The sequence below is a fragment of the Psychromonas sp. L1A2 genome, assembly GCF_009828855.1.
GTDB lineage: Bacteria > Pseudomonadota > Gammaproteobacteria > Enterobacterales > Psychromonadaceae > Psychromonas.
Genome location: NZ_WUAG01000002.1, coordinates 403701 through 461371, shown reverse-complemented (window position 1 = coordinate 461371; position 57671 = coordinate 403701). Strand labels below are relative to the sequence as shown.

The window sequence follows — 57671 nt, the reverse complement described above, 5'->3', positions numbered from 1 at the left end:
AGTAAAAACTTTATTCGCGCAAATTAACAACTAAGTTGTCAATTAAGCGAGTCTCACCTAAGAAAGCGGCCATTAACACCACAGCTTGTTTACTTGCTGTATTTAAAGGCGCTAATGTAATTGGGTCAACCACATGGATTTTGTCAGTTTTAAAACCTAACTGATCTAAGGTTTGGCTGGCATCTTTTATTAATTGTTTACAGTTTTCTAAATTTGATTGCACACTTTTACCTAGGTCATTCATGACCTCAGCAAGTTTAGGAGCAATTAACTTTTCGTCTGCTGATAATTTTCCATTGCGAGAGCTCATCGCTAAGCCTGATGTTTCTCGAACGGTAGCAACAGGGATGATGTTAATTGGCATCGCTAAGTCAGTCACCATTTGCTGGATAATACTAAGTTGTTGGAAGTCTTTTTCACCAAAACAAGCTACATCAGGTTGAACTAAGTTAAATAGTTTAGTGACAATAGTACTTACGCCACGAAAATGACCAGGGCGTAATTCACCTTCCAAACAATCAGACATACCAGGTACTTCAATAAATGTTTGTGCATTTAGACCATTTGGATAAATAACGTCTGCGCTAGGTGTAAATACAATATCAACACCAGCTTGTTCAAGTTTGGCACAATCTTCAGCTAAGGTTTTTGGGTAATTATCCAAATCGCTTTGGTTATTAAATTGCATTGGGTTTACAAAAATACTGACAACTGAAATATCTGCATGTTGTTGACCTTCTTTAACTAATGTTAAATGGCCTTGATGTAAGTTTCCCATAGTAGGGACAAAACTAACTTTTGCACCTTGCTGCTTAAGTTTTTTAATTTCACTGCGCAGTTGTGTTGGATCTTGAATTACTTGCATTACTAACTCTTAATAAAACGATTAATGACGATAAAACGATTGGTATTCATGAAAGCAACTCGCTTTAGTAGAAGCTATGCTCAGAACCTGGGAAAATTTTATTCTCTACCTGTTCCTTATAGAGCTCAACAGCACGACGAATATCGCCTGTTTCTACTAAAAAGTTCTTAGAGAATTTAGGACAAAAGCCTGCTGAAATACCAAACGCATCATGCATTACTAATATTTGACCATCTGTTTCAGCACCTGCGCCAATACCAATAACGGGGATATTTAATGCTTTAGTTACTCGTTCTGCTAATGCCACTGGTACACATTCAATCACTAATAACTGAATTCCTGCTTTTTCTAATGCCAGTGCATCTTCAATTAACTTATCGGCCTGTTCATCAGCACGACCTTGTACTTTGTAACCACCAAAAACATTAACAGATTGTGGTGTTAAACCTAAATGACCACATACAGGAATACCGCGTTCAATTAATCCTTTCACTGATTCGCTTAACCAGGTGCCACCTTCAAGTTTTACCATGTTCGCACCTGAACGCATTAGCGTTGCTGCATTATTATAAGTTTGCTCGGGAGTAGAGTAAGACATGAAGGGCAAGTCTGCAATGATTAAAGACTTTTCTGTTGTGCTTGCAACAGCTGCAGTGTGATAAGCAATATGCTCTACAGTGACAGGTAACGTAGAGTCATGCCCTTGTAATACCATACCTAAAGAATCACCCACTAATAAAACTTGAATATCAGCTTGATCGAAAATAGCCGCAAAACTAGCATCATATGCGGTAATACAGGTGATTTTCTCTTGCTCTTGTTTCATTTTAGCTAAACGAGAAACGCTTATTTTAGCCATTATTGCTCCTAACTAGCAGTGTGATTTGACAGGTGAATGATTTTACTGCCCTAATGAATTAATTCAACCTGTAATAGCGGTCAAACCGTTTTTATCACAGTGTTTAAGCATTTCGATCAATGAAGTGCCATCGGGCATTTGTAGAGTAGGGGCTATTTCAAATAATGGATAGAGCACAAACTCTCGTTCTTTCATTCCATAGTGAGGGACCGTTAAACGATCATTATCAATTGCTTTATCGCCATAAAGAATAATATCTAAATCTAAGGTTCTTGGTCCCCAGCGATTTTCTTTACGTTCTCTTCCCTGTGCTTGTTCAATAGCTTGCAGTTGATCAAGTAACTCAATCGCCGATAATGTTGTGTCTATCTTGGCGATAGCATTAATATAATCAGGTTGATCTTGCGGCCCCATAGGCGCACTACAATATAAAGAAGAACAAGTGACAAGTGTCGTATCTTTTATATTGTTTAGTGCGGTAATGGCTTGTTTTGCTTGTTCAATCGGTTGTGCTTGGTTACTACCAATTGCAATATAACTAATCATTACTCTTACTCACAACTGGCTTACGTTTTGCTTTGTTATAGCGACGTTTTTTCGCAGGTCTATCTGAGTCAGGTTTAAACTCTTTTGCTTTATTAACATTACTACGAGCGTAATTATGCTCAGGTAACTTGTTATGCAATTGATATTCTTCCCACCACGCTGTTAGCTCAGCGAGTTCTCGGCTTTGTTCAACGCGTGCTCTTAATGCTAAGAAGTCAAAAGCCGCTCTGAATTTTTCATGGGCATATACACGTTGAGCACGTTTCCCACCAAAGCGTGGTAGACGATGCTGTAAAATCCAAATGTCACGAATAGCCGCAGTAAAGCGTTTAGGAATGGCAATTGTTTTAACTTGAATTGTTAACACTTCATTCATTGCTAGCATAAATGCATCATGCAGCTCGATTCCACTTTCAAAACTCATTTCTTGTGCGCGTTGCTCAAGTGGATACCACAACATGACGGCATAAATATAAGCAGGAGTGACTCGCTTACCTTCAGATATACGCTTGTCCGTATCCATTAATGCTTGTTCGATCATCTTAGTCGCTTTATCGTCTTCTCCATCTTTGAATAAGATGGGGAATAACACCGCTAATAACTTGTATTCTTTTAATAGTCGGTACGTCGCTAAACCTTGCCCAGACAATAATAGTTTGATGACTTCGTCAAAATGTCGTGCTGCTGGAATATCTTGCAACAATGAAGCTAAACGACGAATAGGCTCTGCGCATTCATCACTGATTGACAAGTCTAATTTTGCAGCAAAACGGATTGCACGTAACATACGAACCGGATCTTCACGGTAACGTACTTCAGGCTCGCCAATTAAGGTTAAGCGACGTTGTGCTAAGTCATCCATACCACCACAGAAATCATATAACGAGAAGTCTGCAATATCGTAATACAATGCATTAACAGTGAAGTCGCGTCGTTCTGCATCTTCTTCTAAAGAGCCGTAAACGTTATCGCGAAGTAACATGCCCTCTTGTGATTGTTTTACTTTTTGCTTGTCTTGTTCTGTTTCATCATGATGCCCACGAAATGTAGCCACTTCGATAATTTCACGACCAAATAAAATATGTGCAAGACGGAAGCGACGGCCAATTAAGCGACAGTTTCTGAATAATGCTTTTACTTCTTCTGGTGTTGCATTCGTTGTGATATCAAAATCTTTTGGCTTTAAGCCTAATAATAAATCACGTACGCCACCGCCAACCAATAAAGCACGGTATCCAGCGTTGTGTAAACGGTATAAAACCTTTAATGCATTCTCATCAATATCAGATCGAGAAATAGAGTGCTGCTCACGAGGGATCTTATATTGATCTAACGAAATAGCGGCTTCAGTCGTTTTTTTCTTTTGAAATACTTTTTTTACGAGTTTGCTTAAGCGTTTAATAGCTTTATCCTCTGCATCTATTTAGATGGAATTAGTCTGTAAAATGATGCGCTTATTTTATGTGCGCTGATTATTAAAAACAAATTAAATTTATATCTCTTTAAACTGTATATTATTTAATACCATAAAGGACTTTATTTATATCTGAATCTCTAATTGTTTCGGTACCTTATGCAACGACCAATGTTCTGTTGCCCATTGTAAAATATTACTACAATTGTTTAGATTTCTATTCTCTGGAACAGGGTGCCCTAAAAATTTTAATACCTGTTTTAATGTCGGTATTGGATCTTCTTTGCTCACTGCAGCAGCATGGTTTTGTTTAGATAATTTTAACCCTGGCTCTGTTACTGCTAACGGTAGATGCACATAATTTGGAATATCTGCGTTTAGTAGTTGATACAAGCTTATCTGTTTACCCGTGGTGCTGATTAAATCAGCTCCTCTAACAACTTCTGTAATGCCTTGTTGAATATCATCAATAACGACGGCTAAGTTATAAGCATATAAACCATCTTTTCGTTTAATGATAAAGTCATCATCAATCTGAGTTGGGTCTAATATCACTCTACCTTGTAATTTATCTTCAAAGTGTGTTGTCTTATTGATAATCGATAATAAGTTAATACGTAATGCATTACCGGCAATAAGGTTGTTTTTATCACGGCATTGCCCTTGATAATAACCACCTTGTTGCTTAATCATTTTACGAGTGCAGGAACAGGCATAACATAAATTGCGTTTACTAAGCTCTTTTAACACGGCTTCATAGTATTCGCTTTGTTGATGTTGGTAAATCACCTTTTTATCCCATTGCAAACCATAAGCTTGTAATGTTTCAAGGATATCTTCACTGGCACCTGCAATTTCTCGAGGAGGATCAATGTCCTCAATGCGCACTTGCCAAATACCTTGTTGAGATTTTGCCTGTAAATAGCTACCGACAGCCGCAACCAAAGAACCAAAGTGTAATGGCCCTGATGGTGATGGAGCAAATCGACCTACATAAGGTTTATTCTCTTTTAACTGCAACTTACTTCCTACAATCTTACTTTTTGCATAAACAAAAACGGTTAGCAAATGCTAACCGTTTTTCAGTTTGTTTAATCGTTTGGATTAACCAATACTTTGTTTTTCTTTTATTTCAGCTAGTGTTTTACAATCGATACATAAGTCGGCAGTAGGGCGAGCCTCTAAACGACGAATACCAATTTCAACACCACAAGATTCACAAAATCCAAAATCATCTTCTTCGATTTTCTTTAATGTTTTAGAAATTTTCTTAATTAAACGACGTTCGCGGTCACGAGCACGTAATTCTAAGCTAAATTCTTCTTCTTGTGTTGCCCGGTCAACAGGATCAGGGAAATTCGATGCTTCATCTTTCATGTGATCAACAGTACGGTCAACTTCTTCACGTAATTGCGTTGTCCAAGCCGTAAGAATATTAGTAAAGTGTTCACGTTGCGCTTTACCCATATACTCTTCGCCAGATTTCTCTTGGTATGGCTCTACTCCAGCAATTGCTAAAATACCGAGTGTTTTTTTGCTTTTAATAGCAGGCATAAATTTTCCTTCTTCCGATGCTGAATAAAATCTTTAAACGCATCAAAACGGTGATAAATATAAACAATAGGTCGAACAAACTTTGCTAACATAGAGGCATCAGTTTTTTTTCGGCGCTATCTATAGCAAGTATGATCTGTAAAGTCAAATAAAGTGTTACTAATTGTAAACTTATGATCTTGTTTTTGTGCTTTATATTACGTTTTTAATAATCTTGTTTTATTCACTGTATTTCTTTTATTCAATTATTTTTTAAGGGTTGTTGCATCAATGTTACCTATTCAAGCTGTATTACCAGAGCTTAAACAACAACTTTCACTTTGTTCACAGGTTATTCTTCAAGCGCCTCCGGGAGCTGGTAAATCGACTTACTTACCGTTAATGCTATTAAAAGAAAAATGGTTTACTGGTAAAATTATTATGTTGGAGCCGAGAAGATTAGCCGCACGCAATATTGCTCATTATTTAGCTAAGCAATTAGGTCAACCTGTTGGACAGCAAATCGGCTATCGTTTACGTGGTGAAGCTAAAGTAAGTACAGAGACACAATTGGAGATTGTGACGGAAGGGATATTAATTCGTTTACTGCAAAACGATCCTGAATTAACAGGGATAGATTTAGTTATTTTCGATGAATTTCACGAACGTAATATACAAGCGGATTTAGGCTTAGCGCTATGCTTAGATACACAAGCAAGTTTACGTGAAAATTTGTCTTTACTGATTATGTCTGCGACCTTAGATAACCAGTCCCTCCAACAGCATCTTCCAAATGCCGCTTATGTGAGTTGTGAAGGGAGAAGTTTTCCTATTGAGACTATTTATCAACCAGTGCTTGGTCGAGGGCTTCATACAGATAAGCAAAAAGCATTAGTGGCTTTAATTGAAATGGCTTATCAACAGCAAAAAGGCAATATATTAGTCTTTGTGGCGGGAGTCAGAGATATTTTACAATGTTGTCGTGATTTACAACAATGGATTAATACACATGATTTACCTGTCTTATTAGCGCCTCTCTATGGAAAACTCAGTTTAGATGAACAACAATTAGCGATTCAACCACCTCTACCTAATATACGGAAAATTGTGGTTTCTACTAACATCGCAGAAACCAGTTTAACTATTGATGGCATTACAGTTGTGGTTGATTCTGGTGTCGAAAATACTTTTCAATTTCAAGCCCAAACAGGTTTTGGAAAGTTAAAAAGCCAAACTATTAGTGAAGCGAGTGCTATTCAACGAGCAGGACGAGCAGGACGATTAAGTGCAGGCACTTGTTACCGTTTATGGGCTAAAGATAAACGGCTGGCAGCACAGAGCGAAGTGCCTATTTTGCAAAGTGAGTTAACGTCATTAATGTTAGAAATATGTGCCTGGGGCGTCACTGATCCGATTCAACTGCCTTTTTTAACGCAACCCCACGAAAAAAATGTGCAAGTCGCTAAACAATTATTGCAAAGTATTGATGCCATTGATGAGCGTGGTCGTTGCACTGCACATGGCGAAAAAATTATTGAGTTTGCCGTTACGCCACGATTAGGGCACATGGTGATCAAAGCACAAGCCTTAGCAAAAATATTAGAGGAGCCTAACTTAGTTGCTTTTGCTTGTTTATTAACTGCTTTTTTAGAGGGCAACGAAAAAAGTAGTGATGACATTGTTGCCGAGTTAAGTTCGGTTTCATATCCAGTAAAAACGCAATATCAAATCTTATTAAGAAAATGCAAAGTAAACGCACCAACTACTTTACCTTTGCAATATTGTGGGTTGCTATTAGCGACTGCTTTCCCTGACAGAATTGCTTTTAGTCGCGACCATAGTCAGGAACATGATTATTTACTCAGTAACGGGGCTGGCGCATGTTTAGCTAACCATTCAATGCTACTTAACGAGAAAATGCTGGTGGTTGCTGATTTAGGATTGTCAGAACAAAGATCAAATAGTCTTATTTTTAAAGCTTGCGCTATCGATTTAGAAGATATAAGAAAATATCTTCCACATTATATTCAATCGACCGATTACCTTTGTTGGTCATTGAAAGAAAATAAACTAATCGCTGAACAACGTAGAATGTTGGGTAAAATAACCCTTAATCGGAGTCCATTGACAACAGTTAGTAAGCAACAAAAACTAAAAGCCTTATTAAATGGATTGCGTCAAGCAGGTTTATCTATGTTGTATTGGAGTGATGCAAATAAAGCATTATTAACCCGCTTACGTTTTGCTTCTTTACAATACATCGAAGCAGGAACCGCCAACTCAGTTGATTATAGTGAAGTCATTTTACTCCACGAATTAGAGACGTGGTTAGCGCCTTTTTGTATCGGCATTACACAACCGGATCAGTTTAAAAAAATTGATTTAAAAGCCGCGCTATTATCTCGCCTTAATTGGCAGCAACAACAGAAGTTTGAGGTGGACTTTCCATTAACTATTTTAGTGCCAACGGGGTCAGCGATAAAATTAGAATATCGAGAGCAACAAAATCCACTATTGTCAGTAAAAATGCAGGAATTATTTGGACAAGCTCAAACTCCCAGTATTTTTGATGGGCGCATCAGTATTCAATTAGCCTTGTTATCACCCGCTATGAAACCTTTACAAGTCACACAGAATTTAAGTTCATTTTGGTCGGGAGCCTATAAAGAAGTACAAAAAGAGATGAAAGGACGTTACCCCAAGCATTTTTGGCCTGATGATCCGGCAAACGCTATTGCAACGCGTAAAACAAAAAAACATTTATCCATATGATGATATGAAAACATAAACAACGTAGGATCGGTTCTTCGCTATGCTAACTCTCATTCAAAAAGCTAGCGTTATAAAAATCTACCGTTCAATCTCTATCTTTTAAAAAATTGAGTTAAATAAACCTGTTATGGCAAAAGCACCTAAAAAAGAAAGTACTAAAGCGACTCCTAAAGCTAAACCTAAAGAGAGCACTAAAAAAAGTGCCGCAAAAAATCCTAAAACAGTACGTAAAACGACCGATGGTAAAGCGAAAAAAACAAATAAAAAGTCCAATAAAAAGACCTTGAAACAACGTATTTTAAGGTCTATCTGGTCGTTTACTTGGAAAGCAAGTCTAGCATTTATTGCCTTTATTGTTATTTCTGGAATCTATTTTGATAAAAAAATATCCAATCGTTTAGATGGATCCACTTGGACATTACCTGCTACTTTGTACGCTCGTCCGTTATCATTAGAAGTTGGCTTACCCTTAACTAAAAGCGCCTTGGTGAGTGAGCTTAAATTACTTAATTACCGTGCTGTCAGGTCAATTGAAAGTGCAGGGCAATTTGCTGTTAAAGGCGATGAAGTGATTATCTACCGTCGTGCTTTTAATTTTCCTGATAGATCTGAGCCTGCTGCATTAGCTCGTATTAACTTTGATGCGCAAAGGGTTAGTGGTATAAAAAATCAACAGCAAGTTAATATAGATGGGTTTCGTTTAGAGCCTTTATTGTTGGATAGACTTAATAGTAAGCAAATTCAAGACCGCGTTTTTGTACCCTTTGAGAAAATTCCTGATTTGTTTGTTAATACCTTAATTTTAATGGAAGACCGGGACTTTTATCATCATCAAGGTGTCTCTCCTTTTGCCATTTTAAGGGCGTTTATTGTTAATTTTAAAGCTGGTCATACGGTGCAAGGCGGCAGTACTTTAACGCAGCAACTCGCTAAAAACCTATTCTTAACACAAGAACGAAGTTTATGGCGTAAGTTTCAAGAAGCTTATATGGCCGTGTTAATTGACCATAAGTACAGTAAAGACAAAATATTAGAAGCTTACTTGAATGAAGTTTATCTTGCTCAGAATGGCGCCACAGGCATTTATGGTATTAGTTTAGCCAGTAGCTTTTATTTTGCTCGTCCTATTGATGAGTTGCGTATTGAGCAAATAGCATTAATGGTCGCGATTATAAAAGGGCCTTCTTACTATAATCCTCGTCGTAACCCTAAGCGTGCAATGGCTCGTAGAGACTTAGTATTACGCTTGATGCTTGAACATCATTATATTAGTACTGCACAATATCGAATTGCAGTGAAAAGCAATCTTAACTTAAGCAATGTTAAAGCATTGAATAACCGTGCCAACCCAGCGTTTGTGAGTTTGTTAAACCGAGAATTAACCAGTAATGTGCCTGCTAGTATTCGTAAACAAAGTGGGTTATCAATATTTACGTCTATTTCTCCTCTTGCACAAAAGAATGCTGAAACGGCCATTCAAAATGGTATTGCCAAAGTACAGAAAAAAGATCAGCATGACTTGCAAGGTGCAATGGTAATTACCGATCGTCAATATGCAGAAATCCGCGCATTAGTGTCCGGTAAAGATGTTAAATTTAGTGGTTTTAATCGAGCGTTAGATGCAAGTCGTCCTATTGGTTCGTTAGTTAAACCTGCTGTTTATTTAACCGCACTGGATAATGGGTATGCACTATCAGATATTTTAAATGATAATGAAATAGTACTTAAAAATAGCACTGGCCAACGTTGGAGACCTAAGAATTACGACCGAAAATTTCGTGGTGAAGTGACCTTAGAACAAGCACTTGTTAAATCCTTAAATGTACCAACGGTTAACTTAGGGATGAAAATTGGTTTAGATAATGTCATTGATAGTTTGCATAAAATGGGGGTAGATGAAAAAATACGTGCTTACCCGTCATTGGTGCTAGGTAGTGTCCCATTATCGCCATTTCAAGTCGCTCAGATGTATCAGCCAATCGGCATGCGTGGGGTGTATAAACCTTTAACCATGATCCGCACTATCGTCTCAAGCGATGGCGTTCCTTTATATCAGCGTAGCCCCGCAGCACGTCAAATATTCTCGCCAGACGCTGTCTCTCAGCTTTCTATTGCTTTGCATAAAGTGACAACGGAAGGGACTGCTCGTAGTTTACGCTGGCGTAATCCAGGACAAAGTTTTGCAGGTAAAACCGGAACCACCAATAACCTGAATGATAGTTGGTTTGTCGGTTTTGATTCCGACGAAGTGGTGACAACCTGGGTTGGGAAAGATAATAACAAAAGTGCAGAATTAACCGGTAGTAGTGGCGCATTGGTTTTATTCTCCGGTTACATGAAAGAAAAAATAGGAAAATAGCGTGCAACAATTAGCATCCATTAGTAATTTTGAACAACTTGAATGTGTCTTTTTAGAAAACAAAAGTTGGGATAAACAATATCGATTAATTATTCAATTAGGTAAGTTATTAGACAGTTTACCTGCGTCGTTAAAAAGTGAAGCTAACCAAGTAAAAGGCTGTGAAAGCTTAGCGTGGTTAGTAATTTCTGAGCAAAATGGTCATTATGATTTTGCGATGGACAGCGACACCCGCGTTGTAAAAGGATTAATGCAAATTGTCTCATTCATTTTTCAAGGCAAAACAAAACAACAAATTCAGCAAATAGATTGTAATGAACTATTTGAACGATTAGGGCTACTAAGTCATTTAAGCCCATCACGTGCGAATGGTTTATTTGCCATTATTAATACTATTAAAGGAGTCAATCACATTGACTAATATTCGATTTTTGATCATGTTTATCAGCTTATTTTTATTATTAACAAAACCTGCTCTTGCAATAACGGCTACGGATAAAACAACCAACGAAAATACTATTTCAGAACAGTCTGAAGCGATCGTAACAACCACTGAGCCTAGCGTTAAAAGAGACGATGCCTCTTTTGTAAAAGAAAACCCTAATCAACAATTTATTTACGCAGTTAACTATAAAGGGATTTCAATAGGTGAAATGAAACAAGAGTACCATTGGAAAGGTAAGAACGTTGCAGTTAATTCTGTGGCTGATTTTTCTTTTTTACTGTTTTCATTTGGCGGTAGTCAACAATCTGATATTTATTGGAATGAGTTACAGCAAATATTTTTAAGTCGTTCTTTTTATCGTGAGAGTATCGGGTTTAGTACCGTTGACATGACGGCTAAATTTGATGAAACAGGACATCATTCACAAATAATTAATAATGGCGATAAAGCTGAATACACTAGTGAAGAAGGGCCGATAGTTGATTTTAATACTATTAACTTGCAAATCAGTGAAGGTTTAAAAGTAGGTAAAACTGACTTTGAGTTTTATATGCAAACGTCTGATGATATTGCACATTACTTTTTCCAAGTAAAAGGGAAAGAGATGATCAAAACCAAATTTGGTGAAATTGAAGCTTACCGTGTGCAACAAGTAAGGAAAAAAGATCGTACTTTTATTGCGTGGTTTGCCCCTCGATTCGACCATCAAATGGTTAAGTTTGAATACGAAAGAAAAGTGTTAGATATCAATGGTGAATTAATTAAATATAACACTGAATTTTAAGGTTGTTACACGTGAATAAAAAACTTAACACTGCTAAAAATGTTAAAACGGCTAAAGGTGCCTTACATCCTCGCAACAAACATGTTGGGCAATATGACTTTCCAGTTTTAATAGCAGCATGTCCAGAGTTAGCGCCTTATGTCATTAATAACCCTAGGGGGGACTTCTCTATTAACTTTAGCGATGCTCAGTCTGTGTTGCTATTAAACAAAGCTTTATTAGCGTACTTTTATAATATTAGCTTTTGGCAAATACCTCCTGGTTACCTGTGTCCGCCGATCCCTGGGCGCGTTGATTATATTCATTATATTGCTGACTTATTAAGTGAATCATTTAATGGCAACATACCAACGGGAAGCCAAATTAAAGGGCTTGATATTGGTTGTGGTGCAAACTGTATTTATCCTATTTTAGGCAGTCGTAGCTATGATTGGTCTTTTGTGGGAAGCGATATTGATGCGTTAGCAGTAAAAACAGCATCGCTATTAGTGAGTGCGAATAAAAATATCAGTAAAAAAATCATTATTCGTCAGCAAAAAAATACACAACACATACTTTCTGGGGTAGTAACGAAAACAGATCGCTTTGCTTTTACTATGTGTAATCCTCCGTTTCATTCTTCAATGGAGGAAGCTTCTGCAGGGAGTTTGTTAAAACAAAAGAATCTCAGTAAAAAGTCTAAAACGGTCAATACTGTTAATAAAGTTGCCTCAACGCCTACTTTAAACTTTGCAGGGCAAGCACATGAACTTAGCTGTGCTGGTGGAGAGATTGCTTTTGTTAAGCAAATGGCGATAGAAAGCTTATTAGTTAAAGATAACGTTTGTTGGTTTACGTGCTTACTGTCAAAGAGTGAAAATGTGAGTCCCCTTAAAAAATTGTTAGAAAAGCAAAATACACAACAAGTAAAAGTAATTGAAATGTCGCAAGGGCACAAAATCAGTCGTTTCATTGCATGGACTTATTTAGATGTTGAACAGCAAAAAGTATTTTTTGCTTAAAGCTTAAACTTGAAGTAGGCCTTAATTTATAGGTAGCCCTTAGCCTATAGATGACTGATATCTTGATTAATACTGAGGATATGCAACCTATTATACCAAAAGAATTAATGAGGTGATCATTCTTGCTGGTTAAGATTACCCCTAACTGCGTTGTGAGTTTTGAAGTGAGAACAACTATCTCCTACAACTCACGCCTTATTAGTGTTAATTTTTCCTGCGCAATCTATGATCACTTATTTAATTCCATTGGTATTACAATGTGTTGGATTGAACGCCTCAATTTTAGCCTTGAATTAAACTATTTTTTCAGCGCAAAATTTAGATAAGCTATTTATTGTGATTGGTATAATGAAAAAATATGCAAGGCTGGAAAATAGATACAAAAAAGCCGAACAAGTCTTGTTCGGCTTTTTTAATGACTGAGTAGTTAATGCTAACTCAATAAATTAATGCTTTTCTAATAAAGTTTAACGTTCACCGATAGGTAATATAGTACGGCCGTATTGTTCGTTAATAACTTCAGCCATTGCTAAGTAAATTGCACTTAGACCACAAATGATACCTTCGTAACCTGCGATATGGCCGATCAGTTCATTACCAGTAAAGTCACGAATGGCTAGTAAAAAGAATAATACTGTTAAGCTACCAAAGATAAACTGAAGTACACGGTTACCACGTAATGTACCAATAAACATGAAGGCTGTGAAAATTCCCCACATGACTAAGTACCATGCCATAAATGCATGAGGTGTTGCTTGAGTTGGACCTTCTTCAAGACCTAACTGTGGAAATAACAGTAATGCAACTAAGCTGATCCAGAAAAAGCCATATGAAGTAAAGGCTGTTAATCCGAATGTATTTCCTTTTTTAAATTCTAAAATACCAGCAATAACTTGTGCGATACCGCCGTAGCATAAACCCATTGCAAGAATCATTGCACTAATTGGGAAAAAGCCAGCATTATGGATGTTTAATAGAACAGTTGTCATTCCAAAACCCATTAGTCCTAACGGGGCTGGATTGGCGTAATTAATTGATTGTGACACGTCATTTACCTTTTTGTATTATTTATTAAATTAAAATCGCGCGCACGATACCATGAAGCCATTTTTTGTAAAGGGAATCCGTACTCCCTCTTGTTTTTAGTCAATTTAAAGTATTAAATTAAAAAAAATACAGCAATAAATTAAAAAAAATGATCTATATTTTGTTTTTTAATAAAAAATGAAAATTAATCGTTTGTACATTTTAAAGCATTGGTGCAAAGTTAACGTTTGTATAAATTTTATTAACTCATTCAACAAACTAGGTACAATACATAATGAACCCGCTAAATTATAATGAAACTTGCTAATGACAGTACCTACTTTATCAATAAGAAACTTACATAAATCCTTCGCCGATAATCAAGTATTAAAAGGGATAGACTTAGAAGCTCACAAAGGTGACGTTATTTCTATTCTTGGTGCGTCGGGTTCAGGGAAAAGTACTTTATTACGTTGTGTTAACCTATTGGAAACGCCTACGTCTGGGGATATTTTAGTTAATGGTGAATTAATTAAAATGAAACTGGATAAAAAAAGGGGGGCTATTCCTGAATCGAACAAACAAGTAGAGCGTATTCGTAGCCGTTTAGCGATGGTCTTTCAAAGCTTTAATTTATGGTCACATTTATCTGTACTTGAAAATGTTATTGAAGCTCCAGTGCATGTACTTGGTGTGCCGAAGAAAGAAGCGATTGTTAAAGCTGAAGCCTTATTACAGCGCGTTGGTTTATACGAACGTAAAGACTATTATCCTGGGCAGCTTTCTGGTGGGCAACAACAAAGGGTTGCAATTGCACGTGCATTGGCAGTTGAACCTGAGGTTATGCTGTTTGATGAACCAACATCAGCATTAGATCCGGAGTTGGTAGGTGAAGTTTTAGCTGTGATGCGTGACTTAGCTAAAGAAGGGCGCACCATGTTAGTGGTGACACATGAAATGGCTTTTGCCAGAGACGTATCAAATAAAGTATTATTTTTACATCAAGGTCTAGTGGAAGAACAAGGAAAGCCGGAAGATATTTTTACAAACCCTTCTTCGGAACGTTTTAAACAATTTATATCAACCGTTTATTAATTCATTTATATTAAAGCGATTGTCATAGTCAGTGACAAAATAATTTATATCTAAATAAAATAGTTATCTATCATAAAATAAGGAAATACCATGAAAAAACTTAGTCTGCTAATCGCATTATTTGCATTCTCATTTAATGTTGCACATGCAAAAGAATGGAAAGAAATACGTATCGGTGTTGAAGGTGCATACCCTCCGTTTAGTAAAACAGAAGAAGACGGTAGTATTACTGGTTTTGATATCGATATCGCGAATGCGTTATGTACTGAGTTAGAAGCTAAATGTACATTAGTTAAACAAGATTGGGATGGCATTATTCCGGCTCTATTAGGTCGTAAATTTGATGCAATCATTGCAACAATGGATATTACTGAAGAGCGCCAAAAGAAAGTGGCATTTACTAACAAATATCAACATATCCCAGCTCGTTTTGTCGCTAAAAAAGGCGTAGCGTACGAAGCAACTGAAGCATTTATGGAAGGTAAAAAAATTGGTGTTCAGCGTGCAACAACAATGGATTTATATATTTCGGATAACTTCCCTTCTGCAAAAATAAAACGTTACGGTTCTGCTGATGAAGCATATTTAGACTTAAAAGCAGGTCGTCTTGATTATGTAATGGCAGACTCTGCAGCAATTGCTGATGGTTTATTAGCTAAAGATGGTGGCGATAAGTTTGAATTTGTTGGCCCTAAACTAAACGACCCTAAGTGGTTTGGTTACGGTGCAGGTATTGCAATTCGTAAACAAGATAAAGACTTAGTTGAGCAATTAAACAAAGCCATTGACGCTATCCGTGCTGACGGTACTTACAAAACTATTCAAGATAAATACTTCACTTTCGATGTATACGGTCAAGAATAAGCGTTGTTATTGTTAATCTTTATTAACAAGCGTCGTTAAAACAGAAAGGGTGACTACAACTTTTAATTTTTTATAGGTTGTTTCATCCTTTTTTATTATGCCTAACGAATGATTATAACGGGCATTAATTAAAAAGAAGTTTATATGTTTTCTTTATATGGTTACCAAGATATTTTTTTAGAAGGAGCATGGTTAACACTGCAAGTGGCCTTGTTATCCCTAGTACTTTCTGTCGCATTGGGGTTGTTAGCTGCTTTAGCTAAGTTATCTCATTCAACAATTTTGACGAGTATCGCGACGCTATACACTACTATTATTCGCGGTATCCCTGATTTAATCTTAATGTTATTAATCTTTTTTGGTGGGCAACTGCTTATCAATGATATGAGTTATAACCTTAATGAATGGTTAAATGAAACGATCACAGGTTATTACCCTCACCATGAGTGGACTGCTTATTTACCAGAATATATTGATATTAGCCCTTATTTTGCTGGTATTGTTACCATTGGTTTTATTTTTGGGGCTTATATGGCGGAAACCTTTCGAGGAGCTATTTTATCCGTTGATAAAGGTCAATTAGAAGCCGCTACAGCTTACGGTATGAATAAATACAAACGTTTCTTTCGTGTTATGTTTCCACAAATGATGCGCCATGCATTACCTGGTTTAGGTAATAACTGGTTGGTTTTATTAAAAACAACGGCATTAGTATCGATTATAGGTTTGCAAGATATGGTAAAGATCGCCGGTGACGCATCGGGATCAACACAAAAACCATTTACCTTTTACTTGGTTGTTGCATTAATTTTCTTATTTTATACCGCTGTTTCTACTACTGCTCTTAAATGGGCAGAACGTAAATACAGTATACAAACGAGGTAAATATGGATTTTTCAATTATTCTTAATGAATACCAATTTTACCTTGAAGGTTTATGGACAACGACATGGTTAGTCGCGCTGTCATTATTAATTGGGTTAGTGATTGCAATACCAGCAGGCGTTTTACGTAGCCATCAAAATTGGTTAATTAAAGGGCCTATTTGGGCTTACATGTATTTCTTCCGCGGTTCGCCGTTATTAGTGCAATTATTCTTAATTTATTATGGCGTAGCGCAGTTTGATTCATTACGTGAAAGCTGGTTATGGTATTACTTTCAAGAAGCTTGGTTTTGTGCTTTATTAGCCTTTTCATTAAATACAGGTGCTTATACTGCTGAAATCGTACGTGGTGTGATCAGTACCATGCCTAAAGGTGAATTAGAAGCCGCAAAAGCTTATGGAATGAGCCGTTGGCAGATACTGAAACGCATTACCTTACCAAATTCATTAAAACGTGCCTTGCCTGCATACAGTAATGAAATTATTTTTATGATTCACGGTAGTGCTATTGCTGGTGTTGTAACGATCGTTGATATTACAGGTGCTGCTAGAGTCGTTAATGCGCGTTATTATGCTCCCTTTGAAGCTTATTTAGCCGCGGGCATTTTATATATGTGTTTGACTTTCTCTGTTATTTACCTATTTAAATTATGGGAAAAAAGCTACCAACATCAATAACCTATAATTTATGGTATACAGAATAAAAGGTTACCAACGATAATCAAGATGCTGTTAGTTTTATCGCAGCATCTTTATTAATATTTAACCTCAATTCTGATTAATGAAATCAGAATTATATTTAAAATCATAAGGTATTATTTTTTACTAGTCAGTGACGTTAGTTTTGCGTAGTTCAAGGTTGATTATTGAAATAATGACTGGTTATTGATAGGTAATTTAACGCAGAAATCGGCGGAAATAGCGGTGTTGTATCGCTTTACTTATCCATCATTAAGGTTAGTTAGATTACGAGAAACAACTTATTCATTAGATTGCTTACTAACTAGACAAATGATTAATTAAATAACTCTATTTATCAAACACGCCTATTCACCAAATAACCTTATTAACCAACTCACTCAATTCATCAAAACTCATCAAGTCACTAGCCAACCAAGTTAGTCTCTTTAAGAGTTTCGTTGTTTAATATTTTTATTTTATTTTTTTTCTTCCTCAATTTTTTTATTAGGCCTGATCTCATTACTCATAAATTTCGTATTGTTTATATCAATCTGGATAAGTAAATGGTCTATTTAGGCGTTAGGGAAAATGCATAATAGCAAGGCGTTGATTGCAGTAACGAGTTATTCTCATTACAAAACCAACAACGAAGCTAAGATTCATTTTAACAAGAATAAATGACGAGATAATGACTTAGATTGGTATTAAATCATCGATAATATTGTTTTTTAACACACTGGGAGTATTCGCTATTAATAAAATTAATCCTAAAAAACTGCTTCGTAGTAAATGGACTGCAGTTAAGCCAATCAATAAAGAAAAGCATTTCTTAATTTCAGAAGTTGATTTTGATGAAGAAGGTGAGGTTATTCTGTGCTTATTAGAAGCGATTATATCACACCGAACAGCAGAGATTAATTGGCATGATTTAAAAGACACAGAACAATGGTTACAAGGTTGGAAGTAATACATATTATCTTTTAATAGGTTATTAACAGAGTCATTTATAATTAATGTCATTCCTTATATTTTAACTTGGCATTAAAAACGTTATTCTAAAGTTATTTATTTAGAAAACAGAACGGTTGCCTTGTCATTCGTTTAACTGCGTTTTGTAAGCTGACAAACTTAATGATCTTGGAGTCACATGGAACAATTTATACCGGCAAAAGGCCTTTCTAATAAACATTTACAATCTATATTGTCTAGTGCAGGTCCGCGTAAGTTCTTTGAAAAACGTCGCAGTGCTGAGTTATTAAAATCATCTCAACCAGAAATAATCACAACACCACAAGGTGTAAAATTACTTGGATCTTTTTCGAAAACAAAAATTGCACGTAAAGGTGTAGCGATTCTTTTACACGGTTGGGAAGGGTGTTCTGAATCTTTGTATATGTTATCCAATGGTCAAAAGTTATTAGATGATGGTTATGATGTATTTCGTTTAAATTTTCGAGACCATGGTGGTACGCAACATTTAAACAAAGATCTTTTTAATTCAATGCGTTTAGAAGAGGTTGTAGAGGCCGTAAAATACCTATGTCAAAAGCATGGTGGTTCACATAACTTATTGTGCGGATATTCTTTAGGTGGGAATTTTTGCTTACGTGTTGCAAACCTAGCTAAAGAACATAATATAAATCTCCATCAAGCGATTGCAATTTGCCCTTTATTGCACCCTCCAACGACAATGAATGAATTAAATAATGGCTTTTTTATTTATGAAAAGTACTTTGTTAAAAGATGGAAAAATTCGTTATTTAAAAAATTAAAACATCACAGTCATTTTACCTATGGTGAACAGCTTAAAAAGCTAAAAACATTAGATGAAATGAATGAGTTTTTTGTTATTGAACATACCGACTTTGATAGTACTCAGGAATATTTTGAAGGTTATTCAATATTGGGTGAGGGTTTAAGTAAGCTTGCCATTCCTACCACTATCATAACCTCTTCAGATGATCCTATGATCCCAGCTAAACAGTTAAATGACCTGTTTTCCTCAAAATGGTTAAAAATTGATTTACAGAAAAATGGCGGTCACTGTGCATTTATCCAAAACTGGAAGTTAGAAAGTTGGGCTAGTGAACGGGTTGTTTATCTGGCAAATAAGCAATATGAGAAACGTTTATAGTGTTAGTTTTCCTTTCAACTATTCATCTTAATTGTAAATTTATCTCTGTCTTTAGTATAAATTTTAATAAGTAAACTTAATCCAATCTTGTGATATTTAGCATTTTATTTTAAAGCTAAATATCACATTTTCTATTATTTTTAAGGTCATTTTCACTACAATTATTAAAGCACCTTTAAAATAACGCCCTAATAATTTACTTTATACTTTGTGTGAAATGAGTTTTTTTAAATGCTTAAATTTTACGTTCTATTTTGTTAAATCTTATGTAATTAAAACCTACGCTATCACCCCTTAAGAATGAAATATTTAAAAACCACATATTTTGTGCATAGAAAGTTTCTACTCAATTTTTTGACCATTGTGTCGATCTAGATCCCACTTTATTGTCTATTTACTAAATACACTGATTTTACTTTTTAAATATACGTCGTTAATTTTTAGTGTGATTAACAGGACGATTAACTTATAAATTAAGTATATTCAATAAAATAACCCGCGGCAGTATGACTGCCTTTTGAAAAGGAAAAGATTATGTCAGAGGTATTTCATTTAGGTTTAACCAAAGCGATGTTAGATGGTGCGACTTTAGCGATTGTACCGGGTGACCCTGAGCGTGTTAAACGTATTGCAGAATTAATGGATAATGCAACGTTTTTAGCAAGTCATCGTGAATATACGATATACCTAGCCTATATCGATTCTAAAGCTGTTGTTGTTTGTTCAACGGGCATTGGAGGTCCATCGACTTCTATCGCTGTGGAAGAACTTGCACAGCTAGGTGTTCGTACATTCTTGCGTATTGGTACTACTGGTGCAATTCAACCACATGTTAATGTCGGTGATGTAATTGTCACACAAGCATCGGTACGTTTAGATGGTGCAAGTTTACATTTTGCACCATTAGAATATCCTGCGGTTGCTGATTTTAATGCGACGACGGCGATGGTTGCTGCTTGTCGTGATGCGAATATTGAGCCTCATGTCGGGATCACCGCATCAAGTGATACTTTTTATCCGGGACAAGAGCGCTATGATACGGTTTCTGGCCGTGTTATTCGTCAGTTAAAAGGTTCGATGCAAGAGTGGCAAGAACTTGGTGTACTAAATTATGAGATGGAGTCATCTACCCTATTTACTATGTGTGCATCACAAGGTTGGGCTGCCGCTTGTGTTGCAGGAGTGATAGTTAACCGTACACAACAAGAAATACCAGATGAAGCAACGATGAAAAAAACAGAATCTCACGCGATTTCAATTGTTGTTGCTGCCGCTAAAAAATTATTAAAATAAAAATAATGAGCTATTAAAGTTCTGAGCTATAAAAACAGGGAATATAAAATGAAAAAAAATTACTTTAGCGAATTAAAAGTGTTACTAGATAACAGCTCTGCACCTTATTCAGGTTTTAATGTAGCTTCTGTTGTTGTCTGTAAAGATGGACGAGAGTTTAAAGGTGTCAATGTAGAATCTGCGGCTTACCCAACCACTATTTGTGCAGAACGTAACGCTATTTTCACTGCCGTTGCAGAAGGCATAAGTAAAGGTGATATACAAGAAGTGCATATTGCAGCTCGTAACGCTGAAAAACTGTTAGTAACAGCACATCCGTGTGGTTCATGCCGTCAAGTGATCGCAGAGCAATCCATGAATGATTGTTTAGTTTATAGTTACGAATCAGAGTCTGTATACACACAGAACACCATTGCAGATCTATTGCCTTTTGCTTTTTTAGGCGCTGAGCTTTAAAGCTTAATATCCTTAGTTAGAAGCATTAGAACAGTAGTACTTGTCCTATGCTTCTAACTTCTAACCCTTACTGCATGTATTAAATCTTGAGCTTGACCGATCAAAAACACTTTTGGTTATCTGCACTATTACTTTTCTATATTTATCGAATACTCACTCGGTGTAATCACTCAAATAAATTGCTTCATTTAACAGCTCTGTTGCGGTTAATGGTGTTTCTATTAAACCAAATGACATTGCAGCGGTGTTGTTTTTATGAACCTGACAAAAATTAAATAACACACGATGAATTTCTGAAAAATTAGTAACAGTGTTAAAACTATTTAAACTTTTATTTAAATTTTGTTCTAAATAATTGTAATAACGGGTTAGATGTTCAGTATCATTCAAGCGAAAAGGAGCGTCATTTGTTGAGTTATTAGTAATAGATGAATAAGCACCAAGTTCAAAACTAAACCAACGGTCACTCCACCAACCTATTTTCTTATTGTTAAGTGTTTCTTGGTTATTTAAAAAGGGTAAATAATAATAAATATCTGCAGTACCGGTCTTAATTTCAGGGTAAGCGGACATCACAGCTGCTGCTCGAATACTACTTTCTAATTCGATGTAATGGCTGTAACGTTGGGTTTTTTGAATAAAAGCTCTTAATAGTAAAAAGTGAACATAAACGAGCTTATTGGGATAGAGCAAGTTGCAATGATTAATGGCCTTTATCTCACCAATTAATAATTTTTCAAAGTGCTTACGATATAAAGTCTGCTGATAATGCTGTTTAATTTCATTCTCGACGTTGTTAGCATGAGTATCTTTAATAATGGTATCTTCACAGGTATTGTAAATATCTTGATCAAGTAACTTTTGTTTGGTTAGGTTATTGGTTTGTAATAAAATATAACCGCTATCAGCCTCTCCAGTGAGCAGCGTATAGAAACCACGTTTATGATGTAAATGCAGAACTTTACCTTCAGTTTGTAATGCAATATATTCTCGCTTCATCACATCTTGTTCTTTTAAACGACTATAATTAGTCAATAAAAGTGATAATTTTTCAAGATAGAAATAATAAAGCCGTGCAGATAATCCTGTTTTTCTAATGGCTACATTGATATCTAAATTATCAATAATCGTTTGCAATACTGCTCTAATCGCATCAATATTTTTGTGTTTACCTAAGCTATATATTCGATTGCAATTTGTGCACTTTAAACGTTGTGTTCCTGCGCCTGTAAAACCATGTAATTTTGCGCCATTTTTATCGTTAAAAAAGAAGTATTGGTAACAATGTTTACAGTGGGTAATTTTCCTGGCGAAATGAAAAGCAAGTTTTTCTTTTTGGATATTTTCAATTAATTCGTTATTGATCCAGGGTGGATTGCTCCCACAAGCCTTACATTCAACTGAAAGGTAGCCTAAGCGTCTACTTTTATAAACATAGTCTTCACTTCCATTTACACCGAAATTTTTGCAACTTATTGTTTTACAACAATTAAAATCATATCTCATACCAAACATAATGCTCACCTCTTAAGTACCACTTTAACATAAACAACATATTTTGTTAGTACCAGTAAATGCAAAGATTCCAATGTTAAATCTAGTGATCTAGATCTCATTTTAAGATGGTTCGAATCCCTAGAATTTGTTAATAACGAAATGGCCAGAAAGAAAGAGTCAAGAAAAATGTTGGCGTTGTTTGCAGATAAATTTTAGAGATACTGGTCAGTTTTTTCAACCTTATCTTCATTAATTAAATTACATAATAAAACATTTTTTGAATTTTTTGGGGAGTGTTGAGGTTGATTTGGTTTAATCACCTAGCAACGTTAACTTATCCCTTTTTTTATCGTCACAATCTCTTTTATAAAAAGATGAGATGCCTTCTAAGTTGTTTCAGCTTGTTAAGGATCAATAGAGTGAAAGGAAGTAAATATGCAAAGTAAATTAGAGCAGTTACGCAAAGTAACAACCGTTGTTGCAGATACCGGTGATATTGAAGCAATTAAACAATATCAACCTGAAGATGCAACAACTAATCCATCACTTATCTTAAAAGCGGCAACCATCGAAGCCTATGCTCCACTAATCGAAAATGCTATCGATTATGCAAAAAATCAAAGTGCAGACAAGCAACAACAAGTAGAAATTGCTTGTGACATGTTAGCTGTCAACATCGGTAAAGAGATTTTAAAAACAATACCTGGACGTATTTCTACCGAAGTTGATGCGCGTCTTTCTTATGACACCGATGCAAGCTTAGCGAAAGCACGTCAACTGATAAAAATGTATAACGATGCAGGAGTAAACAATGATCGTATCTTAATCAAGCTAGCGGCTACTTGGAATGGTATTCAGGCCGCTAAAGTGCTTGAAAAAGAGGGGATTAACTGTAATCTCACGCTGCTTTTTTCATTCGCTCAAGCACAGGCTTGTGCTGAAGCCAATGTATTTTTAATTTCACCATTTGTTGGTCGCATTATGGATTGGTACAAAGCAAAACAGGGAACTGATTTTTCTGCTGCTGAAGACCCTGGTGTATTGTCAGTTTCTAAAATTTATGATTACTACAAAGCACACGATTACAAAACGGTTGTGATGGGCGCAAGTTTCAGAAATATCGGTGAAATTTTAGAGCTTGCTGGTTGTGACCGATTAACGATTAGCCCGCAGTTATTACAAGAGTTAAGTGAATCTGAAGGAGCAGTTGAAACAAAACTGTTTTCAGATGTAGACATAAAAGCTGCACCTGTTCCGTTAACGGAAGCTGAGTTTTTATGGGCACATCATCAAGATCCAATGGCTATTGAAAAATTAGCGGAAGGTATTCGCAATTTTGCTATTGATCAAAATAAATTAGAAACCATGATTATGGAAAAATTATAAACAGGGTTTAAAAATTTGGTTTGTTACGGAAAACAACAAACCAACCAATATTCGAATATATCGGATTATACATGCCTGGGTTGGCCAGGATAATAGATGAAGATGGCTGTTGGGTTATTCTTCAGTCAAATTGACATAAATGAAATGGAGTACAAATATGCAAATCATCATGGGCCTAGTAGGGATTATTTCCTTGCTGTTAATTGCTTTTATTTTTTCTAAGCATAAAAAATCAATTAATTACCGTACTGTTGGTGGTGCTTTCGCGATACAAGCAATTATACCTGCTTTTGTTATATTTACTCCGTGGGGCGCATCTTTCCTACAGGGTATTTCAGGTGCAGTTCAAGGTGTCATTAATAGTGCCAACGCTGGTGTTAGCTTCCTATTTGGTGGTTTAGTCTCTGGTAAAATGTTTGAAGTATTTGGCGGTGGCGGTTTTGTCTTTGCTTTTAAAGTACTCCCTATCATTATCTTCTTCGCGTCATTTATGGCCGTTTTATACTACCTAGGCATTATGCAATTTATCATCAAAATTTTTGGTGGTGCCTTACAGAAAATGTTAGGTACAAGTCGTACTGAATCAATGTCTGCTGCCGCTAACGTCTTTGTTGGTCAAACTGAAGCGCCATTAGTCGTTAAACCTTATATTAAACATATGACTCGTTCTGAATTGTTCGCTGTTATGTGTGGTGGTCTAGCTTCGGTAGCGGGTTCTGTACTAGTAGGCTATGCATCGCTAGGTGTTAGTCTTGAATACTTAATCGCAGCTTCTTTCATGGCAGCTCCTGGTGGCCTATTAATGGCAAAAATACTAGAGCCAGAAACTGAAACTGCAAAAGAATTATCTGTTGAAGAACTAGCGGCAGATGCAGACGAAGATAAACCAGTTAATGTTATTGACGCTGCAGCATCAGGTGCTTCTTCAGGTCTTAAATTAGCATTAAATGTAGGTGCAATGTTAATTGCGTTCATCGCATTAATTGCATTAATCAATACTATCTTAGGTGCATTTGGTGACGTTATTGGTATTCAAGCATTAACACTTGAACAAATTTTAGGTTATGTATTTGCGCCAATCGCTTTCTTAATTGGTATCCCATGGTCTGAAGCCGTAGTTGCTGGCAGTCTTTTAGGTCAAAAATTAGTTGTGAATGAGTTTGTTGCATACATTAACTTCATGGGTGTTAAAGATGCATTAAGTGAACATTCTCAGGTGATCATTACTGTTGCACTATGTGGTTTTGCTAACTTATCATCAATGGCAATTTTATTAGGTGGTCTAGGTGTATTAGCACCTTCACGCCGCCCTGATATTGCACGTCTAGGTTTAAAAGCGGTAATGGCTGGTACATTATCTAACTTAATGAGCGCAACATTAGTCGGTATTTTCTTTGCATTAAGCATTGCATAATATTGTTTAAGTAATAACGAATACAACTATTGAGGTGCTCGTAATGAGCCCTCAATTATTCTTTCTTTTAGGTTTTAGCATTTACGTTTAGCCTTATAAACATAAATGCTAAACCCTAAGTGCTGAACTTTTATAGTAACAATGAAATCAAAGGATTTTTAAAATGAGTGATTTACAACAAGCATCGCGTCAAGCAATTCATTTGATGGATTTAACTACGCTTAATGATAACGATACAGACCAAAAAGTCATTGAATTATGTAAACAAGCAAACAGTGCGGCAGGTTACACCGCCGCTGTTTGTATTTACCCTCGCTTTATTCCTATCGCGCGTAAAACATTAAAAGCACAAAATACAGCCGCTATTAAAATCGCAACGGTTACCAACTTCCCGCACGGTAATGATGATATTGAAATTGCTGTTGCTGAAACCAAAGCGGCTGTTGCTTATGGCGCAGACGAAGTTGATTTAGTTTTTCCATACCGTGCACTGATTGCTGGTAATGCAACTGTGGGTGAAGAGATGGTTAAAGCTTGCCGTGAAGTTTGTGGCCAAGAAGTCACATTAAAAGTGATCATCGAAACGGGCGAATTAAAAACACCTGAGTTGATTGAACAAGCAAGCTTGATCTGTATTGAAGCGGGTGCTGATTTTATTAAAACATCAACAGGAAAAGTACCTGTTAATGCAACATTAGAAGCAACTGAAGTAATGATTGGCGCGATTAAAAAATCGGGCAAAAACGTTGGTTTTAAAGCCGCTGGTGGTGTGAAAGATGCACAAGCTGCAAATGATTATATGCAGCTAGCTCGTGACATTATGGGCGACGACTGGGTTAATGCCGAACATTTCCGTTTTGGCGCTTCAAGTTTGTTAGCAAGCTTATTATCTGAGCTTAATTTAGCTGACAAACCTGTTGAGACAGGAGGTTACTAATGAAACGTACTATTTTTTTATTACTTGATTCTTTAGGCATAGGCGCAAGCCATGATGCTGATAAATTTGAAGGTAGTTTAGCAGACGGCACCGTATTTAATGATGTTGGCGCTAACACTTTCGGTAGCATTGCTAAACTTTGTGCGGCAGGAGAAGCTGATATTGGACGTAAAGGTCCTTTGTTTATTCCTAACCTAACTAAGTTAGGACTGGCGCATGCTTGTCAAGGTAGTTCAGGTGAGTTCCCGATGGGGTTAGACGAATCTATTGTACCAATATCTGCTTATGGCCATGCTCAAGAAATTTCTACTGGTAAAGATACACCAAGTGGACATTGGGAAATAACCGGCGCTCCTGTTTTATATGAGTGGGGCTACTTTAAATCTAAAGAAAACAGTTTCCCGCAAGCGTTATTGGACGCGATTGTTGAACGTTCAGGTATTTCTGGTTATTTAGGTAACTGTCATTCATCAGGTACGGTTATTTTAGATGAGCTTGGTGAAGAGCATATCAAAACGGGTAAACCTATTTTCTATACATCAAGCGATAGTGTTTTTCAGATTGCTTGCCATGAAGAAACGTATGGTTTAGAGCGCTTATATGAACTATGTGAAATAGCGCGCGAATTACTAGAGCCATATAACATTGGCCGTGTTATCGCGCGCCCATTCTCAGGTGAAAAAGCGGGTGAGTTTGCTCGTACTGGTAATCGTCATGATTACTCTGTATTACCGCCTTCAGAGACACTACTTGACCGTATGAAAAATGCGGGTGGAGAAGTGGTTAGTATTGGTAAAATTTCTGACATATTTGCCGCGCAAGGTATTACGCAAGCCATTAAAGCTAATGGTCTTGAAGCATTATTTGATGCAACGTTACAGTCATTAAAAGAGGCGAAAAAAGAAACCATTATTTTTACGAACTTTGTAAATTTTGATGCAGACTTTGGTCATCGACGTAATGTGGCAGGTTATGCTGCAGCACTTGAATATTTTGATACACGTTTACCGGAAATGCTTGAGTTAATGGATAAAGATGACTTATTAGTATTATCGGCGGATCACGGTTGTGACCCTACATGGCCTGGTTCAGACCATACCCGTGAACATATCCCGGTTATCTTCTACGGAGAAAGTATCCCTGCAGGTTCTGTCGGTCTTCGAGATACATTTGCCGATATTGGTCAAACAATCGCAGAATATCACCAGTTACCGGATCTTGAATATGGTAAAAGTATTTTTAAATAAATTTTTGGAGAAATAAAGATGGCAACACCACATATTAACGCAGTCGACGGCGCATTTGCAGAAACAGTATTAATGCCTGGCGACCCACTACGCGCAAAGTACATTGCAGACAACTTTTTAGAAGATGTAGTGCAAGTAACTGATGTACGTAACATGTTAGGTTTTACTGGTACTTACAAAGGTAAGAAAATATCAGTAATGGGAAGTGGTATGGGCATTCCTTCTTGCTCAATTTATGCAACGGAACTGATTAAAGATTACGGCGTTAAAAGCATTATCCGTGTAGGTAGTTGTGGTGCTGTTAGTCCTGATATCAAAGTGCGTGATGTGATCATCGGTATGGGGGCTTCTACAGACTCAAAAGCAAACCGCATTCGTTTTGCTAACCATGATTTCGCGGCTATCGCGAGTTACGAGCTATTAGAAAAAGCAGTTAATGCAGCTCGTGCACACGGTATTAAAGCACAAGTAGGGAATATCTTTTCTGCTGATACTTTCTACACACCTGAACCAGAAGTATTCGATACACTAGAAAAATACAATATTTTAGGTGTAGAAATGGAAGCTGCTGGTTTATATGGCGTTGCTGCTGAGTACGGCGCAAAAGCATTATGTATTTTAACCGTATCGGATCATATCCGCACTGGTGAACAACTATCTTCTGATGAGCGTCAAACGAGCTTTAATGAGATGGTACTAATCGCACTTGATTCTGTAGTTGCAGAATAAAGAGGTGTGAAAAAAGACCTGACTTTGAAGTTGATTTTATAGCGTAAATGTCAGGCATTTTGTATTCACTACATAGTGTGCGCGACAGTGAATGCAAAATTTTATCATTGAGTTTTGGAAATACTTTAGTATTTAAAATTATCATTTAGCATTTTTTACTTTTAAAAAGGAATTTAACAATGAAAAAAACATTACTAGCACTTGGATTAGCAGCTGCAATGCCTACTTTCGCAGCCGATTACACGGACGGTGACACGCACAAGAATGATTACAAATGGATACAAGGTAACTTAATGTATTCTATCGATGAAGCTCCGCGTATTAAAGGTGCTGATGAAGACTCTCATGATTATTTTGAGCTTGAGTTTGGTGGTCGTGCTGGAATATTAGATTATTATGGATATGTTGATTTTTTCAATCTAACAAACAGTGAAAATTCAGATAAAGCTGACGGTTCAAGTAGAATGTTTGCAAAACTTTCTCCTCGTTTTTCTTTAGATGGTATTACTGGTAAAGATTTATCATTTGGTCCAGTTCAAGAAGTTTATCTTGCGGCACTGTTTAATATTGGTGGTGGTTCAATTTCTACTACTGCCAATGATGGAAATGGCGACTTATATAACGCATTTGTCGGTGTTGGGTCTGATGTGAACGTGCCATGGTTAGGTAAAGTCGGATTAAATGCTTATGCTCTTTATGATGTAAATCTAAAAGACTGGAATGGTTATCAAATATCGGCAAATTGGTTTAAACCTTTTTACTTTTTAGAGAATGGTTCATTCTTCGCTTACCAAGGTTACTTTGATTACCAATTTGCTTTAAAAGATGAGTACTCTACTTCAAGTAATGGTGGAGCTTGGTTTAACGGTATTTACTGGCATTCAGATCGTTTTTCATTAGGTTATGGTCTTAAAGCTTATAAAGATGTTTACGGTATCAAAGATGGTGTTAACTTTGGTTTTGGCGAGTTCGAGTCAACTGGTTTCAGCCATTATTTTGCTGCTATTTATAAGTTCTAATAAATAATGCCTTTGCTTAATTTTATTAAGTAAATGTAGTTATTGCCTGCAGCATAGTGGCTGTGTTGCAGGTATTCTCCTCTTCCCTCATTACGTCCTAAGTTATTTGTAAATATTAACTATTCACAAATCATTTAGTGATATCTAACTATCTCTTTATTATCGGAGTTTGTATATGATCCTAGTCCCCCAAGAAATCATCCGCCATAAACGTGATGGAAAAATTTTAACTAACCAAGAAATTAACTTCTTTATACAAGGTATTACCGACAATAGCATCAGTGAAAGCCAAATCGCTGCCTTTGCGATGGCTATCTATTTTCAAGATATGAATATGGATGAACGAGTCGCTTTAGCATCTGCAATGCGTGATTCCGGTGAAGTCCTAGATTGGTCTTCATTGAACTTAAATGGGCCTATCGTAGATAAACACTCAACCGGTGGCGTAGGCGATGTTACTTCTTTAATGTTAGGGCCAATGGTTGCTGCTTGTGGCGGTTATGTACCGATGATTTCTGGACGGGGTTTAGGTCATACGGGAGGTACTCTCGATAAGTTAGATGCAATTCCTGGTTATCAAACCACAGTGACTAACCAGCATTTTAGAGACGTTGTAAAAACAACAGGTGTGGCGATTATAGGGCAAAGTGCAAACTTAGCGCCTGCTGATAAACGTTTTTACGCAACGCGAGACATTACCGCAACGGTTGAATCCATTCCATTGATCACTGCTTCTATTTTATCAAAAAAACTAGCGGCAGGGTTAGATGCGTTAGTCATGGATGTAAAAGCTGGCAGCGGTGCTTTTATGCCCACTTATGAACAATCACAGCAGCTTGCTAATAGCATTGTTGCCGTCGCAAATGGTGCTGGCTGTAAAACCTCTGCTTTAATTACTAATATGGATCAAGTACTAGCAAGTAGTGCGGGTAACGCTGTTGAAGTGAAAGAAGCGGTGCAATTTTTAACTGGTGAATACGTCAATCCAAGATTACATGAAGTGACGATGTCGCTGTGTGCTGAAATGTTGGTATCAGCACATTTAGCTGACAATACACAACAAGCACATATCAAGTTACAAGCTGTATTGGATAATGGTAAAGCCGCTGAACTATTTGGTAAAATGGTGTCAGGTCTTGGTGGCCCAACTGATTTCGTTGAAAATTACGATGATCACTTAATTAAGTCTGCTATTATTCGACCTATCTACAGTACACAAACTGGTTATGTTAGTGCAATTGATGCGCGCGAAGTTGGTATGTCCGTGGTTAACATGGGCGGTGGACGCCGAGTGGCGGCTGATAGTATCGACTTTGCAGTAGGGTTAAGTGAGTTAATCAGTATTGGAGATAAAATCGATGCACAAACTCCTATTGCTATGGTACATGCTCAAACAGAGCAGCAGTTTATGGAAACACAAAAGAACGTGTTAAATGCAATCCATTGTGCAGATAAAAAAGTAGCTGTTGAGCCACAAGTATACGAAGTTATTCGCCCTGATGCTGCTGATTCTTAAAAGTAGTACTAAACTATAACTAATCAAGTTATAGCAAGTAAGGTGATATAAAATGGTAAGGCGATACAAAACTAATTTAAAAATAAAGGCGATTTTTATGGTCTTTAATAAAATATTTTTTGCTGCTAATGAACAGTTAAACTTCAATGATAAACTGTCAACAACATATTATGTTAACTAACTTAAAATATGTTTTAAATGTAGATTTATTAAAGATTTGCCAGTAACAAAAATAATTACACTCTTTATACTAGTGAGATTCAAGCTACCTTATTTTGTAACCTCGGAAATTGCATTTTAAGGTGGCTTGAGTTCCATTAGGGTTTCAATACAAAGGAATAAAAAATGATCACTAACAATTTACCTCTAACTGATATACATCGACATTTAGATGGCAATATTCGTATTGAAACCATTTTACAATTAGGCCAAAAATTTAATTTAACATTACCTGCAACGAGCATTGAAGCATTGCGTCCATTTGTGCAAGTTATTGAAGCTGAACCTAATTTAGTTGCTTTTTTATCAAAATTAGACTTAGGTGTTGCCGTTTTAGGGGACTTAGAAGCTTGTTATCAAGTCGCTTATGAAAACGTTGAAGATGCTAAAAATGCTCGTATTGATTATACGGAATTACGTTTCTCTCCATATTACATGGCGTTAAAGCATAACTTACCTGTTCAGGGCGTTGTTGAAGCAGTTGTCGCTGGTGTTGCTGCAGGTAGTAAAGACTTTAACGTTAAAACTAATTTAATCGGTATTATGAGTCGTTCTTACGGTACAGAAGCATGCCAAATTGAATTAGATGGGCTGCTTAGTCAAAAAGATAAATTAGTTGCTATCGATTTAGCGGGTGACGAATTAGGAAAACCTGGCGACTTATTTGTTAATCACTTTAAACAAGTACGTGATGCGGGCTTACGTGTAACTGTGCATGCTGGTGAAGCTGCTGGGCCTGAAAGTATATGGCAGGCAATTCAATCATTAGGTGCTGAGCGTATTGGTCACGGTGTAAAAGCAATCGAAGATCTTAAATTAATGGATTACCTTGTAGCAAACAATATTGGTATTGAGTCTTGTATCACTTCAAATATACAAACCAGTACTATTGCAGATATTACTCAACATCCTATTAAAAAATTCTTAAATCACGGTGTGATGGCATCACTTAATACTGATGACCCAGCAGTAGAAGGAATTGAATTACCATTTGAGTATGAAGTTGCCGCACCTAAAGCTGGTTTATCTCTTGAGCAAATAAAACAAGCACAAATTAATGGCTTAGACATCGCATTCTTATCAGCGGCTGAAAAACAAGCTTTGCGTGATATAGCGGCAAAACGTTAAGGCTTTAGCTTTTAATTTTTAGCTAAATATAAACAGGGGTAATTTGTTAACCCTGTTTATATTTTAAAGTTGCTTTTAATGTTCATTGCCATTGCATTTTTGTTGCATCAGCCTTTAATAACTACTTTTCTGGTAATGTATTCGCAAATAAAGCTTTTGATATCATGTTTTTAACCTTAGCCTGTTTATTCGTCTTAAAATCAACATAACAACAGACCCTGAGTTGGTTATTTAGGCTTCAATAACTGTCATCTCCCAAAACTTGATCAATACTCATCATAAACTTATCTTTTAGTCATATTTTTCTGGATCATAACGATTTGTCCATTGCCTGCTCATAGTAATTTAACATATCAATCATGGTCGATAAATTGCTCAATGACTTCTCGATTATAACCCTTTGAAGCTAAATTAAGTTGCAAAGTATAGGGGTCTTTAGCGCTAGTTTTTCCTTGTTGATCGACCTGTAAAAGTTCGACTAATTTACCATGCTGCATCACTGCAATTTGCTCACACATATAAGAAACAACCGCTAAATCATGACTCACTAACACATAAGTTAACGATAACTCTTCACGTAATTGATTTAATAAATTGAGGATCTCAGCCTGTATGGAAACATCGAGTGCAGAGGTCGGTTCATCGAGTAATAAAATTTTAGGTTCTAAAATTAAGGCGCGGGCAATGGCGACACGTTGACGTTGACCACCTGATAGTTGATGCGGATAACGAAATCGAAATTTATTCGGTAGGGCAACTTGATCCATCACCTTTGCGATACGTTGTTCTGTTTCTTTAAACCCATGAATCGCAAGTGGTTCTGCCAGAATTTTATCGATGGTATGACGTGGGTGAAGTGATGCATAGGGATCTTGGAATACCATCTGTACTTTTTTATAAAAAGCTTTATTGCGTTTGCTTTGTAAGGCTTCACCTTCCAGTAACATCTGTCCATTACAATGCGTATTTAATCCGGCAAGTGCACGTAAAATAGTTGATTTTCCCGATCCTGACTCACCGACCAATCCAAAGGATTGTTGAGCTGGCACGTTAAAAGAAACATGATTGACGGCTTTTACTAATGCTTCACCGCTGCCAAAATGAATAGATAAGTCATTGATTGCAATGGCGTGTGTTTGTTGGCTGTTCATAGTAATTTACCCTGTGCATTTAAGGTTCCATTTAACCAACTATCTTGACGTTGCAATGTTGCTAAAGGTTGCCCTTTAATCGCGTTATTGGGTAAGCAGGAAAGCAACCCTTTTGTATAAGGATGTTGCGCTTGATCTAACTTACTGGCTTCGAGCTCTTCAACAATTCTTCCGGCATACATCACTAAGATACGATCGCAGAAACTCGCGACTAAAGGCAAGTCATGAGAAATTAAAATCAACCCCATCCCTCGCTCTTTGACCAGGTCATCCATAATCGCTAACACTTGCAATTGTACGGTTACATCTAATGCCGATGTCGGTTCATCAGCAATTAACAGGTCTGGGCTCGACAATAACATCATGGCAATCATAATACGTTGTCCCATGCCTCCCGATACTTCATGAGGATGGGCATTAAAAACCCGTTGCGGATTTCGGATACGAACGGCTTCAAGCATCTCAATACAGCGGGATATAGCTTGTTTCTTAGAAACCTTCATTTGGATTTGACAAGCTTCAATCATTTGCTTACCGATGGTCATTACCGGATTAAGTGAGTATTTAGGATCTTGCATCACCATTGAAATACGTTTACCACGGATCTCTCGATAATCACGAGCGGACAAACCTTGTAAATCTACGCCATCAAAAAAGAGTTTTTCGGCGGTGACATTACCTGGGCTCAATCCTAATATAGCACGGCCTGTTTGTGATTTTCCTGAACCTGATTCACCTACAATGGCTATTTTCTCATGGCCCATTTTAAAAGAGATATCACGCACCGCATGAACTGAACCATGTACCGAGGGGAATTCAACATTGAGATTTTTCACTTCCAGTAAGTGATCATTGTTATTACCGATATAAGTCATTAATGTTGACCTCCTGATTTAGGATCTAAGACATCGCGTAGACCGTCACCAAGAAGGTTAAAGCCAAGTGCCACGGTAAAAATGGCAAGGCCAGGAAAAGTGGCTAACCACCAGTAACTGAGAATATAGTCGCGTCCTTCTGCAATCATTGCACCCCATTCAGGTGTTGGAGGCTGTGCACCTAAACCAAGGAAACCTAAACCAGCGGCGGTTAAAATAATGCCCGCCATATCTAAGGTGACGCGGACAATCAGTGACGATAAACATAGTGGCATGATATGGCCTGAAATTAATCGCCAATGACTTGCGCCTTGTAGTTTTGCCGCTGCTAAGTAATCGGTATTACGAATCGTTAATGTCTCGGCTCTGGCGAGTCGTGCGTAAGCGGGCCAAGAGGTGATTGCAATCGCGAAAATGGCCGACTCTAAACCTCGACCTAATGCTGCAGCGAGTGCTAATGCGAGCACTAATTTAGGAAAAGCGAGAAATACATCAGTAATACGCATTAATAAGATATCAACCCAACCACCAAAGTAGCCAGAAACAGTACCGATAATAAAGCCTAATATTGGGGCGGTGAAAATCACTAAGGCAACGATAACCAGTGTTATGCGGCTACCAATAACAATGCGACTAAACACATCGTTAGCTTGGCCATCGGTGCCAAACCAATGCTCAGCAGAGGGCGGTAGAAAACGCGCATTTTTAAGGGCGTCACCTGTTAGTCCACTGCTAATACCTTCGGGGGCAATATACGGGGCAAATAGCGCTATTAATAGCAGCGTAAGCACAATAACAAAACCAATCATAGCGAGAGGATTATGATAAAAGCGTAGCCAACCTAAATAGCCACGTCCAAATGCTGCTTGTGTTCTTGAATCTGGGTTTTCGGCTAACAGCCAACCTTTTAACTCCGTCATTTTTGAGAAACCTTGTTAGCACTTCTGGATGAGAAATGTTTAATAATATGCATGCTTATTTTACTCTCGGATCAAAGACTTTATAGAGCAAATCAGAGGTTAAATTTAACAGTATAAAAACGAAACCGATGACGATCGTGCCCCCAAGTACCGCATTCATATCTGCTGCGAGTAGGGCGTCGGTAATGTAACGGCCTAATCCCGGCCAAGAAAATACAATTTCTGTTAACACTGACCCTTCTAAGAGAGAAGCATAGGTCAGAGCGATAACAGTGATCAAAGGAACCCAAGCATTACCGAGTGCGTGTTTCCAAATAATAGCGGTTTCAGAAACCCCTTTTACCCGTGCAGTAATGACATATTCTTGATTAAGTTGATCAAGCATAAAAGATCGCGTCATACGGCTGAGGTAGGCAATACTGTAATAGGAAAGTAAAGAAGCAGGTAGAAGAATATGGGCAAAGGCATCTTTAAAGGCCCCCCAATCCTGTGCTAATACGGTATCGATTAATACCATATTGGTCACTTTCGGAAGCGTATATTCATACATCACACTGAGTCGACCTTCTGGTGCGGCAACCCAATCTAAATGTTGATAAAAAACAACAATGGCGATCATTGCTAGCCAAAATATCGGGGCACTATGTCCAATCAATCCAAAAATTCGAACCAGATTATCTTGCCATTTATTCTGATTGACGGCTGCAATGACTCCCATTGGAATACCAATTAGCATGCCAAAAATAGTGGCGAGGGTAGCCAGTTCTAGAGTTGCTGGAAAATAGTTAAGGATATCATCGGTGACTAAGTTTGCAGTACGGACAGAGGTACCTAAGTCGCCATGTAATACACCGTTAAGATAGTAGAAAAACTGCGTGATAATAGGTTTATCTAGCCCCATTTCAATATATGTGGCTTGATAGAGTGCTTCAGGTGCTTTATCACCAATCACAGCAATAACGGGATCCGTTGGCATCATTCGACCAATCACAAAGGTGAGTAATAATAAGCCGAAGAAAGTCATCGCCAACATGCTGAAAAAGTGGATGAATGGTTTTGCTTTTTTAGTATAAAAAGAAGAAAGGGCAGCCTGATAACTGCCCTTTGATAATGAACTTCCCATTATTTCTTCACAACGTCTTTGTAAGAGTTACTATCGAAGGATGGACCTAATACAAATCCATCGATGTTAGCGCGCACACCAGCCACTTCTTGTTCTTGCATAACAAAAGCGAAAGGTGCTGTTTGTTGATGTTCCTTTTGAATTGCTAAATACATCGCTGCACGTTTATCAGCATCGCGTTCGACTAACGCGGCAAGGGTATCTTTAGTCATTTGCTCGGGCGCGTAGGCATTACGCCAAGCGACTGGTTTTGATTTCGCATCATCGCTATTGTCTAAGTTCTTAGCAAAAGTATCTGCATTGGTATGTGGGTCTTGATAATCTGGGCCCCATGTGCCAAAGAATAGTTGATGTTTACGTGCACGGTATACCGTTAGAACCTGTTTACCATCCATAGGAATTAACTTAACCTTGATACCTACTTTAGCAAAGGTTGTTTGAATTGATTTTGCTGTATCGACACGTATAGGGCTGTTTCGAACGATTAACTCAACATCGAAACCATCAGGATAACCGGCTTCAGCTAATAAGCCTTTTGCTTTTTCAACATCTAATGAGAAAGGTTGATCTTCCAATGCACCAAGGAAACCTTTAGGTAGAAATGCCTGTTGTATTTGACCACGCCCATCCCAAACTGTATCTGCTAACCCTTTGTAATCGATTAGATATTTAAGCGCTTGCTGCACTTTAGGTTTAGCTAAGATAGGATCTTTCATATTCATTGAAAGGTAATAAAGCGTCCCTTTACCTTTTTTAATTAACTTAATCTCTTTATTATCTTCAACACTTTTTAACTGTTCGGTTTCGAGATTACGGGCAATATCAATATCGCCTTTCTCAAGTAATAATTGTTGAACGGAAGATTCACCAATATGACGAAGAAACACATTTTTCATTGCCGGAACACCATTCCAGTAATTTTGATTGGCACTTAATACAACAATCTCAGACGGCTTCCATTGCTCTACTTTGAAAGGGCCAGAACCAGCATAATGAGTACGTAACCAAGCAAGCCCCATGTCACCATCGACTGCATGTTTCATGACTTCTTCTTTATCTACAACAGACGCAATGGTTGCGGTTAAACAGTACAAAACGAAAGTTGGTGCGTAGGCTTTATCGGTTTCAAAGACGAGTGTATCTGCATCAATGGCTTTGACTTTGTCTTTTACATTGGTTTCGTTAAGACCAAATTGCGTTAATATAAAACCAGGCGCTTTATTGAGGATAACCGCACGTTGTAATGAAAATGCAGCATCTTCAGCGGTCATTTCATTACCGGAGGCGAATTTAATCCCTTTGCGAATTTTAAAAGTAAAGGTTTTACCATCTTCGCTGATTGTCCAACTTTCGGCTGCTTGGCCAAATATTTTTGAGACATCATTTGGATCGTAACTAATTAAACGATCGTAAGTATTACCGATAACTTCAGAGCCAGAAAATTCAAAGGCTTCCGCGCTATCTAACGTAATAATGTCATCGAATTGCCAGCCTACAACTAAAGAATCTTTAGGTGTCGCTGCTGATACCGTTCCTGTAGAAAGCGCAAGGGCTAAACTAGTCGCTCCCGCTAGATGGCGTGCTTTTTTAAAAAGTGACTTCATATTGTTATCTCCGTATTTCCTGACGGTGAGGCCAAGGGATTTATTTCCAATGTGTTGTTAACACCAAACTTTTTGGGCTAGGGTGTTCATGTTTTTTCCATAGATAGCAGCGATATCAGATTGTGTGTAACCGCGTTTTTCAAGTAGTACTGACATTTCTAAAAAACGTTCTGGTGGGGCGAATAAAAGATTTAAAAATCCATCATTTGATTTACTGTAACCGTGTTCAGGTGGCCACCAAAGATTCGTATCTAAACCTTCTGGCCCATCATCTAAATGATTATCGTAAACATAATCTAAGCCGACACCAACATGCGATGGCCCAATTAATTGAACGAGATAATCGATGGCTTCCACCATACTTTCAGCGTTAGCTTGTGGGGAGTTTAAGAATCGCGCTACGCCATTTATGCAAACTACGCCACCGCTAGCTGCGCAGGCTTGTAGTTGATCATCTCGATAATTTCGTCCGTGATCTTTGAGTGCGCGAGGATTGCCATGGCTAATGATCACTGGTTTATCTGAATATTCGAAAATTTCCATACTGGTGCGGTATCCGGTATGGGAAACATCCATAAACAATTTATTGGCATTAATTGCATCTACGATGTCTCGGCCTTTAGGCGTTAAGCCAATGTCTTCATCGTGACAACCACCCGCAAGAGAATTACTGCGGTTGTAGGCTAAATGTATTTGTCGTACGCCAAGCTTTGCAAGTAATCCGACCATCGCAGAGCTTTCATGTAACGGGACGCCACCTTCTAAATCAAAGGAAACGGCTAATTTACCTTCGCGTTGGGCACGTTCAACATCGGCAAAACTTTCTACTTGTATTAAAAAACCAAGTTCGCTGATGCGTTGTCTAAATCCTGCTATTATCTGAATAATGTCACTCAGTGGATTAAAGTCCATCCCGATATTGATTGAAATATAATAGGCGCCACAGTCTATATGGCGTTGTAGCGATGCTAAATCGTACTCTGGAATTAAAGGAACGCAAGTATGAGCATCCCAAACAGGTATTGTTGTCAAAGCATTCTCCTAATATAGGTTCAAATCTCATAAGATATTTAAACTAATTCAATATTAATAGTATTGTTTAGATAACATACAAAGCTTAATAGACAAGCTTCATTGATGCGAAAATCAATAAAGTTTAATATTTATTATCTTAATGCCATTGCGCCTCATTTCAGTGCGCTTTTATCATTTCTTAGTGCATGATTAAGGTGATATAGGGCTTAAAAGGTAAAAAATAAATATTACAGATCATAATGAAATATATGTGCCAACTTGTTGTTGCAGCTCTAATATGTTGATTTTAATTTATTTTCTGTACAGCAGTAACAACCCTAATTAATAGAGTCAGAGGATGTTGTATGGAATGATTAGGTAACCTTACCGATTAAAATTACTCGTGTCTCAATGATTTATGAACGAATCGATATTTATGTAAGTGATTGTTTTATTTTGTTTTATTTTTAATATGATCATTAGCTTTTACAAAGTGATGTGTTTGACATTAGAGTCGATACCTTGCCCTTTCTAAATATAAAAAAAATTGTATTTTTTATTTAATAAGACTTTATTATTGTTTTTTGGTCGAGAGGGGAGGGAAATGAGAGGCTATTATGTAGAGTCATAATTATCAAACTCTACTGAATCAAGTAGAGTTGATTTTTATGTGTGCATATTCTAATTAATACGAGCTTTAAATGCTGCACGAGTCTTTTCATCCGCTTTACTGTACCAATAATCTAACATTTTACCTGCAACATCAGTTTCAGACAGGTTATCGGCAACGCTAATAATTGACGTCGGTTGCTTTAATGAAGCGAGTTGAGATGTTTGATTGTAAACACGCAGTTCTGAGATTAAGTCTCGATTAAATTGAATACCATTCTTGAGTAGCTTCCCTTGTTCAAATGATACTGTTTTACCATTACTATCTTTTAATATGATGACAGGATTATTATTAAAGTCTGTACGTTCACTTTCCGTACGTAATTTAGGTAAGGTTATAAAGTAGTTGTTATCATGACCTTCAAAAGTAAGTAATATAATATCTGATGTAAAAAAAACATCTTCGCCAGCTGAGCGGTAACGATCCTCATAACGAAATGCTATCTGATTTTTACCATTCTCTAATAAGAGAGGATTCTCATTTTTTGATATTTCATTATTAACAATTTTAAGTTTAAGCTGAGAGGGGGTGTTTAAATGAATATCTGCTAATACTTTTGAGCTTAATAAACTGACAATAATAATTGCAACAACATTCCATAACTTCATATTTAATTCTCGCTTTTATTGTTTTTAAAAATAGTAGTTTAAGTTAACTTAGATTAGATAAATAGTTTTAATTGTTCCCATCAAAAAAGCACTCTTATTGAGTGCTTTATAGATTTCTTTATCTTAATAAAACTTAGAAACCGTAACGAGCACCTAACAACAACTCATTTTCACGGTCACCAGTACTACTAGATGTATCATTATTTAATGCAATTTTATAACTACTAAAAACTGCAAAGTTACCAATATAATGAGCATATTCTAGTGAAACAAAATTTGTTTCTAATGATGCAATATCATCTGCAGAATAATAACTATAACCAATATTTAATATATTTGAGTTATCTTCACCAAAGTAATAAGCGGCAAATGCATCTGCCGCTACAAAATCAGAATCAGAAATACCATCAGCTGAAATATTACCTTGCATACCTGTTGCCGCTAAATAAATACTGCCTTTAGTGTATCTCGCTGCAAGTATGTAAGAGTTTGAGGTGTCAGTATCTTCAACATTTGTTGCATTACCATATTCTTGATCACTGCTAGTTACACCCGCAGCTAATTCAACTTCAGGAGTAAGTTTATAAGCTGCCATCAAACCAAAACCATCGGCATTATTATTAGCATTTTGTGTTCCAGATGCTTGAAAAGTTAATGCATCAGTTTTATAAATGTAACGTAATGTGTTTTTTGAGCGGTCGGCCGATGTTTCAGTATTTTCGTTAATGTAACCACTATACGTTTCTGCTAAATCGGTAAAGTCTGTTAGGTAAGTAACAGCATTCTCTTGATGCCCATAAATAAGAGTGCCGAATTTAGTTTCACCACCCACGTAAAGGTGACGTGTATTTAAATTTGCTTCATTATCATCTTCATTTTCTGTGATTTCGAATTCGTAGCGACCAAAAACAGTTAAATCTTCATTTAATTTATTTTTTCCATTTACATTTAAACGCACATTAGATTCATCAGAATAATCACCATCTGTTAAATTACCGCCGACTTCAACTCGTCCACCGATATTAAATTCCTGGGTTTCATTTTTGTAAATAGTTGCAGCAGAAAGTGGAGCTGAAAGGATAGCACTAGATGTAATAGCAATTAGATATTTGTTGAATGTCATATTCATTTTCCTTTATTTAGAATTATTTAAAAATTGTAATAATTAAATTATTTTTTAGGTAAGTGCTGAAATAATAAAAATTACTTCAGCTAAAATGCAGACAATCCGTGTCTTTTAAATTACGTAGACCAATCTATATAGTTTTCTGATCAACTTCATGAAAAAATAACAAATAAGTGACAAAAGGAGATCTAAGTCACATTTACAGAATTACAAATTGGAATTTTTAAATTTAATGTACAAAAAAAGACTTGTTTTTTATTGCTATAAATTAATTGATTGTGACTTTTAGGGGGGTTATTCTGGAGGTATATTCTAAATCGTTAGTGATTTTATAATGGATTGATCATTCTTGTTGATCCTTATTAAACATCACTTTTTTACATAATATTTATCTGATGTACTTTTAATAGGCTATTTTTATTAAAATAAGTAATTAACTTGTTAGATCTGCCTCTTTCTTCCTAGAATATGTTCACTTCACTACTTGCTGAATTTGCCACGTTGAATGGTAACGGGTATATCTATAAATACTGAAACGATTTTAAACTAATCAATGAATATTTAGTCATTTTTAGTCGCATTATCAAAAAAACAACTAACTTTTGTATGCTAAAAGAGGTATCTTTATGTCCAAGTATTAACCAATAAATTATGATTCGATGAAGACACTGTTAGATCACATGGCGCCATCGCGTATTTCCACTAAATTATCTATTTATGTTTCGGCATTTATTGTCGTGGCTTTTACACTGTTACAAATTTACAATTTTCTAATCATTAAGTCTGAAATCAAAAATCAAATTAATAAAGAACAATACACAAAAGCTAAATTTATCGCTAAAGATATAACGAATAAAATTGATAAGCGAACAAAATTTTTAGTCGCTCTAGCAGATATTATTCCTTCCGATCAAATGCAGTCCGAAGATTTTTTAACCGAAAAAATCAAAGAGCATATTGCTTTTACTAATTTTTTTCCACAAGGGTTCGCTGTTATAAATCCAACCGGAAAAGGTGTTATAGCTGAATACCCAGTTATTCCTGGTAGAAAAAATTTAGATCTTTCAAATAGAGAATGGTTAATAAATGCTAAAAATAGCCAACATATTATTATTAGTTCACCTTTTCGTTCTGAAGTTAGTGATGAAGTGCTTGTTGTCATTGCAAAAGCATTAAGAGATAAAAGCGGTCGAGTATTAGGGATCCTAGAAGCGCCTATTTTTTTGAATCGTTCTGGGTTTATGGAATATATTTTTGACCATGATTACAATGAGACAAGCGATACATTAGTGATATCAAGAGCTAGCCAGATTTTTTTAGCTTCCAGCACTCCAAGCTTAGTGTTTAAAAGCATCCCTGAAAGAGGAGAGGTTATCTTCTACGATCAGGTTATGGATGGCTTTAATGGGGTTGGTGATACGGTGAATACCTCTGGTGATGAAATGTTGGCGGCGGCGGCTAATATTAGCTTCTTGAATTGGTTTGTTATTGTAAGAACGCCTGTCGATAAAGTTTATCAAACGATAAACGAAAGCTTAAAGGCTTCTATTATCAGTGGAGTAATTGTTAGTTTTGCTGTTTTTTTAGCGATTACCTTTTTTCTATTCTTCTTTTTTAATCCTTTAAAAGAAGCTGCAGAGTCCGTTAGAGAAATGGTATTAAAAAAGCAACCACTCAAGCATATTGAAGGTTATAAAAACGATGAAATAGGGGATTTGATTGTAGGTTTTAATGCCGTTATAGATATGGTGAATGAGCGTCGAGATAAACTTGAAAAATCTAATGCTACGCTTGAATCATTATCTCAAATTGATGATTTAACTGGCGTGTTTAATAGAAGGTGGTTAGATCATACACTTAACCAACTCTGGCAGGTAAAAACTCGTAGCCAAGAGCCATTAACTTTACTACTCATTGATATAGATGAGTTTAAGAAATTTAATGATACTTATGGGCATATAGCGGGTGATGAGTGTTTAAGAAAAGTGGCTGAAAATATACAAAAATCAATTAACAGACCGACTGACTTTTTTGCTCGTTATGGTGGAGAAGAGTTTGTTATTTTATTAGAAGGTGATTTGGTTGAAGGTTTTGCTGTTGCCGAGAAAACAAGACAAACTGTTAACAATTTGCAAATAACCCATAGTGAGTCTCCCTATAACCATGTGACTATTAGTTTGGGCATTTCATCTGTTATTCCACAACTCAATACGCATTCTGTCGAGTTAGTTAAACAAGCGGATCTTGCTTTATACCAAAGCAAGAGACGCGGTAAGAATCGATATGAATGTTATAAACATAAAGAATAAACGTAGTAACAGTTAGGTTTGTTATGATTTGAACCAATCAATATAAAAGCTAGGCTTAACTGAAAATTCATCGCATAAATTAGCAATACTTTTTTCATCACTAATCGCTTTAGTATGGATGCCAGAGGTGATGAATAAACTACTGATATTAGCACCATTTGCCCCTGCAATATCGTGCTCTAAGCTATCGCCTACCGCGATAGCGTTATCCCAACCGCCTACCAATTCTTTACACATTGCATAAATTTCTTTCTGTGGTTTTCCATGCCAATGGACAGTGCCACCCATTTTTTGGTAAGCACTTGCTATTGCGCCTGGGCAGGTTTTTAAAGTGCCTTCTGGTGTCATAGCAACGAGATCTGGATTACTGACGACTAGTTCAATATTATGTTGATAAGCGAACGTTAAGTCATCCATGTAAGCGTCAACATCGCCGCGATCAACACCGCAACATAAAATGAAGGAAGCTTCATCTCGTGTTGATTCTGTTAACCCGCAATCATCAATTACGCTGTGGTCGTTATCCCAGGTAAAATGCAGAGCTTGCTTGCCTAGGTGTTGAAATTTTCCTGACGCGAAATTCTGACGCATATGATCGCCTGAAGTTAATACATCTAAATACAAATCTCGTGTAATACCTGAGTCTTCTAAGCGACCGTAAGAAAACGATCCTGTTTTACCACTGTTAGATAAGATGACGACTTTTTTGTTATGTGACTTTAAAAAAGTTAACGCTTCTATTGCTTCTGGAAAAGCATTTCCGCCGTTATGTAATACACCCCATTGATCCAAAATAAAGGTGTCAAAAGTATCAATTATATCTTTAAGGCCATTAATCATTTTCACTGGATTGGTTCCTCTGTTGAGAGCGTCATTTAGGAAGTCGTAGAGTTGGTATTATATACATTTAAGACCAAGGGTGGAGGAATAGTTATGAGTGGTATATGCCCGTTACCATTCAAGATGCAACATTCAACAAGCATTGAAGTGCACCGATGCTAGGCTGAAAGATAAAGAGCTAACAGGGTAAACTGACACCTTTTAATAACGAAGATGTTTGCTTTACAGCTTGTCCTTCGGGTCGTTAGCTTTAAAACCAACTACTACATTGTAATCTTCGATAAGAGCTCGCCATTTTTATCGTATTGCGCCTTGATTTGGAGTCCAAGCTAACGACTGAAAAAAGCACCTTGAACAGCAACGGGTATATATCATTATGTATGCGATTTTTATTATTTCCATTATTTTATCTGAAGGAAAATAGAGTTATTAATTGCGTCATAAAAGATAAAAATATTGAACCGTTATTGAAAAATATAAAAATTTATTCGTGTTTTTATGTGTTATTTATTTGATGGTTTATATATTTTAGTTATGTCATTTTTTAGATATAAGCGGATGTATCTAAATATTATTTTTGTAAATTTATTTTATTGAATAGAGGAGCTGTGAGGTTTGAGGAAAAGGTTATTTAAAAAAACTATTCAAAGTAAACTGATCTAAACCTAATTAGCCCCCGTAAAATTATTTGAACATTACAATACCGCTTGAATATTAAAATATGACCAACTTTAAAAAGGAATGCATTATGTTAAAGAAATTTATATCTACAGTATCAATTATCCTTGCTAGTTTTACATTTACTTCTGTTGCACATGCCGAGCATCACGGAATACATAAAGATATTGTCGATGTCGCGGCTGAAAATGGCTCTTTTACAATACTTGCGGCCGCAATTAAGGCTGGTGGACTGGTTGAAACACTCAAAGGTAAAGGCCCTTTTACTGTTTTAGCTCCAACTGATGAAGCTTTTGCAAAACTGCCTGAAGGTACTGTTGAAATGTTACTGAAACCAGAAAACAAAGATAAGCTCGTCGCAGTGTTAACCTACCATGTAGTGGCTGGAAAAGTAACGGCATCTGACGTTGCTAAAATGGATAGCGGTACAACTGTCCAAGGTCAGAAAGTAATGATTAAACTTGAAGGCGATAAAGTGATGGTAAATGATGCACACGTTATTAAAGCTGACATAGAAGCAAGTAACGGTGTGATACACGTTATTGATAAGGTATTGTTACCTAAATAGCTTTACTAAACAGCTTAGCAAAATAATTTATAGTTTGCTTATTGGCATTTAAAGAATAACCGTAAAAAGGGATAGTAGAGTAACTATTCCTTTTTCTTCTTCTTGTTTGTCCTTGCCTGAAACAGGTTAATTTTATTCTGAAAAATACATTGGTTCTAAAACTCGATGGAACTGTTATAAAGAGCTCATCTTAACTTCAGTATCACTTATCTCATCTATTTATATCAATTGTTTAACCTTAAGAGCATACTGAATTGTTGCGCATTTTCTTTTAGCTCAACGATGTACCCTCAGTCATTAGGTAGTCTCAAATTAACTTTTAATTTAGAGTTTACTTCAAAAAGGAAAGTATCATGAGTAAAGGCCAAGACAGTAAGAAAGCGACCAAAAAGAAACCGCTTTTAACAGCAAAAGAGAAGAAAGCGGCAAAGGCAGCTAAGAAGCCTGTGAGTACTTCTTTAATTCATTAAGCATTAGGTCGCACTAAATAAAGTTATTCATATATTTAGTGCGCTAACATCTCTTGATGCTAGATTACAAATTTTGGAGAACAGCTTAGGTTAATGAATTAAGTCATTTTGTGTAAATTTCAGCCCATAGAATTAATTTGGTTAATGTTAGGCGACCATCGCTTTATTTGATGGCCTTTTTCTTAGTGCTTTATTGGTATTATGACATTGCACTGAAGTAAAGCTTCGATACTTTAATAACACCAAAAAAAACACCAATACCAACACCAACATCAATAAAAAAATGTCTTTTTTCTCTGTTTAAGCTTTGTTATTTTGGCGGCATTCCATAATGTATAGCGCGGTCATCAAATCAAGATGTGCGCCGCCCCCATTTTTAAATAGCGTTATCTCTTTATCAGTTTGACGACCCTTAACACCATTACATAGTTGGTAGAAATCAGCTATGACTGCATCCTCTGCTATAACACCTTCTTTAATGGGAATAGCTAGTTCACCTATATCGTGAATTGCCGTTTCTCTGGCATCAACAAAAATGCGAGACTTTACCAGTAGAGAATCATCTGCTTCTCTCATATCTGGGCGGTATGCGCCAATTAAATCAACATGAGTTCCTTCTTTAATCCATTCTCCTTTAATAAAAGAAGAAGTCGACATAGTAGAAGATGAAACAATGTCAGCATCACTCAAGGCTTCAGAAAGATCTTGAATAGCGACTACCCCTTTTTCTTGAGCGAGTTTCTGTGCCTTTTCAAAGGTGCGATTCCAAATAATTATTTTTTCCAAATCAGGAAATAAAGCTCGATAAGCATCAATAATTGATGATGCAACAGCGCCAGCACCAATCACCGTTAATATTTTACTATCAGGTCGTGCTAATAACTTTGCAGCAAATACTGAATCACCCGCGGTTTTCCATTTAGTCACTAACTTGCCATCAATAATAGCAAGAGGGGTACCAGTTTGGTCATCAAATAAGGTAAAAATGGATTGAACACTTGGAATGGGAGTTGATAATTTTGCGTTATTTGGAAATATAGTTGCCGTCTTAACGCCTATTCCTTTATTTTGTATCCACGCTGCACGATTTAATAAAGCATTGTCACCGTGTTTAAATAAAATGTCATCAATATCTGCTCGAGATGCTTTATGTCCTTCATGGAACGCTGTGCAAAGCTCTGTCCAGGATAAGTTACTTTCTATATCTTGTGCATTAATAAATGGAAGCATGGTAAATGAAGTCCTTAGATTAAGTTCATGTATGGAGTGTTATCATTAGATGTTTTAGTGTATGTGTTTATACCAGCAAGAATTAATAAGGTGATCATTCTTGCTGGTTAAAATCCCCCCTAACTGCGTTGTGAGTTTTGAAGTGAGAACAACTATCTCCTACAACTCACGCCTTATTAGTGTTAATTTTTCCTGCGCAATCTCTGATCACTTATTTAATTCCATTGGTATTACTTGGATATTTTATGAGATACGCTTTATTAATTAGTTATATCATTAATCGCATTTTGAATCCTACTGTCTCGTCATTTTTTATTTTTTATTTTCTTATTTTATATTAATGAAGGGGAGGTAAAAAAATAGCTGAACCAGTTTCCTGAATCAGCTATTTTACGTAACTTAATATTTATGAAGCTTAATATTTATTTCTAGGTTCTAAATTAATGTGCTTAAAAGAAACTTTTCAATTTATCTTTCAAATCTTTTGCCTCTTCTTTTAATTCATCACTGGATTTATTACCTAAAATAGCGTCTTTTGCTTTTTCTTGTAACGCTTTTTTACCTGCTTCAATTTTCTCTTTTAAAGCGGCTTCAGTATCTAAATTAAATGACGGTTTACTAAAGGTACCTTTAATCAATAGTGGAATTGTTACACCGTCAAGATCTAGGAAGTCAGTTTCTTCTCCGGCTTTTGAAAGAGGCGTTACACCTAATTTATAATTAAGCGCTTCAGTAATTGTATTCGCAGTTCCAGCTCCATCTAAACGGATAACAGGGGATGACATTAATAATTTTTGATTATTAGCAATACCATCTTGTAGCGTAAACTCACCGATTAATGACGCAAAGTCTGTTTTCTTAACAAGTTTATCTGGTGCTAATGTTTTACCCTTTATTTTTGCCTTTAAAACACGTATTTCATGTGAAAGGTTAATACCGTATAACTCTCCATTAAGGATTTTAAAGTCACCTTTTGCATTTACACCTTGTTGTATTTTTGTTGCAGTTAAACCTTTCCCGTCAGCGACTAGATTAAAGTTTGCAGTACCGCTTAATAGATCTACTTTAGCTGCATCTTTTAATAGGTCCAGTAGCATGACATTTTTAATAGAAGTCGTTGCTTTATATTGGTTTTGACCACCTTTCTCATCAACCCATGCATCAATGTTTAATGAACCATTGTATAGCTGTGCGTTTAATGGGCTTAATGTTGCTTTACCATTTTTTACAGTTAAGTTATTAGTGATTTTTCCTATTCTTATATCTTCATATAACAAGCCAGTAATAGTTAAATCACCTTTGATATCAAGCTCTTTTAAGATGCTTAAGTCTGGTTCTGTTTCAGTTACTTGCTGATCTTTATCTGTGGTAGTTGCACCACCGTTTTGTTCAGTTTTTTTAGTGAGGTATGGATTTAAATCCCAAACATTACCTTTTAAACTGTAACGGATAACTGGCACAGTTTGTTGGATGAAGCTAAGTTTTCCACCTAACTCTATATCGTTAATTGTTGATTGTAGTGAATCTATACTTAATTTTTGTTTTGCAAGATCATAGCTAATCTCACTTTCTATCGTGCTATTAATTTTATCTTTACTGACGGCTGGTACATTTAATTCACTAACTAGCTTGAATTGTTTAATTAATATTTTTTCAAAGTCACTGACATTCATTTCTTTAAATGAAAGGTTTAAATCACCCTGTAAGTCCTTACCATCGATTGTATTTTTTAATTCAAACAGGTCTATTTTTGCCGTTTGTTTTTGTATGTCTGCAGCTAGGTTAGTTTGTAGATTTGTATTTAATTTATTATTGCTTAAAGCGCTACCTGATAAACTACTTGTCAGGGTTAGTTTGCCAAGTTCTAATTCATTGTGATTGGTTATGTGGATATCACTACTATTAATATAAATATCACCATCTAAGAATGAACCTGTGAATTTATTGTTAATAGTGATTGCTTTGATATCTAACTGTTTAGTATCCATTTGATAGGTTAAGCCACTAGTGAACGTTGTGTTTAATGTACTATCCGCTAATGCATCACTTAATACTTCACTTTCAATAGTCAAGTTAGTTAGTTCAATGTTACTCAACGCTGAGTCTATAAATATATCGGCTTCTAGTGCGATATCAGCATCTACTTGTTTATTCTTAAATGAACTCGTTAAACTAAAGTGAGATTTTTTATCAAAAGCAAACTCACTTAACACCATACTTTTTATTGCAACTTTTTGATTTTCACTTGTTTGGTGATCAATAATTTGTAGTTGTGCATTGGTTAATGTGATGCCTGATAAAACAAATTTAGAAAGGTCAACGGCTTCTGTTGATTGCTCTTCTTCTGTCGCAGGTGTTTCTTCTTTTGTTGTTTCAGCAACGACCTCTGTATTTTCTGCTTGTAAATTATCTAAGTTTGATGAACCATCTTTATTGGTAATAAGGTTAAATTCAACGCCGTCTAACATGATTTCGCCAATTTCTATCTGCCCAGAAAAAAGCGGTAATACATTAATTGATATCGATGCACTTTGTACATTTAAGAAAGTTTTCTCTTCAAACTCAGGATTGTTATATAGCGTTACTTGACCACTTTTGAGTCCTAATAAAGGATATAAGCTCCAATCGAGATCACCTGCGATGACCACATCTCTATTGATATTGGTTTTAACTTGTTCTTGAATTTGTTGTTTATAGTCATTGGGATCAACAACATTGATCACGACCACCACGGTTAAGATTAAAAGCACAATGAGTGCAGCAGCAAACTTTAGAAACAATTTCATTAAAAACATCCTTATACGGGAATTAAGTATTTATTAGAGATAGTGACAGTGTAATGTGTTAAACGTTCAGGATCACTATTTGATTACATTATAGGAAGTTCGGTAGTAAATTTTAACTGTTGCATAGCAAAGCTAGTATTTACATCGGTTAACCCATCAATATCATTAACTAATTGTTGGTAGAAGTGGTCGTAACTACGCATATCTTTCACAATTACTTTTAGTAAGTAATCATATTCACCTGCCATTCTATAAAACTCTAAAACTTGTGCAAACCCTTTTACTTGCTGTACACAATTTCGTAACCAGGCTTCCGAATGTTGTTGTGTTTTAATTTGCACAAAAGCGATGAGCTCTAAGCCTACTTTTTCAGGATCAATTAAGGCGATTCGTTTTTGAATCACACCTTCCTTTTCTAAGCGTTTTATTCTATTCCAACATGGCGTACTGGTTAGGTTTAATTGCTCTGATAATTGCTGTAATGATAATGAAGCATCTTGTTGTAATAGGGTGATTATCTTTTTATCCGTAGCGTCTAAACTCATACTTCCTCTTTAACTTAGTCTACAAGGTAAATTAAATTTTCTATACTTTCTACTTTATCAGAAAAATTTTCTTTATTTTGGTCCTTTAAAAGATTTATAGGGCGTTAATTCTGTTTAAGCAAAGGTAAACTAGTTTTATTATTTAAACAGGATAAATATTATGGATAATCAACGTCAATGGGTAAATTCTGCAATTGCTAACATCCAAGCCGACTTTCAACGCACTGCTGATACTCATTTAATTAAAGTTGATTTGCCACAGTTAAAAGGCATCGACATTTACCTTAAAGATGAGAGTACTCATCCAACAGGCAGTCTAAAACATCGATTAGCACGTTCTTTATTTTTATATGCATTATGCAATGGCAATATCAAAGAGAATACGGTGATCATTGAAGCCTCATCTGGCAGTACTGCTATTTCCGAAGCGTACTTTGCTCGTTTATTAGGATTACGCTTTATTGCCGTGATGGCTAAAACAACCAGCATACAAAAAATAACAGAAATAAAACGTTATGGTGGAGAGTGTTTCTTAGTGGATTCAACCCACTTAATTTATGCGGAATCAGAGCGTTTAGCAAAAGAGTTAAATGGGTATTATATGGATCAGTTTACTGATGCTGAGCGGGCAACAGATTGGCGTGGTAACAACAATATTGCAGATTCAATTTTTACACAAATGCAACATGAGCCACATCCTGTGCCAAAGCATATTGTAATGAGTGCAGGAACCGGTGGCACCAGTGCAACTATTGGACGCCATATTCGCTATCATCAATTAAGCACAGAATTAACGGTCGTTGATCCTGAAAACTCGGTTTTTTATGATTATTATTTTACTGGAGATAAGCAGTTAATTAATTGTAAAGGGAGTTTAATAGAAGGCATTGGTCGACCTCGTGTAGAGCCTTCATTTATCGCGTCTGTCATTGATAATATGTTTTGCATTGATAATAAACAATCTATCGCTGCGATGTTATGGACTGCGTCATTATTAGGGCGAAAAGTGGGGGCAAGTACAGGCACCAATATGTTCGGAGTGTTAAAACTAGCGCAAAAAATGATTGAACAAGGACAAACAGGTTCGATTGTTACATTGATGTGCGATCGTGGTGAACGTTACGCTAATAGCTATTATGATCAGCAGTGGGTTGCTTCTAATATTGGTGATATTAGTTTGCAGCAAGATAGTATTACAAACTACTTTAATAAAATAACCAATGAATAGACTACATATTCTGTGGCTATTTTATAGTTTCTCTGTCTCCACTATTATTCACTTTAAATCTAAGACTTTAAAAGGAATAAATAAATGATAAGGGGGATTTATGCTTATACTCTGACTTCTCTGTGCGATACTATTGTTTAATTAATAATTTATCTTATTCATGTTTAATCATCAGTCTCAATAATGATGATTAAACATGAGTAGAAAAGAGGATTTTGTGCCCATTAATTCTATTTCCCTTCTATCTGCCAATAATGAAGCTTCTAGTGATGATTTATCATCAACGGAACAAGTTGAACAAACGCAAATTAAAGTAGCAACTTTTAACCTGTTTAATTACCTTGCTCCTCCTGATGCATTTTATGATTTTGATCGTATCTATTCAGCAGAGCAGTGGCAAAAAAAGGAAAATTGGATTGCTTCTTATTTGCAAAAACATCAACCTGATATTATCGGGTTTCAAGAGGTCTTTAGTATTGAAGCTCTTGAGATATTGGTAAAAAAACAAGGTTATGAATATTTTGCTGTAGTAGATAAGCCAACAGTCATTGATGATTTTATTTATCGAGATCCCGTTGTGGCCTTAGCCAGTAAATTTCCTATTACAGAAGCCACTGCGGTGAGTGTTGATAAAGAACTTGCTGTGCAATTAGGTTTAACGGAAGCATTTAACTTTAGCCGTCAAGTGGTAAGGGCAACTGTTGAGCTTCCTCATTTAGGATTATGTGATTGTTATGTTGTGCACTTTAAATCTAAACGTGCTTCATGGCAGGGGGAGGTCGATAAATTAAGTTCATTAGAAGGTAATGTATTATCGCAATTCAAAGCACAGGTTGCTGGTGGTTGGGCGTCCTCTATTCAACGAGGCAGCGAAGCGACGTTACTAATGATGCAGATGATCGAAAGACGATCTAAAAAGGGCAATGCAATGATGTTAATGGGTGATTTTAATAACCCATTAAAGGATGGCATTCTAGCGCATCTAATGACGCCTAATATGTTATTTAATAACGATCAAAATCAGCAAAGGTTAGTTAAGTTTTATACCTTACGAGATGCTTGGGATTTATATGAAGCCAACCATAAAGCTAATAAGCAAATGACTTGCGATGCGAACCAAGAAGTTGAAGCTGATAAGTTATTAACACGTGGTGCGACACATTATTTTGGTCAAAGTAGTTCGGTATTAGACTATATTCTGCTTTCTAGTGAGTTTGATGCTGCTGAGCAATCAAGTTATTTTGAAGTCAGTGATTATATTAATACTGATAAACATTTAATTAACCCCAGCTTTGATGTTGATGGTGAAAGTACTGACCATGCAGTGGTTAGTATTAATTTAACATTGCGAAAGTAAAGCAGCTTGGTGTTTATATCGTATAAGCCGTTTTAAGTAGTCCATGGATAGGGAGGTCTATTGATATGAATGAAATGTTAGCTTTTAGTTTGGTTGCTTTGTTATTAGTTATTTCACCGGGCCCTAATGGCGTATTGATATTAAAAACAATTGCCAACAATCCTAAATCTTCAGCATTGATCAATTTATTAGGCATTTGTACCGCCACCTTTATCCATGGAGGTTTGTCTATCTTTGGGTTGTCTGCATTGATTTTGCAATCAGCTGAACTCTTCATGGCGGTTAAACTATTAGGAGCTGCTTATCTTTTTTATATTGGTATAAAAGCGCTTTATGCTTCTTTTAAAAGCGAGGTAAAAAACAATTTACAACAATCAACTGGTTTTGATGAACAAAATGAAACACCTCGCTCTAAACCCACTACATTAATCAAAAGACGTTTTATTAGCTGTTTTAATGAAGGCTTTTTAACACAATTGCTCAATCCTAAAGTATCAATGTTCTATTTAGCTGCTTTCCCGCAATTTATTGGTTTTGATGATGAGCACCTTACGACTGCTTTCTTGTTTGTTGCTATCCATGCGCTATTAATCTTTTGCTGGTTTAGTTTACTCATTGCATTGGTCGATAAATTAAAAAACCTACAACAACAGAAAAGCTCATGGTTGAATCGTTGGACACAAAGGCTGTCTGGTATCGTGATGATTTATTTTAGTATGTTAATAGTATCTCAGCGTTAGAAGCCGATAAGGTTAAGTTCATATTGTTATGTAATGTGAGTAAGGCTTTGTGAATTATCGTAAGGGTTAATAGGAAGGTATTTATACCAATGGAATTAAATAAGTGATCAGAGATTGCGCAGGAAAAATTAACACTAATAAGGCGTGATTTGTAGGAGATAGTTGTTCTAACTTCAAAACTCACAACGCAGTTAGGGGTGATTTTAACCAGCAAGAATGAGCACCTTATTAATTCTTTTGGTATTATGTAAGGAAAGTTTATAAAGCAGACATAAAAAAACCAGACCGAATGATCTGGTTTATTTTAAATCTAATGGTTTTATCAGTTTAACAATTAAGCGTTATGCTTACGGATAACTGTTAACATTTCTTTTAAAAGCTTTGGATTAGCAGCAACAACATCACCAGTCTTGAAGTAATCGTTACCACCATTAAAGTCTGTCATCATTGCGCCAGATTCTTTAAGTAATAATTCGCCTGCAGCGATATCCCATGGTTTTAAACCAAATTCCCAGAAACCATCCATACGACCAGCTGCAACATAAGCTAAATCTAGTGCTGCACTACCACCACGACGCATATCTGCAACATCAGTAAAGAAGTCTTGGAAGATGTTCAGGTAAGTTTCAAGGTTATATTTTTGTTTGAATGGGAAACCAGTTGCTAATAAAGTACCCGCTAGTTTTGGTACAGTACTTGTACGCGTACGGTAACCATTGATTTGTGCGCTTTGGCCACGAACAGCAGAGAATAATTCATTGCGAATTGGATCAAAAATAACACCGACTTCAGTACGGCCTTTGATTTTTAATGCAATTGAAACAGCAAAATGAGGAATGCCGTGAATGAAGTTTGTAGTCCCATCTAGTGGGTCAATAATCCATTGGTGATCAGTATCTGCACCGTTATCAATACCTGACTCTTCAGCTACGATGCTGTGGTCTGGGTAAGATTTACGTAACGTTCCAATAATTGCTAATTCAGCTTCTTTATCAACGCTGCTTACATAGTCGTTAAGTGATTTTTCTTCAACTTCAACAGACTCTAAATTTTCATAACCTTTAACAATTACTTTACCCGCATTACGCGCAGCACGAATCGCAATATTTAACATTGGATGCATAGGATCACCATTAGATTTTAAAAGAACATGAAGGGAGATTCCTTCGGCGCGAAATTATACACAGGTCACATAATTGTGCAATATTTTAATCGCTTGAATTTTAGCCTGTTAAGTAAACATTATTGAACATTAAAAGTCATCTTCTGTATGGGACTATAGTGATTACATTAAATAATAGATCTAAATTTTGGGCAGGAAAAATGACTTAGTTTAAGGCGTCAAATGAAGCCTTTCGAAGATTAACGTCGTTAATCGTTTGTCGGAGAATTAACCAAAAGAGGTTAATTCTTTAATGGTTGTTGTCTTTGTGAAATTGACAATGAAAAAATAAGTTATTTTGACCAGTAAAATAGATCAGTTAATTTAGTGTGATTGTTATTAGCTGCTGCTTAAGAATAAATGCAAGCTTATTCTACCGACATCATAATGTAAAAATCAGTTGTTATTTAACTGACGTGAAGTCGTTCCTCGATATCTATATTTATATAATAAGCTCTATTATTAGCAAAGATTAATTCAAAAGTGGCAAGATTAATTTAAAGCTATCCTATGACTGCATAATAATACGTTTTCGTTTTATGGGTTCCAAATAATCTACTTCTTTTATAAGAAATATTCTTCAGAGCATTTTTAGTACTTCTCTTTAGACCATAACTGCTATATTTAGTCTAAAATGCTCGCTCTGAGTGGTTTAGTTGTTACATAAACAGTGCTAAACTTTGTGCTCAAAAAATTCACTGAATGACGAAGGAAAAACAATGCTAGACAATGTTCGCATTATATTAATTGGCACCTCTCACCCTGGCAACATTGGCAGCGCTGCTAGAGCAATGAAAACAATGGGTTTAACTGATTTAGTGTTGATTGATCCTGAATGTGAAATCGATGGTAAATCTGTTGCACTTTCTGCAGGCGCAAGTGATGTATTAAAAAATCACAAAGTCTATAAAACACTCGACGAAGGTATTGCTGATTGTGGACTCGTTGTTGGAGCAAGCGCTCGACCTAGAACCCTTGATTGGCCTATGTTAGACCCAAGAGAAATGGGCGTTAAAGCAGCAAGCGAAAGTAAAAAGCATAAAGTTGCATTAGTGTTTGGACGTGAAAATAGTGGTTTAACTAATGATGAACTACAAAAGTGCCATTTTCATGTGTTTATTCCTGCAAATCCAGACTATAGCTCGCTAAATTTAGCAATGGCAGTACAAACATTAAGCTATGAAGTTCGTATGGCATCGTTAGCTTCAGAAGCCTTTCCTGAAGTGGTGGAAGAATATCCAAGAGCCTCTGATTTTGAAGGGATGCTTGCACATCTTGAAAAAACATTATTCCAAATCGGATTTATTGTGCCAGCTCATCCTGGATTAGTAATGGATAAATTACGTCGTTTATTTAATCGAGCTAGACCTGAAATTAATGAATTAAGAATGCTTCGTGGTATTTTCAGTAGTATGCAAAAATCAATAACTATTATTGAAGATAATACAGAGAAAGAAAAAGACACTAATAAAAAATAAAATTAAGTTTGGGTAAATGTAGCGCTGTTTATGTGAGCAAATTAAGGTGTTTAATACCCGACTAATTTTGTCAGGTATTTACTTGACTAATTTTGTCAGGTATTTATAATATTTGTATTAAGTCACTCGTCAATTAACTGATTTAATTAATTAACACTCATTAATAGCGAACTCTATATGAAATTAACTTCAAAAGGCCGTTATGCGGTTACTGCGATGCTAGATGTCGCGATAAAAGAGCACAATGGCCCTGTACCTCTTGCTGAGATTTCTGAGCGCCAAGGAATATCACTTTCATATTTAGAGCAGTTATTTTCTAAGCTCAGACAAAAAGAATTAGTGAGCAGTGTGCGTGGCCCCGGTGGCGGCTACAAATTGGGCAAAAGAAAATCAGAGATTTCAGTGTCAATGATCATTGATGCAGTGAATGAAAGTGTTGATGTGCGAAAATGCTCAGGAAAGGGCGCTTGCCAAGAGGACGGAGTGCAGTGTCTTACCCATTCTTTATGGGAACAGTTAAGTACGCGTATTAGTTCGTTTTTAGATGGCATTACATTAGAAGAATTAATGGCCAGCGAACATGTGCAAAACGTGTCAGAACAACAGAATAATAAATTTACTAATAGCGAACTGCTGAATATTATCTCGAAATAGAGGCAGTGGAGAAAAAAATGAAATTACCAATTTATCTTGATTATTCAGCAACTACCCCCGTTGATCCTCGTGTTGTTGAAAAAATGGTGCAGTATTTATCAACAGATGGTGACTTCGGTAACCCAGCATCTCGTTCTCACCGTTTCGGTTGGCAAGCAGAAGAAGCTGTAGATATTGCTCGTGAGCAAATTGCAGACTTACTTAATGCTGACTCTCGTGAAATAGTGTTTACTTCAGGTGCGACTGAATCAAATAACCTTGCGATTAAAGGTGCTGCGCATTTTTATCAGAAAAAAGGTAAGCATATTATTACCGCTAAAACTGAGCATAAAGCCGTTTTAGATACATGTCGCCAGTTAGAGCGTGAAGGTTTCGAAGTGACTTACCTTGACCCGAAAGAAGACGGCATTGTAACACCAGAGCAATTAAAAG

General features: G+C 36.3%; 50 protein-coding genes (1 of these 50 only partly in view). 29 read left to right on the top strand and 21 right to left on the bottom strand.

From position 1 onward, the window contains the following. Positions 1-10 precede the first annotated feature (10 nt). From panC to dksA, 6 genes are all read right to left on the bottom strand, one after another. Positions 11-865, bottom strand: a complete 855-nt coding sequence (gene panC / locus GQR59_RS12555; protein ID WP_160063216.1) for a pantoate--beta-alanine ligase — start codon at positions 863-865, stop codon at positions 11-13. Between the two features lie 64 nt (positions 866-929). After that, entirely contained in the window at positions 930-1724 is a 795-nt protein-coding gene (panB, locus tag GQR59_RS12550) for a 3-methyl-2-oxobutanoate hydroxymethyltransferase (RefSeq protein ID WP_025562606.1), read from the bottom strand. Between the two features lie 63 nt (positions 1725-1787). Next, on the bottom strand, positions 1788-2270 hold the full coding sequence (gene folK, locus GQR59_RS12545) for a 2-amino-4-hydroxy-6-hydroxymethyldihydropteridine diphosphokinase (RefSeq protein WP_160063214.1): 483 nt from the start codon (positions 2268-2270) through the stop codon (positions 1788-1790). Then, positions 2263-3609, bottom strand: a complete 1347-nt coding sequence (gene pcnB, locus GQR59_RS12540) for a polynucleotide adenylyltransferase PcnB (RefSeq protein ID WP_160065165.1) — start codon at positions 3607-3609, stop codon at positions 2263-2265. The genes folK and pcnB overlap by 8 nt, the downstream gene beginning before the upstream one ends. Positions 3610-3810: 201 nt before the next feature. Then, positions 3811-4704, bottom strand: a complete 894-nt coding sequence (gene gluQRS, locus GQR59_RS12535; RefSeq protein WP_160063212.1) for a tRNA glutamyl-Q(34) synthetase GluQRS — start codon at positions 4702-4704, stop codon at positions 3811-3813. An 84-nt stretch (positions 4705-4788) separates the two neighbouring features. Next, complete coding sequence (gene dksA, locus GQR59_RS12530; protein ID WP_025562610.1) at positions 4789-5238, bottom strand: RNA polymerase-binding protein DksA; 450 nt, start codon at positions 5236-5238, stop codon at positions 4789-4791. A gap of 270 nt (positions 5239-5508) precedes the next feature. Here dksA and hrpB point away from each other — a divergent pair, with 270 nt between their 5' ends. The 5 genes from hrpB (at position 5509) to rlmF (ending at position 12578) form a co-directional block, all read left to right on the top strand. Then, complete coding sequence (gene hrpB / locus GQR59_RS12525; RefSeq protein WP_160063210.1) at positions 5509-7989, top strand: ATP-dependent helicase HrpB; 2481 nt, start codon at positions 5509-5511, stop codon at positions 7987-7989. Positions 7990-8116: 127 nt separating this feature from the next. Next, positions 8117-10348: a penicillin-binding protein 1B gene (gene mrcB, locus GQR59_RS12520; RefSeq protein WP_160063208.1), complete on the top strand. Its 2232-nt coding sequence runs from the start codon at positions 8117-8119 to the stop codon at positions 10346-10348. Between the two features lies 1 nt (position 10349). Next, positions 10350-10769, top strand: a complete 420-nt coding sequence (locus GQR59_RS12515) for a SufE family protein (RefSeq protein WP_236546757.1) — start codon at positions 10350-10352, stop codon at positions 10767-10769. Then, positions 10762-11577 (top strand): DUF3108 domain-containing protein, encoded by an 816-nt coding sequence (locus GQR59_RS12510; protein WP_160063206.1) that lies wholly within the window; start codon positions 10762-10764, stop codon positions 11575-11577. Before GQR59_RS12515 ends, GQR59_RS12510 begins: the two co-directional genes overlap by 8 nt. 11 nt (positions 11578-11588) lie before the next feature. After that, positions 11589-12578 (top strand): 23S rRNA (adenine(1618)-N(6))-methyltransferase RlmF, encoded by a 990-nt coding sequence (gene rlmF / locus GQR59_RS12505; RefSeq protein ID WP_160063204.1) that lies wholly within the window; start codon positions 11589-11591, stop codon positions 12576-12578. A 467-nt stretch (positions 12579-13045) separates the two neighbouring features. Here the strand turns inward: rlmF and satP are convergent, their stop codons facing one another. Next, on the bottom strand, positions 13046-13624 hold the full coding sequence (gene satP, locus GQR59_RS12500) for an acetate uptake transporter (RefSeq protein ID WP_025562614.1): 579 nt from the start codon (positions 13622-13624) through the stop codon (positions 13046-13048). A gap of 307 nt (positions 13625-13931) precedes the next feature. Here satP and GQR59_RS12495 point away from each other — a divergent pair, with 307 nt between their 5' ends. The 8 genes from GQR59_RS12495 (at position 13932) to cdd (ending at position 21011) form a co-directional block, all read left to right on the top strand. Continuing rightward, on the top strand, positions 13932-14699 hold the full coding sequence (locus GQR59_RS12495) for an ABC transporter ATP-binding protein (RefSeq protein ID WP_160063202.1): 768 nt from the start codon (positions 13932-13934) through the stop codon (positions 14697-14699). Positions 14700-14789: 90 nt separating this feature from the next. After that, positions 14790-15563 carry an ABC transporter substrate-binding protein gene (locus GQR59_RS12490; protein ID WP_160063200.1) on the top strand — a complete coding sequence of 258 codons (774 nt, stop codon included), beginning with the start codon at positions 14790-14792 and terminating at the stop codon, positions 15561-15563. 144 nt (positions 15564-15707) lie between these two features. Beyond that, entirely contained in the window at positions 15708-16448 is a 741-nt protein-coding gene (locus GQR59_RS12485) for an ABC transporter permease (protein ID WP_160063198.1), read from the top strand. A gap of 2 nt (positions 16449-16450) precedes the next feature. Continuing rightward, positions 16451-17125, top strand: a complete 675-nt coding sequence (locus GQR59_RS12480; protein WP_160063196.1) for an ABC transporter permease — start codon at positions 16451-16453, stop codon at positions 17123-17125. 754 nt (positions 17126-17879) lie between these two features. Then, positions 17880-18095 carry a TIGR02450 family Trp-rich protein gene (locus tag GQR59_RS12475; RefSeq protein ID WP_160065161.1) on the top strand — a complete coding sequence of 72 codons (216 nt, stop codon included), beginning with the start codon at positions 17880-17882 and terminating at the stop codon, positions 18093-18095. A gap of 180 nt (positions 18096-18275) precedes the next feature. Beyond that, positions 18276-19262 carry a YheT family hydrolase gene (locus tag GQR59_RS12470; RefSeq protein WP_160063194.1) on the top strand — a complete coding sequence of 329 codons (987 nt, stop codon included), beginning with the start codon at positions 18276-18278 and terminating at the stop codon, positions 19260-19262. A 534-nt stretch (positions 19263-19796) separates the two neighbouring features. Further along, positions 19797-20555 carry a uridine phosphorylase gene (gene udp / locus GQR59_RS12465; RefSeq protein WP_160063192.1) on the top strand — a complete coding sequence of 253 codons (759 nt, stop codon included), beginning with the start codon at positions 19797-19799 and terminating at the stop codon, positions 20553-20555. Between the two features lie 48 nt (positions 20556-20603). After that, positions 20604-21011 carry a cytidine deaminase gene (gene cdd / locus GQR59_RS12460; protein ID WP_160063190.1) on the top strand — a complete coding sequence of 136 codons (408 nt, stop codon included), beginning with the start codon at positions 20604-20606 and terminating at the stop codon, positions 21009-21011. A gap of 153 nt (positions 21012-21164) precedes the next feature. Here the strand turns inward: cdd and GQR59_RS12455 are convergent, their stop codons facing one another. After that, on the bottom strand, positions 21165-22526 hold the full coding sequence (locus tag GQR59_RS12455) for a hypothetical protein (RefSeq protein ID WP_201288103.1): 1362 nt from the start codon (positions 22524-22526) through the stop codon (positions 21165-21167). Positions 22527-22943: 417 nt separating this feature from the next. On the opposite strand from GQR59_RS12455, the gene tal reads away from it, so the two are divergent. From tal to add, 8 genes are all read left to right on the top strand, one after another. Beyond that, positions 22944-23894, top strand: a complete 951-nt coding sequence (gene tal / locus GQR59_RS12450; RefSeq protein WP_160063188.1) for a transaldolase — start codon at positions 22944-22946, stop codon at positions 23892-23894. Positions 23895-24051: 157 nt separating this feature from the next. Then, positions 24052-25308 (top strand): NupC/NupG family nucleoside CNT transporter, encoded by a 1257-nt coding sequence (locus tag GQR59_RS12445; protein ID WP_160063186.1) that lies wholly within the window; start codon positions 24052-24054, stop codon positions 25306-25308. Between the two features lie 163 nt (positions 25309-25471). Further along, the gene (gene deoC, locus GQR59_RS12440) at positions 25472-26245 is read left to right on the top strand and encodes a deoxyribose-phosphate aldolase (protein ID WP_160063184.1); all 774 of its coding nucleotides are present in this window, start codon (positions 25472-25474) and stop codon (positions 26243-26245) included. After that, positions 26245-27492, top strand: a complete 1248-nt coding sequence (locus GQR59_RS12435; RefSeq protein WP_160063182.1) for a phosphopentomutase — start codon at positions 26245-26247, stop codon at positions 27490-27492. The genes deoC and GQR59_RS12435 overlap by 1 nt, the downstream gene beginning before the upstream one ends. Before the next feature lie 18 nt (positions 27493-27510). Further along, complete coding sequence (gene deoD / locus GQR59_RS12430) at positions 27511-28221, top strand: purine-nucleoside phosphorylase (RefSeq protein ID WP_160063180.1); 711 nt, start codon at positions 27511-27513, stop codon at positions 28219-28221. A 179-nt stretch (positions 28222-28400) separates the two neighbouring features. Then, complete coding sequence (locus GQR59_RS12425; protein WP_160063178.1) at positions 28401-29240, top strand: nucleoside-specific channel-forming Tsx family protein; 840 nt, start codon at positions 28401-28403, stop codon at positions 29238-29240. Between the two features lie 178 nt (positions 29241-29418). Then, positions 29419-30756: a thymidine phosphorylase gene (gene deoA, locus GQR59_RS12420; protein ID WP_160065159.1), complete on the top strand. Its 1338-nt coding sequence runs from the start codon at positions 29419-29421 to the stop codon at positions 30754-30756. Positions 30757-31101: 345 nt separating this feature from the next. After that, positions 31102-32103, top strand: a complete 1002-nt coding sequence (gene add, locus GQR59_RS12415; protein ID WP_160063176.1) for an adenosine deaminase — start codon at positions 31102-31104, stop codon at positions 32101-32103. A gap of 353 nt (positions 32104-32456) precedes the next feature. Here add and GQR59_RS12410 read toward each other — a convergent pair whose 3' ends face one another. From GQR59_RS12410 to GQR59_RS12375, 8 genes are all read right to left on the bottom strand, one after another. Further along, positions 32457-33254: an ABC transporter ATP-binding protein gene (locus GQR59_RS12410; protein WP_160063174.1), complete on the bottom strand. Its 798-nt coding sequence runs from the start codon at positions 33252-33254 to the stop codon at positions 32457-32459. Next, positions 33251-34129, bottom strand: a complete 879-nt coding sequence (locus tag GQR59_RS12405) for an ABC transporter ATP-binding protein (protein WP_160063172.1) — start codon at positions 34127-34129, stop codon at positions 33251-33253. Before GQR59_RS12405 ends, GQR59_RS12410 begins: the two co-directional genes overlap by 4 nt. After that, positions 34129-35049 carry an ABC transporter permease gene (locus GQR59_RS12400; RefSeq protein ID WP_137297767.1) on the bottom strand — a complete coding sequence of 307 codons (921 nt, stop codon included), beginning with the start codon at positions 35047-35049 and terminating at the stop codon, positions 34129-34131. The genes GQR59_RS12405 and GQR59_RS12400 overlap by 1 nt, the downstream gene beginning before the upstream one ends. A 55-nt stretch (positions 35050-35104) precedes the next feature. Further along, entirely contained in the window at positions 35105-36172 is a 1068-nt protein-coding gene (locus GQR59_RS12395) for an ABC transporter permease (protein WP_160063170.1), read from the bottom strand. Continuing rightward, positions 36172-37776 carry an ABC transporter substrate-binding protein gene (locus GQR59_RS12390; RefSeq protein ID WP_160063168.1) on the bottom strand — a complete coding sequence of 535 codons (1605 nt, stop codon included), beginning with the start codon at positions 37774-37776 and terminating at the stop codon, positions 36172-36174. The genes GQR59_RS12395 and GQR59_RS12390 overlap by 1 nt, the downstream gene beginning before the upstream one ends. 57 nt (positions 37777-37833) lie before the next feature. Continuing rightward, positions 37834-38808, bottom strand: coding sequence for a dipeptidase (locus GQR59_RS12385; protein WP_160063166.1), 975 nt, complete (start codon positions 38806-38808; stop codon positions 37834-37836). Between the two features lie 663 nt (positions 38809-39471). Further along, positions 39472-40068 carry a YccT family protein gene (locus GQR59_RS12380; RefSeq protein ID WP_160063164.1) on the bottom strand — a complete coding sequence of 199 codons (597 nt, stop codon included), beginning with the start codon at positions 40066-40068 and terminating at the stop codon, positions 39472-39474. Positions 40069-40201: 133 nt separating this feature from the next. Then, positions 40202-41191 carry a porin gene (locus tag GQR59_RS12375; RefSeq protein ID WP_201288102.1) on the bottom strand — a complete coding sequence of 330 codons (990 nt, stop codon included), beginning with the start codon at positions 41189-41191 and terminating at the stop codon, positions 40202-40204. A gap of 662 nt (positions 41192-41853) precedes the next feature. Here GQR59_RS12375 and GQR59_RS12370 point away from each other — a divergent pair. Next, positions 41854-43503 (top strand): sensor domain-containing diguanylate cyclase, encoded by a 1650-nt coding sequence (locus tag GQR59_RS12370; protein ID WP_160063162.1) that lies wholly within the window; start codon positions 41854-41856, stop codon positions 43501-43503. A gap of 21 nt (positions 43504-43524) precedes the next feature. Here the strand turns inward: GQR59_RS12370 and GQR59_RS12365 are convergent, their stop codons facing one another. Further along, complete coding sequence (locus GQR59_RS12365; RefSeq protein ID WP_160065157.1) at positions 43525-44343, bottom strand: TIGR01459 family HAD-type hydrolase; 819 nt, start codon at positions 44341-44343, stop codon at positions 43525-43527. Between the two features lie 748 nt (positions 44344-45091). Between GQR59_RS12365 and GQR59_RS12360 the strand changes: the two genes are divergently transcribed. Further along, complete coding sequence (locus GQR59_RS12360; protein ID WP_160063160.1) at positions 45092-45589, top strand: fasciclin domain-containing protein; 498 nt, start codon at positions 45092-45094, stop codon at positions 45587-45589. Between the two features lie 770 nt (positions 45590-46359). On the opposite strand, the gene GQR59_RS12355 is transcribed toward GQR59_RS12360, so the two are convergent. From GQR59_RS12355 to GQR59_RS12345, 3 genes are all read right to left on the bottom strand, one after another. After that, positions 46360-47289, bottom strand: a complete 930-nt coding sequence (locus GQR59_RS12355; RefSeq protein WP_160063158.1) for an ornithine cyclodeaminase family protein — start codon at positions 47287-47289, stop codon at positions 46360-46362. Positions 47290-47738: 449 nt separating this feature from the next. Further along, a complete protein-coding gene (locus GQR59_RS12350; RefSeq protein WP_160063156.1) occupies positions 47739-50075 on the bottom strand; it encodes an AsmA family protein in 2337 nt (778 codons plus the stop codon). A gap of 83 nt (positions 50076-50158) precedes the next feature. Next, positions 50159-50620, bottom strand: a complete 462-nt coding sequence (locus GQR59_RS12345) for an Lrp/AsnC family transcriptional regulator (protein WP_160063154.1) — start codon at positions 50618-50620, stop codon at positions 50159-50161. A gap of 160 nt (positions 50621-50780) precedes the next feature. Here GQR59_RS12345 and GQR59_RS12340 point away from each other — a divergent pair, with 160 nt between their 5' ends. From GQR59_RS12340 to GQR59_RS12330, 3 genes are all read left to right on the top strand, one after another. Beyond that, on the top strand, positions 50781-51848 hold the full coding sequence (locus GQR59_RS12340; RefSeq protein WP_160063152.1) for a PLP-dependent cysteine synthase family protein: 1068 nt from the start codon (positions 50781-50783) through the stop codon (positions 51846-51848). Between the two features lie 196 nt (positions 51849-52044). Then, the gene (locus GQR59_RS12335) at positions 52045-53205 is read left to right on the top strand and encodes an endonuclease/exonuclease/phosphatase family protein (protein WP_236546756.1); all 1161 of its coding nucleotides are present in this window, start codon (positions 52045-52047) and stop codon (positions 53203-53205) included. Between the two features lie 65 nt (positions 53206-53270). Beyond that, positions 53271-53945, top strand: a complete 675-nt coding sequence (locus tag GQR59_RS12330) for a LysE family translocator (RefSeq protein ID WP_160063150.1) — start codon at positions 53271-53273, stop codon at positions 53943-53945. A gap of 334 nt (positions 53946-54279) precedes the next feature. On the opposite strand, the gene suhB is transcribed toward GQR59_RS12330, so the two are convergent. After that, positions 54280-55068 carry an inositol-1-monophosphatase gene (gene suhB, locus GQR59_RS12325; protein WP_160063148.1) on the bottom strand — a complete coding sequence of 263 codons (789 nt, stop codon included), beginning with the start codon at positions 55066-55068 and terminating at the stop codon, positions 54280-54282. Between the two features lie 758 nt (positions 55069-55826). On the opposite strand from suhB, the gene trmJ reads away from it, so the two are divergent. The 3 genes from trmJ to GQR59_RS12310 all read left to right on the top strand — a co-directional run. Beyond that, positions 55827-56585: a tRNA (cytosine(32)/uridine(32)-2'-O)-methyltransferase TrmJ gene (gene trmJ, locus GQR59_RS12320; protein ID WP_160063146.1), complete on the top strand. Its 759-nt coding sequence runs from the start codon at positions 55827-55829 to the stop codon at positions 56583-56585. Between the two features lie 177 nt (positions 56586-56762). Further along, entirely contained in the window at positions 56763-57239 is a 477-nt protein-coding gene (iscR, locus tag GQR59_RS12315) for a Fe-S cluster assembly transcriptional regulator IscR (RefSeq protein WP_160063144.1), read from the top strand. A gap of 17 nt (positions 57240-57256) precedes the next feature. Beyond that, positions 57257-57671, top strand: the 5' portion of a protein-coding gene (locus GQR59_RS12310) for an IscS subfamily cysteine desulfurase (RefSeq protein WP_160063142.1). The gene runs 800 nt beyond the window's last position; 415 of the gene's 1215 nt are visible here — the first part of the coding sequence; it begins with the start codon at positions 57257-57259; its stop codon lies beyond the right edge, outside the window.

What these genes read in the sequence shown, in the direction of transcription:
- panC (WP_160063216.1), bottom strand. Translation starts at nt 865, where the DNA reads ATGCAAGTAATTCAAGATCCAACACAACTGCGCAGTGAAATTAAAAAA.
- dksA (WP_025562610.1), bottom strand. Translation starts at nt 5,238, where the DNA reads ATGCCTGCTATTAAAAGCAAAAAAACACTCGGTATTTTAGCAATTGCT.
- deoD (WP_160063180.1), top strand. Translation starts at nt 27,511, where the DNA reads ATGGCAACACCACATATTAACGCAGTCGACGGCGCATTTGCAGAAACA.
- GQR59_RS12455 (WP_201288103.1), bottom strand. Translation starts at nt 22,526, where the DNA reads ATGTTTGGTATGAGATATGATTTTAATTGTTGTAAAACAATAAGTTGC.
- GQR59_RS12495 (WP_160063202.1), top strand. Translation starts at nt 13,932, where the DNA reads ATGACAGTACCTACTTTATCAATAAGAAACTTACATAAATCCTTCGCC.
- GQR59_RS12435 (WP_160063182.1), top strand. Translation starts at nt 26,245, where the DNA reads ATGAAACGTACTATTTTTTTATTACTTGATTCTTTAGGCATAGGCGCA.
- GQR59_RS12425 (WP_160063178.1), top strand. Translation starts at nt 28,401, where the DNA reads ATGAAAAAAACATTACTAGCACTTGGATTAGCAGCTGCAATGCCTACT.
- GQR59_RS12355 (WP_160063158.1), bottom strand. Translation starts at nt 47,289, where the DNA reads ATGCTTCCATTTATTAATGCACAAGATATAGAAAGTAACTTATCCTGG.
- GQR59_RS12375 (WP_201288102.1), bottom strand. Translation starts at nt 41,191, where the DNA reads ATGACATTCAACAAATATCTAATTGCTATTACATCTAGTGCTATCCTT.
- GQR59_RS12470 (WP_160063194.1), top strand. Translation starts at nt 18,276, where the DNA reads ATGGAACAATTTATACCGGCAAAAGGCCTTTCTAATAAACATTTACAA.
- GQR59_RS12380 (WP_160063164.1), bottom strand. Translation starts at nt 40,068, where the DNA reads ATGAAGTTATGGAATGTTGTTGCAATTATTATTGTCAGTTTATTAAGC.
- GQR59_RS12395 (WP_160063170.1), bottom strand. Translation starts at nt 36,172, where the DNA reads ATGGGAAGTTCATTATCAAAGGGCAGTTATCAGGCTGCCCTTTCTTCT.
- GQR59_RS12335 (WP_236546756.1), top strand. Translation starts at nt 52,045, where the DNA reads ATGAGTAGAAAAGAGGATTTTGTGCCCATTAATTCTATTTCCCTTCTA.
- GQR59_RS12445 (WP_160063186.1), top strand. Translation starts at nt 24,052, where the DNA reads ATGCAAATCATCATGGGCCTAGTAGGGATTATTTCCTTGCTGTTAATT.
- GQR59_RS12480 (WP_160063196.1), top strand. Translation starts at nt 16,451, where the DNA reads ATGGATTTTTCAATTATTCTTAATGAATACCAATTTTACCTTGAAGGT.
- mrcB (WP_160063208.1), top strand. Translation starts at nt 8,117, where the DNA reads ATGGCAAAAGCACCTAAAAAAGAAAGTACTAAAGCGACTCCTAAAGCT.
- tal (WP_160063188.1), top strand. Translation starts at nt 22,944, where the DNA reads ATGCAAAGTAAATTAGAGCAGTTACGCAAAGTAACAACCGTTGTTGCA.
- trmJ (WP_160063146.1), top strand. Translation starts at nt 55,827, where the DNA reads ATGCTAGACAATGTTCGCATTATATTAATTGGCACCTCTCACCCTGGC.
- GQR59_RS12405 (WP_160063172.1), bottom strand. Translation starts at nt 34,129, where the DNA reads ATGACTTATATCGGTAATAACAATGATCACTTACTGGAAGTGAAAAAT.
- add (WP_160063176.1), top strand. Translation starts at nt 31,102, where the DNA reads ATGATCACTAACAATTTACCTCTAACTGATATACATCGACATTTAGAT.
- deoC (WP_160063184.1), top strand. Translation starts at nt 25,472, where the DNA reads ATGAGTGATTTACAACAAGCATCGCGTCAAGCAATTCATTTGATGGAT.
- GQR59_RS12340 (WP_160063152.1), top strand. Translation starts at nt 50,781, where the DNA reads ATGGATAATCAACGTCAATGGGTAAATTCTGCAATTGCTAACATCCAA.
- suhB (WP_160063148.1), bottom strand. Translation starts at nt 55,068, where the DNA reads ATGCATCCAATGTTAAATATTGCGATTCGTGCTGCGCGTAATGCGGGT.
- GQR59_RS12390 (WP_160063168.1), bottom strand. Translation starts at nt 37,776, where the DNA reads ATGAAGTCACTTTTTAAAAAAGCACGCCATCTAGCGGGAGCGACTAGT.
- GQR59_RS12330 (WP_160063150.1), top strand. Translation starts at nt 53,271, where the DNA reads ATGAATGAAATGTTAGCTTTTAGTTTGGTTGCTTTGTTATTAGTTATT.
- cdd (WP_160063190.1), top strand. Translation starts at nt 20,604, where the DNA reads ATGAAAAAAAATTACTTTAGCGAATTAAAAGTGTTACTAGATAACAGC.
- GQR59_RS12370 (WP_160063162.1), top strand. Translation starts at nt 41,854, where the DNA reads ATGAAGACACTGTTAGATCACATGGCGCCATCGCGTATTTCCACTAAA.
- GQR59_RS12490 (WP_160063200.1), top strand. Translation starts at nt 14,790, where the DNA reads ATGAAAAAACTTAGTCTGCTAATCGCATTATTTGCATTCTCATTTAAT.
- GQR59_RS12410 (WP_160063174.1), bottom strand. Translation starts at nt 33,254, where the DNA reads ATGAACAGCCAACAAACACACGCCATTGCAATCAATGACTTATCTATT.
- folK (WP_160063214.1), bottom strand. Translation starts at nt 2,270, where the DNA reads ATGATTAGTTATATTGCAATTGGTAGTAACCAAGCACAACCGATTGAA.
- GQR59_RS12485 (WP_160063198.1), top strand. Translation starts at nt 15,708, where the DNA reads ATGTTTTCTTTATATGGTTACCAAGATATTTTTTTAGAAGGAGCATGG.
- panB (WP_025562606.1), bottom strand. Translation starts at nt 1,724, where the DNA reads ATGGCTAAAATAAGCGTTTCTCGTTTAGCTAAAATGAAACAAGAGCAA.
- GQR59_RS12365 (WP_160065157.1), bottom strand. Translation starts at nt 44,343, where the DNA reads ATGATTAATGGCCTTAAAGATATAATTGATACTTTTGACACCTTTATT.
- GQR59_RS12400 (WP_137297767.1), bottom strand. Translation starts at nt 35,049, where the DNA reads ATGACGGAGTTAAAAGGTTGGCTGTTAGCCGAAAACCCAGATTCAAGA.
- iscR (WP_160063144.1), top strand. Translation starts at nt 56,763, where the DNA reads ATGAAATTAACTTCAAAAGGCCGTTATGCGGTTACTGCGATGCTAGAT.
- udp (WP_160063192.1), top strand. Translation starts at nt 19,797, where the DNA reads ATGTCAGAGGTATTTCATTTAGGTTTAACCAAAGCGATGTTAGATGGT.
- GQR59_RS12360 (WP_160063160.1), top strand. Translation starts at nt 45,092, where the DNA reads ATGTTAAAGAAATTTATATCTACAGTATCAATTATCCTTGCTAGTTTT.
- hrpB (WP_160063210.1), top strand. Translation starts at nt 5,509, where the DNA reads ATGTTACCTATTCAAGCTGTATTACCAGAGCTTAAACAACAACTTTCA.
- GQR59_RS12350 (WP_160063156.1), bottom strand. Translation starts at nt 50,075, where the DNA reads ATGAAATTGTTTCTAAAGTTTGCTGCTGCACTCATTGTGCTTTTAATC.
- GQR59_RS12345 (WP_160063154.1), bottom strand. Translation starts at nt 50,620, where the DNA reads ATGAGTTTAGACGCTACGGATAAAAAGATAATCACCCTATTACAACAA.